Source organism: Paenibacillus sp. FSL E2-8871 (genome assembly GCF_038000345.1).
GTDB lineage: Bacteria > Bacillota > Bacilli > Paenibacillales > Paenibacillaceae > Paenibacillus_AQ.
In genome coordinates this window covers 807398-865068 of sequence record NZ_JBBOBV010000001.1, presented here as the reverse complement: position 1 = coordinate 865068, position 57671 = coordinate 807398, and the positions used below count along the sequence as shown (strand labels likewise).

The following is a 57671-nucleotide window of genomic DNA, read 5'->3' as shown; positions in this document are numbered from 1 at the left end:
TTGGTCTGATCGCTCGTAAACGAACAGATGAACAGAAAATGAAGCTCCATTTTATACTCATCAGTGGATTCTTGGTTGTAGCACATATCGCGATGATATTCGGGATGATCAATCCGGAAATTGTGGGCAGCATGGGTGGAATGGGCGACATGATGCACTAACTTAACATATAAAAAAAGCAGATCAAGGCTTAGCCCTTGGTCTGCTTTTCTAATGTGATGCGAAGGTTATCCCGCACTTTGAACAGAAATCACACTACGCTTCTTGCGCAATAAAAACATAAGTGGTAATCCAAACAACACGATGATAGAGCCGACTACGAATACATCATTCACACCCATAGTGAACGATAATAATCTTATCGAATCTGCATTACCTGCACCTGAACTGATCAATTCTTTAGAGTGCAGTAAGGATCTTGTGGACAAAATAGAAGTGAACACCGCAATCCCAAGTGAGCTTAACACATTCCGAACCCAGTTGTTGATCGATGTGGCATGACCTGACCATTCGACTGGAATTTCCTCCATAGACGCTGTGCTACTCGGAACGTTAGCTAATCCAATACCTAAATTCCGAACAACCATTGCCCACATAATGAAGCTGTAAGAAACATTTGTATGCAGCCGGCTCATCATGAATAAACCGATGAAAATAAATAAAATACCAGCAGAAATTAACTTCACAGGCCCAAACTTTGGATACATCTTACCCACGATTGGACTAAGTAAAGCCAGCAGAATCGAAGATGGCAATAAGATAAGCCCCGTTTTAAGTGTTGTTGCTCCTTCTACCGTTTGTAAGAACAATGGAGTTAAGTAAGTTCCAGCATACATTGCTATCGTCACCAAACTATAGATACTAAGCATGGCAGTAAAGCGCCGATTTCGAAAGACACGCAGATTCAGCAGTGGTACTTCCGCCTTCAGCTCGTGCAAGACGAAGAAAACTAAAAGTACGATCCCCACAAGTATTAAGGATAGGGTCTTCCATGAGCTCCATCCCCAGCTATTGCCTTGGCTAAATGCGGTTAATAAAGATAAGCTGCCCAGTACAACAGTTAGGAAGCCAGGAATATCAAATGATTTCGGAACATTCATTCGATAGTATGGAATTAACGTTACGGTTAGAATAATAGCAATGATCCCAATGGGAATGTTAATTAAAAATAACCAGTGCCAGCTAGCATACTGAAGTAACCATCCACTAAATGTCGGACCTATGGCTGGGGCTACCATCGCGGATAGCGACCATAGGCTCACGGCGAAGGGTCTGCGTTCAGCTGGAATCACTTGGAATATAATCGTCATCGTACAGGCCATAATCAGCCCGCTGCAAGACCCCTGAAGCATTCGAAATACAATCAGAGAGGTTGGATTCCAAGCTATTGCACAGAGTAGGGAGAACATGGTGAATCCCATCAAAGCGAATAGATACAGTCGCTTATAGCTAAATCTGCCTCCCAGATATCCGGCAAGTGGTGCAGTTACTCCCGTTGCTAACATAAAACCTGTAACCATCCATTGCATAGTGTTCAGGTTCGAATGGAAATGATTCATTAAAAGAGGAACAGCTATGTTGATGGTCGTTGTACTTAAGACAGAGACGAAGTTTCCGAAGAATATGGCAATCATTATAGGCCAAAAATGAATTTTACTTTCTTGTTTAACGTCCACGCTACCCCTCCTTATCTTTTTTATATGTCTACTTTTACATATATAATATAACTTAAATAATGTTATAATCATATTGAATATATGTCAATGATGACATATGCCTAAAAATCACAATAATAACGGATATATAATAACTGGAGGGCTTCAGAGTAATGAATACACTGTCTTATGGACTTCTTACTTTACTTAGTGCTAATTCGTTGTCTGGATATGAATTAACACAGAATATCAAACCGTTATGGCGAGCAGGACATAGTCAAATCTACCCTCTTCTAATGAGCATGGAGCAGCAAGGTTATATTTCATATCAGCTCATTGAGCAGTCGGATAAGCCGGATAAAAAGGAATACTCCATTACGAAAGCAGGACTTGAGCAATTGCGGAGATGGGTGGAGACTCCAGCAGAGCCTCCAGTTCTACGTGACGAGCTACATTTTAAGCTGTATAGTCTATGGCTCTCCAAACCCGAGGAGGCAAAAGAACTTCTACAAAAACGAGCGGAATTTTGTAAAAGCGAGCTAGAACGATACAAGGTCTTGCTGAAGGCTAACGAAGTCTTACGTGATGAACGAGGTGAGACTCGTGAATTAAAAGCAACGACTTTTGGACGCTATTTACTCATTCGGAAACGTGTGCTCGATATGGAGAGCTCTATACAATTTTGCGAATGGGCACTTGAAGAGCTTGAGCCAGCAAAATAGCGTTAGTTGACTTCAAGAAAAAAGAGACTTCGCGTACATACGCAAAGTCTCTTTTGGCTCTTATTTTTCGGATTTTGTTAATCTAGGTAACAGCACCTCGCAACGGGTTCCAACTCCAGGCTGACTTGTAATTCGAATCTTACCGCCCTGTAATTCTACAAGCTTTTTAACAATGGATAGTCCAAGACCTGTACCACCATATTGCCTGGATCGTGATTTCTCAACTCTGTAGAAGCGTTCAAAGACATAGGGTAGTTCTTCCTCAGGAATACCTATTCCGGTATCCTCTACAATAAATAAAACGGTATCCCCGTCGACATCCTCATCTACATGGACAGTAATCTCACCTTCATCCGTATAACGGATCGCATTCTCCAGAAGATTCATCATAATCTGTTCCATACGCTTTTCATCTCCACGAACCCTATACGAATCTCCATGATACATAATCTTCAGCTGAAGTCCCTTTTCTTTGGCTTTCAATTCCACTCTGCGTACCGCTTGTTCTGCCATGTGCTTAAGATCTATCCAGTCCAGCGTAAGTGAGATCTTGCCTTCTTCCATCTTTGCCAGTTCAAATAAATCTTCTACCAGATGCTCAAGCCGATGCGCTTCCTCGTGAATAATATCCAAATACAGATCTCGTTCCCCTTCGTTCTCATAGAGTCCATCTTTTACGACCTTGGTATACCCTTTCAAATAGGTGATGGGTGTCCGCAGTTCATGAGAAATGTTGGCTAAAAATTCCTGACGCGTATCCCTGTATCTTTGCAGATCTATAGCAAGGTCGTTAATAGCTCCTGCTAAAAATCCGATTTCATCGTTACTACGTATGGAAAGTCTCGTTTCCAATTCACCGGCAGCAATTTTTCTAGTCGCCTTCTGCATCTTGATCAGCGGCCTGGATAACAACAAACTAATTATTCCCGTAATTCCTAGTGCCAATATAAAGGCCCCAATTCCTGCGAGCAACAGTAGGTTACGGATAGAAACCAAGGATTGCTTCATGTTCTCTGTAGAGGACATTACATATAGTGCAGACTGGATGGTTTGACCATTTGAAATTGGTTTTCCAGTGATGAAATATCTGTGTCCAGTAGGATCTGTATACTCAAAATCCACACTTTTTCCGGCAAATATCCGACTAATATCCGAAGCATTTATGAATGAACGATCTGCGCGGTCATGAACACCCGAATGGAGAATGACACTACCGTCTTTTGAAATATTAAATATACTCACGTCCGAAAACTCTGCAAAAGTACTCATCATCTGCTCGTTTGAACTATCCGGCGATTCAGCCATTCCGATAAAATGCGAGGTTAGTTCCTCAGTTTCTTTTTGCATCTCGTTGTAATAAAAACTGGTAAACATTCGATCTATCGTTATCCCAAGAATAAGCAAAACAACTAAAAAAACAGACATAATAACTGACCCGAGCTTCAGTCCGATAATATTATTCTTCATAGATGATTACCTGGGATCTCAAATTTATAGCCTAATCCCCATACCGTTTGAACAGGATTATAAGACAGACCCGCCTTATGTAATTTCTCGCGAATATTCTTAATATGTGTGTCGATGACACGGTTCTCACCCTCATAATCATTGCCCCATAAACGCTCCACTAGTTCTTCTCTCGTAAAGACACGGTGCGCATTTTGCGCCAAGGCCGTTAGCAGATCAAATTCCTTGAGTGTAAACTCAACTGCTGTATCCAGAATATGTACCTCACGAGCATCCGGGTAAATCGCTAGCTCAGGGTAGCTCAGAACCTTTTTCAGAGGTTGTTGGGTCGATGTAAGCATTGAACGCCGTACCAAAGAATAAATTCTTGCGACTAATTCCTCTGGCTCGAACGGTTTGGTGAGATAGTCATCCGCTCCTATTCCGAGGCCACGAACCTTGTCCTTAGTTTCCGAGCGAGCTGTTAGCATTAGAACGGGGACAGAGCTTACCTCTCTAACGGCTTTACAGACCTGCCAGCCATCCATATCTGGCATCATCACATCCAGCAGGATTAGATCAAAGTTCTGTTGTTTCAGCAAAGTGAGTGCCTCATGCCCCGTTGACGCTTCTCTAGTCGTTATTCCTTCTCTTGTTAAATAAATCCGAATTAAATTTCGCATGTTCCATTCATCGTCAACGATCAGTACCTGAAGCTTATTCAAGTTGTTCACCCTCTTCGTGGCTTAGTGACCGGAATGTGGATTGCCTCCTGCAGCCGGTGAGATTTCCAGCATATCATCGATTTCGCTTTGAGCACTTTCTTTTATTGCGTTGATGTCCCCAGTTAACCAAGCATGATTATAGGGGCCTTCTGCTGGTGAATCTTGAAATTTAGGTTGAAGGGTCATCATATATTCCATCACGGAATCTGGCAACCCATCTTTTTCCGTAAAGATAAGCGGTGCATGTTTCCCTAAATGCGAAAAAGGTGCAGCGGCGATCGCCAGCATCGTTGAATCGGTAGTCAACAAAGACAAGTTATGTCCAGGTGTCGTTATGTCCCAGCCGAAACCGTTGCTGGCGTCCTTAAAAGTAGCAAAAGCAATGGCATTCTCATAAATGTCTTTTCCAGCTATACGGGTTACTGTGCCGAATTCCTGTAATTGCTTTTCTACTGCTGTAGATACAACTTTTTCAGGTCCTAAGATATAAATTTTAGCCGAGCCTCCACGCTCTTTCAAAGCATTAACCGTAGGGTCTGGAATTTCATCTTTTGTTACATAGAGAAGCGGCTCTGGCATATGGGCGATCCAATTCACTGCAGGCAGTGTGTACTCAGGACTATCCATAGAACCTACAATGACTGCCTTTGGAAGTTCACCAGAAGCTTTTGCATAATAAGTATCAATGGCTTGTGCTACAGCTGCCGGCTCATCCCCTTCAATTCGGTCTAATTTCAGATCCAGTGTCTTTAATTGTTCTTCGACATTGGAAGCCATGGGTCCGACGAGCACTACTTGTACACCATTATTACCTTCTGCGCCTAAAGGATTCAATCGCTTAAGCTCTGCTAACGTTGCCTCAGGGACACCCTCTTTAGTTGTAAAAAGAATAGGGCCATTATTCGGATGATGGATCAAATCCGCACTAACCGCGGCAATCTGCCAATTGCTTACATCCGTCAATACTACACTTGAAGGTCTGTTGTTCTTCGTCTGTGCAGTCCATAGGGTTTGTGAAACGATAACTGCTGCCTCAGTAGGGTCAGAAGAATTTATTCGAGTTGTGTTTTTTGTTGCGATCCACGGTTGATCCACTGAAGATATAGAAGCTTGCTTATCTGATCCAGATGGGGCATTATTGCTCGATTGACAGCCAGCTAACACTGAACTTAGAAGCAATGTTACAGCAACTATGGGTATGATTTTTTTCATCCTAAACCCTCCATTTTAAATTTCTCGCTTGATTTAGAGTAGTTTAGTCTATAAATGTGTAGAAAGTATGTAGAATTTAAAATATATAAAATTTGTATATGATGTAAAAAGAGCACCTGTAAGCCATAAACGACTTAGGATGCTCTTTTACTTTAGAAATTCCGTTTCTGCAATTACCAGTGTTTAGCGATAAAGGAATCCCGTCCGGATTGCTCACGATCCTCTTTATAATGCTTGGGATTCTTGTGATGATAGTCCTGATGATATTCTTCCGCCCGATAAAAGGTTGGCGCTGGAAGGATTTCCGTCACAACGGGTCCTGAGAATCTGCCACTCACAGCAACCTGCTCCTTCGAGGCAAGGGCTGCTAAACGTTGTTCTTCGTTATAGTAAAAGATGGCTGTCCGATATTGTGTTCCTCTATCCTGAAATTGTCCACCATCATCCGTGGGATCAATCTGAGGCCAATATAATTCAAGCAGCTTCTCGTATGAAAAATGCGATGGATCAAACGTAATTTGTACCACCTCGTAATGTCCTGTTGTTCCTGTTTTGACTTCTTCGTAAGTTGGGTTCTCAGTTAATCCTCCAGCATATCCCGATACAATCCCTTGGATACCTGGTAACTCCTCGAACGGTGTAACCATGCACCAAAAGCAACCACCTGCAAACATTGCTTGTTCCATATGTTCAAGTCTCTCCCTATCCATCATCATCTAGTAAATAACATATGCTATGACGATAATGCTTCTAGGTTATAATGTCAAAGGAAATCATTCATTTACATTCGAATTCGATGCTTTAAGGCGTTATAATATAACAAACAACGGAATTAGAAAGGAACAACCTATGAATAAAAATCGTTTGGGTCAGTCCGATTTATATGTAAGTGAAGTAGGACTCGGATGCATGTCCTTAGGTACGGATGAGGCACAAGCCATTTCCATCGTCCATGAAGCGCTCGATCAAGGCATTAACTTTTTAGATACAGCCGATCTGTATGATGAGGGTCGTAATGAAGAGATCATTGGTAAGGCGATTCGCCACCGCCGCGGTGAGGTGATATTGAGTACAAAAGTGGGTAACCGCAGAATTCCAGGTCAAGAAGGCTGGAGCTGGGATCCATCAAAATCCTATATTAAATCCGCAGTCAAAGACAGCCTAAGACGCCTCCAAACGGATTATATCGATCTGTATCAGCTGCATGGCGGAACGATTGATGATCCGATAGATGAAACTATTGAAGCCTTTGAAGAACTTAAGCAAGAGGGGCTAATCCGATATTATGGGATCTCTTCTATTCGACCTAATGTCATTAGAGAATATGTAAAAAAATCAAATATTGTCAGTGTAATGAGCCAATACAGCATTTTAGATCGACGTCCTGAGGAGGAAATCCTCCCTCTGCTGGCCGAGCATGGGATCAGTCTTATTGCCCGGGGTCCTTTGGCGGGTGGCATCCTTTCGGAGAACGGTCGCAGTAAGGCAGAGAAGAAGTACTTAGATTACAGCAGTGAGGAGCTTCTGAAGTTGCATGATCAGCTTATCCAGGAAACGAGCCACTCTCGCCCCTTAGCACAAACTGCACTTCATTATCCTCTAGCTAATCCGTCTGTAGCGGTTATTATCCCTGGAGCGAGTAGTATGGAGCAGTTGAAGAATAATGTAACGGCTGCTAAGTCAGCCCCACTGTCTTCGGAGGAAATCGAAATGATCCGCGGGTTGAGTAAAGCGAACCGCTACACACTACATTTGTAAAGTAGTCTGTCATTTATAAAATTAAGACGCCAGTTAAGAAACTGGCGCTCTTTTTTATTTTCTTTTACCGATGTATAACAAATGGGATGAGATGCCCAAGATTGAGGGATCATTTGCTTTGGATATGAGAAAGTTAATCAAGCTCTCTTCCCCCTCTTGGTGAGTCCAATACTGTTGCTGCTCTGCAGATAACATGGCTGCAATACTTGATGAACCAATTAAATCTATCGACTCAAATCCATTCCTTTCCATGAAAGGCTGAATCTCATCAATGTTAAAATAATAAGCACCTGTAAATCGGCCCTTGTCACTATGATTAAAGATTCCGCTCTCATAGAATTCATTGATGGTGTTCATATTATCGTTCGGTTTCCACTGCTGCGGGGATTGTAACGAATTAATGGTCATTCTCATTCGACTTTGAAAAGCCACGAATACTAAGCCATCTTGCTTGGTCACGCGATGCAACTCTTTTACTGCTAAAATTCGTTCCTCTTCCTTCTGCAAATGATACAAAGGACCGAGCATCAATGAAACATCATAATTCTCATTAGGTATTCCTTCTAAATCAATAGCATTTAAGTTATGAAACCCGTCAAATTGCTTAATTAATTCTAGTTCAGCTGCCTTTTCCGTTGCTACTTCAACTAATTTAGGTGTGATATCTGAAAGGGTTACTGTATATCCGAGCTTAGCCAGTTCCATCGCGTATTTACCGGGTCCTGCGCCATTATCCAGCACCTTCCCAGCTGATGGCATATATTTCTTGATATAATGGAGATTAATAATGAACTCTAAAGGTTCTCTATCCAGCCTGCCCCACTCGTCAAAGCTTGAGTAATAATCAATAATATTGCTCATCAACATAACACCTGCCTTCTTTTGAAATATATTATCTTCGATATGTCGAAATTTTTCTATAGTTCTTTCTTACATTTTACCATTAAAAAGTTTATCGACGGTTTATTGATCATGTCCTTGTGCGGCTCGTCAATTTCAGAGAACTCAACTAGTCCATAGGTTTCAAACTCTTGTGTAATGGATTCAGCATCATAAAAAAATATTTTCACGCCATAATCTGTCTCATAGTAATTTTTATCCAATAGAGTACCTTTTCCAAACATTGGAGCATTTTTCGAAACTGTTGTAAAAATCATATAACCACCTGGCTTTAACTGGTTGTAGCAATCCTTAATGAACTTTTCTCTTTCACTTTTATTCAACAGATGAATAAGACCATGGCAAAATATTCCTTCATAGAGGTTATTATCATACGGCATGTCATTCACTGAACCATGAAAAATGCTAATATCAATTCCATTTTGCCTCGCCAAATCAATTGCTGTTTGAGAAATCTCAATACCCGTTACATTTATCCCACTCTCTATAAAAACCTTTGCATTCCTGCCATATCCAATCCCTGGTACCAATATGTCTTTAACATTCCTCTCAAGGAAAAAGTCCTTAGTGGCGATCGCAGAGTCTGTAGGTTCAAATCCCCACATCGTTTGTTTTTCTATAAAGCTTGATTCCCAGAATTCCGTCATATTTCATTCTCCTTTATATTAAAGTCATTACGGACTTATATTATCTTTAATTATATTCAAAAAAGAACGGATCTTTACTCCGTCTTCATTGTTTTCGCCAAATCTGCAATTTTCTTGTTCTCCAAGTACTGCTCCATCTGTCTTTCAGCGTCAATCACAACCTGTTGAATCAGGCACTCGCTACCGTGATCCAGGCTACATTCGAACAAAGATGCAGTCCCTTCGATCGCATGGATAATATCCAGAAAAGAGATCTCTTCGGACTTCCGTCTGAGACGATACCCACCGTTTGCACCGGGTGCAGATTGAATCAATCCAGCCTTGACTAGCTTGGTCATCATTTTGGACAGATAGGTTTGCGAAACACCCAGCTTCTCAGCAAGTAATTGAACGCCTACAGGCTTATCGGACGCCGCCGTCACCAGATAAAGCATTGCATGAAGCGCATAGTCTGTCGCTTGGGAATATTTCATTCAGCACCTCCATTAACGACTTTGAAAATCCATAATAACTCTAATCGTTAAAAAAGACAAGCATGTGCAATCAGCTGCTTTCTTCTATACTCTGGAAAGAAATTCAGATCTATATAATTTCCCTTACAACTGGTTCCGACGTTGAAATAATATCAACGACGTGGTCAATACAACAGATCCCATAGTGCTTATATGGTTTTGGAAAATCCTTTGATGCAAATATTCCATTAGAAATAAAATCAAGATACCTTGATTTCTTATAAATCCTAAATGTTTTTCCGTCAAATTCCTCGTAATCATCCCCAGAAGTAAAGAATTCATTTCTAATCGAATATGCAATATAGGAGTGAAAATCAACTTGTATTATGGGAGAGCTTTTCTCACCATCCATAAGAGGCTGAGCTATATCACTAGCTTTGCTATTACAAAAAGATAACCTTAGTTGATTTACCTCTGGCTCTATTAGACCAAAGAAAAACACATCCTGCAATTCTTTTAAATCTGTATATTCCATCTCATCTCCCCCTCATCACTAATTTGTTCTTACTCCATGTACTACTATTTCCTTTGAAGACAATACTCTACTCTTTCGCGTTACGGTTAGCTTTAACATGTTTAAGCTGAGCAACTATAATGACACTAATAATGACCAGAAGGAACCATGAACTGATCTTACTGACACTAACGACATGCCATACCTGATTCTGATCAGGATATTTCCAAGCATTAAAGAATGTAGCGATATTCTCAGCTAACCAGATAAAAAAACCAACTAAGAAAAAAGCCAGTGTCAAGGGCATCCGATAAGTAGTGTTTCGTACCCGATAAATGATCCGAGTTTTCCAAAAAACAATGAGTACAAGCCCCTTTAGCCACCATCGAAAATCAGGAATGAAGTGATGCGTGAAAAAGTTCAGATAGATAGCTGCTCCGAGCGATCCAGCAGCAGCAAGTCCCGGCCAGCCCGTCATATCCATTTTCAGTCTACGCCAAATTTGACACATATAGCTCGCGACGCTCGCGTACATAAACCCGCTATACAGTGGCACTCCAAACACCTTGGTTAGCCCGGGTTCAGGGTATGACCATGACCCCATTCTTATCTTATAAATTTCCAGCAGCAAACCAATAATGTGAAATACACAGATGACTTTAATTTCATCAAGCGTCTCTAATCCAGTACGGTACATAAGATATTGAACGGTAAGCAATATAATAAGAATGGCATCATATCGGTAAATGTAAGGCAGATCTATTACGTTAGAGAGAGCTAAAGTCCCAAAGATCGCAATAGGAAATATGCAACTCATCGCCTGATGATAGCCAAAATGCAGAAACTGCGTTATTGATTTCAATGATGATCTCTCCTTTCCAGGCAATGCTGTTCTTTTCAATCTGCGGAGTCGATTACTCATTACGATTTAAGCATCTTCGTCCATTAGGTATTCTAAAATATCTCCAGGCTGACATTCTAAAGCTTTACAAATCGCATCAAATGTTGATAGTCGAATCGCTTTTGCTTTTCCATTTTTCAATATAGAAAGATTGGCCATTGTTATTCCAACCCTTTCTGTAAGCTCTGTAACGCTCATTTTTCTTTTAGCTAACATCACGTCAATATTCACTATAATCGCCATTATTTTCACCTCAGACTGTTAAGTCATTTTCTGATTTTATTTCTATGGCATTTTTCAAGAGCTTTTGAAGAACAGCAGCAAAGACCGCAATCACAATTGGAGCACAAGTCATGACAAGTCCAAGTACGATTAGACCTGGTGCATCGGCTCCCTGTGCCATTTCGTAAATAAGTGGCATACCTGCCGCATATAAGATACTGATGATGATTGCACAGTAAATTATATTTTTTAAAGCCTTAATGGATAGTTCTGAGAACGCTTTGTTCTTGTCAATATAGCTTAGAAGTCTTAACGCCTGATATAAAGCTACGAAATAGGCTATCACTGTTACATACACCCCTATAAGAACGGGATAAACCAAATACACCGGATAATCTCCAGCTGCCTTGTTAGGTATCGTAGGTAACCAAAAAATACACAAAGCAAGAACCGGAAGTCCAATAAGAATTACAACTATCTTTAAAAAGAGTGTTTCTCGTTTCATAAACTGCACCTCACAAAGTTAATAATCTGGATTCAATTTATCACATAATTTATCGTTATTCAATATATATAGATTGTATTACAATTATTTTTTATCATTAATATATCCCCTTATTATTTTTCACCTCCAATTATTGCACATCAAAAAGGCCCCCTTCTCATAAAGATTGAGAAAAGAGCCCTGCCTCTACTATTCATTTATTTCTTAAGTCTCCTCGTCACTTTTGTATTCTAAAATATCGCCAGGCTGACAATCTAAAGCTTTGCAGATCGCCTCTAATGTTGATAATCGAACCGCTTTCGCCTTTCCATTTTTCAATATAGACAGGTTAGCCATTGTTATTCCAACCCGCTCCGAAAGCTCGGTCACGCTCATTTTTCTTTTAGCCAGCATCACGTCAATATTAATAATAATCGCCATTGTTTTCTCCTCAGACCGTTAAGTCATTTTCTGATTTTATATCAATAGCTTCCTTCAAAAGCTTTTGGAGCACCGCAGCAAACACTGCAATCACCATGGAAGCAAAAATCACAACCAGCCCAATGACAATGAACCCTGGGGCATCATCTCTCTCCGCGACGAGATAGAAAAGTGGCAATCCCACTACATAAATTCCACTGATTGCAATTGCACAGTTCCTGATATTTTTTAATACCTTTACAGATAATTCTGAGAAAGCGTTGTTGTTGTCAATATACCCTAACAGTTTGATCGCTTGATACAATGCAAAGTAAAAAGGTATCGCCGATGCATACAAATCAATGTACAAGAGATATTTAATATAGGTTTGATCAGGGTATAATTCTGCTGCATAATTCGAAATCGCAGGCACAAAAATTATACACAAGGCAAGAACTGGAAGTCCAATAAGAACAACAGCTATCCTTAAAAAAAGCGTTGATCCAAGTTTCATAAAACACACCTCACAAAGTTATTTTCAAAATTGAATCTAACATATAGTTTATCGTTTTACAATATATTTTAATCGAAAAATAGTGTTTAATGACTGTTTTATATTTCACGACTAAAAAGGCCGAGCTAATTGACTATTAAAAGTCATTAGCCCGGCCTTTGTCACCTTTTTATATCTCTTTATATCTCTTTATGTCTCTTTATGTCTCTTTATATCTCATTTTCTATTCTAAAAATTATGCTAGAACTGACCGAGATCGATAAAATTCAAATCCATGTTAGCTTCATCTTCAACCTGATTTGCGGCCTCTGTTGATATTACTTTTCCTTCGTACTCAAGGTTACCGCTTGTCAAATTGAATACATATAGACGATTACCTTTGAAATTCTTATAACCCATAATATAGAGATGGTCTTGTTTAAAAGCATAGGTAATGTTTTCACTTAAATCTATATTTGTATTCTTCAGAGTAGTCTCATATTCTTTACTCACGAGATCGTAAGAAATAACAGTGAATCCTATATTTTCCTTACTCGATACAGCTTTTTGCAGGAAATAAATTTTCTGTCCATAGGCATTCATAATATTATTCAATAACATTTCATGCCCTTGGAATGTGAGTGGAGAGATTTGTCCTGTCTTAACATCCACTTGATATGCCTTTCTATGATTATCTCTACTAATCCTTAAAATCCATTGCTCCGTGTGCTCCAGATTTTGATTGGCTAGCCATGCATATTGAGTATCCCCGTCTGCCGCTACAGATTTACCGCCTGGTAACGCGAGCGGCTCATTCTTAATCTCTTTTGTGGTTAGATTGACACGGAGGATCTGCGGTTCAGATACATAACCTTTGGCACTGTGATTCATAAACACCATAGCAACAAGCTGCTGATCAATAAGCTGTACATTTTGTACATACATATCTGAAATATCATGATCTACATTGATATCGGATGTGATTTCAAGCGTATTGTTCTTCTGCTTGTTGAGTACAGAAATACTAAGCTTTGCATTTCTCTTCGCTGATGAATCATTTGATCGCTTCGTATCTACTGTCGCCTTAACATAAGCAAGCATTTCCTCATTCTCATAGAAACCAGATGTGTTTGTCTTACCGCGCATGAACTGACGATGCTCTTCAATCCACTGATCCAATTGCGTTTTCATTGGTCTTCGATTTAAACTTTGGCTAATCGCAGACTTTTCATCTGGATAATCTGTACCATTTGTCGTGATATAAGCTCGTTTGATGCCAAAAGTACTATCCTTAATCATGTAGTTTCCGTATACAGCTATACCTTCAACGAGGGAAGCATCCCCTTGAACCGTCGTCAGCTTATAATTAGGTGGTGTCTCTTGTGAAGCTTGTACATAATACGTCCCGATTGTAACAACCGCGAACACTACAAGAACGGCGGTAACCATATATTTTCTCATTCCTTAACCTCCATACCCCTTCAATTATACCGATATTTTCTTACGCAATAGATACAAGCTGTACCAAAGCGAACCTCCAACAATGATCACTATTAATCCGAGACAAGCGCCTATGATTTCACCTGGATAGAAGTAGCTATCGTAACTGCTATAACCCATAAGAAATAGTATTGAGGCTAGTCCAGCCAGAACCGCTAAATATAGTACGATAAAGCCAATCCCTTTCAGTCTGTAGCTCCGCTCGATTAGAATCACTGTGAACAAGACGATCAAGCCAATAATGCCCAGTCCATAGTATAGTACAAACTCAGAAAAGTAGGGCGGAACCAGAACTTTAAGCACAGTAGGATACTTCAAAAAATCAAATACCGAGATGTTCCGATATATTTCAGCAGGAAGAATCGACTGTGCTATCAAACGCTCCAGTGGAACAAGGATAATTTGCAGGGCAACAAGTCCAAATGCGAATAGCAAGATCGTAACCAGCTTGGCAAAATACAAATTCGCCCGATTGGATGGCAACGTGAGCAGGCGATATACTACCGTATTTTTACCTCTCCAGTCACGGTACCAGATGAAGCAGCTATATATTAGCAACACTGTGATGCTCAAAAATATGGGTCCGAAATATAGAAGTCCATTATAGCGAGCATACATCATACTGTTTAGCTGAATATATCCAGTCACATTGTGATATTGCTCAAGGGTCCATTGATTCACTCTCATTGCCTCATTCGCAGAATCCAGCCAATGATTAGCACCGAGGGTGACTGCTACAAGTTGCAAGGCGACTGTCAGCACCAGGAGTCCAAAATATATTTTGGCAAATCGGTTCATTTCAAAATTCAATAGCTTCACAAAAGCTCTCATTTCATGTACACCTCTCTCATTACGTCCGTAATGGACTTACCTTCCTGCTCGCGAACTTCTTCACAGTAGAATTCACGTTCTACCTTCCCATGCTGTAGCAAGACCACTTTATCAATTAAATGCTCAATATCGTTAATTTCATGAGTTGTAATAATCACACCACGATCCTCGATCAATTCACTCGTGAACACATCAGTAATTTGCTCGCGGCTGAACATATCAATCCCCGAGAACGGTTCGTCCATTAGGATATAATCACAATCCAAGGCAAGTCCGAGCAACAAATTTAACTTCGCAGCCATCCCCTTCGACAATGAAGACACGCGATCTTTAGAGCTCAGTTGGAAGAACTTAAGCAATTCCTCTGCACGTTCAGCGTTCCAATTCCGATAAAAGTCAGCCATAAAGCTGAAGCAATCAGCAATTCGCATATTGGAGGGCATCGTTAACGAATCTGGAATAAAAGTCATTTTCTCATACATCGAAGGTATTAGTGATGCATTATCGATTAAGACTTCACCTTTGTACGGTGTCAGTCCCATGATGGACTTCAGCACCGTTGACTTTCCGGCACCATTGATTCCGATCAGGCAGGTGATCTCTCCCTTGGCAGCAGTGAAGCTAACGCCATTTAGTACCTTCTTGAATCCGTAATTCTTCACCATCTGATTCACTTGGATCATCTTGTGTCACCACCCTCTGGAGATCGCTCTGATGTATATTTTGTCTTTATGATGTCTACCAGTTCTTCAACTGGAATTTGAATATTCCGAATGGAACCGATGAATATATCCACTGCACTTTCGATTAATTCAGCACGAATCGAGCTTAGTATTTGCTGATCCTGTGTAATTCGACTTGGGGAATTTCCTTCTGTTACGATCAAACCCTGTTCCTCCATTTCCTTATATGCCTTCTGTGCCGTGTTCGCATTAATCTTCATTACTGATGCCAGCTCACGCCGTGAAGGAATCTTGTCTCCTGCTCCGATTTGCCCTGTAGCAATCTGTTCTTTAAAGTAACGGACAACTTGAATATATACCGGTTCTCGAATATTAAAGCTGACACCTGATTTTTGTTCTTCTGTCATACAACCAACTCCATATACTAAGTGTGTGTACTAAGTGGTTCATACATCTTATTTATGTACTATACGTGTAATACACTTTTGTGTCAATAGTTCAATTTTGAACACAGGCTTCTAAGATTATCGTTCTTAGCCATTGTATTTTGTGCAACAGAACTTATTTAAATCGAGCTGAATGATACTTCTGTTGTATTTTGTACAACCGATCCAATGAAAATTGCCCATTATAGCACATTTCCCGTAGTTTGATTGCACAAAGTACTGTAGACGGTAGTTAATGAGCGAGAATAGTGATTTCTATTGTACAATCTGCAATGGGAACGTAAAGTTGAGTTGTATCCACTTGATTAAGTATTGATAATTCCATAAACCGCAAAAAAAAGCTACCGTGAGGCAGCTTTTGCTTAAAAAGTATAGCATCTCAGAAAAGATATCGAGGGTAATAAACAATTATAATTAAACATGCGGGTGATGGCGGACTTTTATCCTCATCTCTCTAATTTTAAAGAACGATAGTTATTTTTTATGTAGTTAAAGCCAGAATAGACAGTTATGATTAATGCAATATAGATAAGGATTTGATCGAAAGGTATATTCGTAAAAAAGGTGAATGGGTGGTTTGCAAACATAACTGCGGTAATTGCTACTACTTGAGATACCATTTTAATTTTACCGTATTGATCAGCTTGCAGAACTATTTTCTGAGAAGCAGCGACAAGTCTAATTCCTGTAATGATAACTTCCCTTGCTACAATAACTAAAGCAACCCATGCGTATAACATCTGCTGACTTACTAGTAGGATCAACGCTGCAGATATGAGTAACTTATCCGCTAATGGATCAAGTAACTTCCCAAGGTTCGTAACCTGATTATACTTCCTAGCAATATACCCATCTAGTTTGTCAGTAGCTGATGCGAGTAAAAAAACAATAGCTGCATAATAAATCCCCTCTGGCCAATCAGGGTATTTTGTGAAAAGCACTATAAAGATAGGGATTAATAATATTCTGGCGATTGTTATTCTATTTGCAAGATTCATAATTCCCTCCTGAATTCATTTTCAAGAATATAACCTTCATTGGAATTTTTTAAAACGATATCAAAGTTTCGATGATAAGGATGCATAAATAACTCATATTGAATTCTACGCTCTTCATGAGATTTTCTTAAATCATTAATATTTGTTCCTCTTTCAGAGACATCTCGTAGACTCCTTCTCATCAATTCAGTTTCTCCATCCGTATATAAGTAAACTTTCAGATCAAACAAATTCGGGTCTGAAAAAGCAACGCTCATGCCTTCTACAATATTCACTCTATTGTGTGAAGCTATTAAAGTACTCTTTAAATAATTTGTGTCTATTGTATAAAAATCTAAACCCTCTCGCATCATTCGAATATCTCTCTCTAAAGCGGATACATTATGAGCAGCAGGATGACAAGCTGTCATTTTATTATGATGAGTTTCATTGTTATACTCATACTCGATTAAAGTGTACTTTCTAAGATGAGAGCCGATAATATAGGGATCAGTATTAATATAATTTACGTCCTCTTGACCCAGAAGCTTTAAAAGATTATGGGCAAACGTTGTCTTTCCAGATGCACCATGACCCGAAATCCCAATAGTAACTCTTTTTTCCTCACTGCTTATCAAATTGGCTATTTCATTTAATATTTTATCCATAGTTTTCACTTCCATCCTCTAACTCCGTTTCGGTTCTAATAAACCATGTATTGCCTAGACCAAATTCAATATATTTCATATATCTAGCAAACTTTCCTCCCAAGAGATTAGATGAGCCCATTCATATTATCATACTAATTAGGATTAATCTGGTAAAGAACAATTATTGTTAAACTACCTTAACTGATAAAAGAACAGGCTGCCGAATAATTGCGGCAGCCTGTTGTGATTGTGTTATGATTTTATTTCTCTTAGATAAAACTCATATAATTGATCAATCGATGAACTTGAAAAGATAGGCGTAGCTTGTTCAATTTTCTCACGTTTCCAATCAAACCAACGCATTTCCTTTAACTTTTCGATTTCACGATCTGTAAATCGTTTTCTAATCTCTTTAGCAGGATTGCCACCTACTATTGTATATGGTGAAACGTCTTTTACAACAACCGAGCCTGCCGCAACAATAGCACCTTCACCTATTTTCACACCTGGCATAATCATTGCATTCATCCCAATCCAAGCATCACTCTCTATGATCGTATCACCTTTAGGTTCGTAAGAGGTTTCAACCTGGTCCACAAAAGGATACACGGTAATCCATTCAGGATGATGATTGTGATTTCCACCCATTAAAATAATTACACCACTTGCAATACAAACATAATTTCCTATAATCAATTTATCTAAATGCCAACCATAATCTTCGATCGGGTTAAATAACTTTCTCGATGTTTCGTCTCCCCAAAGATATCTGACGCAACCATCTTCAAAATCAAGATTATCGTAATAACCAGAATAGTAAGAGTACTCCCCTACTTCAATCATTGGGTTGGTGACAATATCCTTTAAATACTTAATTTCAGACCAGTGGTTAAATTGATGTTTTTTCATTTTCTTTTCCTCGCTTCTAAGTAATTTATAGCATTTATACTTAGAAGCTTGATACAGTAGCGACATTCTTAAACCGTTTCAAACGACGAACCATCGTCCTCATCCTTTTCCTAATTGATGGGGTCATTGTAACAAATGAATGATTTGTTCGTCAAATCAACCTTACGGTTTCCTTCTACCATACTGATAATCTTGTTCTGAAGTCATTTTCATTCGTAATGTATTGCACATCATCATATCCATTTGAAATTGCGTTATGACACAGTGCTTCAAGCATCCCCTCATCTTTACAATAAACTGTAGCATATTCACTGTCGACGACTAAAAGTACAAGCTGGCAATCACTATTTAAAAACTCCTCATAGGTCTGAACATCTATTACGTCCTTCTCTCGTAGAAAAGCCTTGAAGTTCGCAAAGATGATATAGTATTCGTTATTCTCCAACAGTTCTTTCAGGACGTTGCCGTCCATTCCATAAATTTCTTCATGGAACATGACCTCTCCTAACGTATCGTTTTGAATAAAATAAGATTCCTCGCCACCTATATACCAATTGAATGTTTCCGTATTAAATGGCTTTAACAGATCTCCAAGTATTTTCCCGTAATCATTTGGAATCTTAAAAGTGATTCCTCGTTTCATATATACCCCACTTTTCTGTTCAATTTCCCTATACAAAAAGCCTATGAATGAAATCCATAGGCTTTCTTGAAGAAAATCTCTGTCAATTATCATACTTTCGAGCGATTGATCATTGCTTAACTATGCACTCGCTCTTTTCCACCTAGACCCAATGTAGTTGCCGTTAATGTGTGCACTTCATGCAAAAGCTCTGGATTTTCCAGTAGTGACAGACCATAAGAAGGAATCATTTCTTTAATTTTCGGTTCCCACTCTTTTATATGCTGAGGGAAACATTTGTTAAGTACTTCAAGCATCACGTGAACAGCCGTAGAAGCACCTGGGGAAGCCCCAAGCAATGCTGCAATCGAACCATCTGCGGCGCTAATTACCTCTGTACCGAATTGAAGGATACCTTTGCCATCCTCTGTATCTTTGATTACCTGTACGCGTTGGCCTGCTACAACTAGATCCCAATCCTCTATTTTGGCATTCGGGATAAACTCTCGTAATTCCTCCATGCGTTTTTCTTTCGATAACAACACTTGCTCGATCAGGTATTTGGTCAAAGACATGTTCTTTGCACCTGCCGACAGCATCGTTAGGAGATTATCCGGTTTTACGGAAGTGATCAAATCAAACATTGAACCCGTTTTTAAAAATTTTGGTGAGAAGCCAGCAAACGGTCCAAATAACAACGATTTTTTGTTGTCAATAAATCTAGTGTCCAGATGCGGAACAGACATTGGAGGCGCTCCAACTTTAGCTTTACCGTATACTTTTGCATGATGCTGGGCTATAACTTCTGGTTTATTACACACCATAAATATTCCACTTACCGGGAATCCGCCAATATGTTTCCCTTCAGGAATACCGGATTTTTGCAGGATATGCAAGCTTCCTCCCCCGCCACCAACAAAGACAAATTTTGCAGTATGGTGTTCAATAGCACCGCTGTCGTTCTTCACTCTCAAGTCCCACGACCCATCGCTAGCACGTTTGATTCCATCCACACTATGTTTATAATGGAGATCTACATTCTTACTCTTTAAGTGATCAAATAACATACGCGTTAAAGCACCAAAGTTAACATCTGTGCCTGAGTCGATTTTTGTTGCTGCTATAGGTTCATTCGATGGACGATTTTGTATAATAAGCGGTATCCATTCCATTAATTTGCTAGAATCATCGGAAAATTCCATTCCTTGGAACAAAGGATTTTTTGACAGCGCTTCAAATCTTCTCTTCAAAAAAGCTACATTCTTCTCCCCTAGTACTAAACTCATATGGGGCAAGGGCATGATAAAATCCTGAGGATTATGTATCAACTTACGATTTACCAAATAAGACCAAAATTGCATTGAAAGTTGAAACTGTTCATTAATTTGGATGGCTTTACTTATATCTACAGTTCCGTCGGATTTTTCGACAGTGTAGTTAAGCTCGCAGAGCGCCGCATGTCCAGTTCCTGCATTATTCCATTCATTAGAGCTTTCCTCACCTGCATTTTCGAGCTTTTCAAACACTTTAATCTTCCAATCCGGCACTAATTCTTTTAAAAGTGTTCCTAAAGTCGCACTCATGATTCCAGCACCAATTAAAATGACGTCTGTTTCAGTTGCACTTTTGCCCATTATTACCATCCTTATCCCCTGAATTTTGCAGAAAGGATGTGGGCGCTCCTTCTTAGGCGTCACACCTTTTCTGTCTCAATTATACCCTTATCCGAGTGTATTACAATTATTTATAAATTTAATATCTACTATTATATGAAAAAAATAAATTATTTAAAAGCTTGCAAAAAAGAGAGAAATAAGTCCTCCAGGTTAAGGAGCTTATGCTACAGCCATAAATCCGCTTCTTGCAAGGATTAATAACAGTTAAGCATTATAAATAAAATAAATGAACATACTGCCCGCAGCAGCAAGATCAACAATTGCCCATAAGAAGCTTTTTCGAATTAGCATGAGTAAAGCAGCAATTACACTAACAAAACAAGCAATGAGCATAATAAAAAAGGTGGTGAATAATCCACCAGAAAGAAACATCAGTACGTATAATATGACAAAGATAAAAACAATGGTCTGCACAATGGAAATTAGCTTGGTGTTCGTTCTAATGTTCAGTAGTATTTTCTCCATATTGTATGCACCCTCCAGATATCTTGCTGTTAATAACCTATACTTACTTTAGATTATTCCACTAAGGAGAATTAATCAAATCCATCTTCCTCTGCAAGTCGTAGTCTTCTTAGTGTTTAACCAAATGCGGGAAGTCACTAAACACGAAAAAGCTGCCTCATTCGTAGATAAATCTACATATGGAACAGCCTTCGCTATATTTATGACTTATTTGTTCCTCTGCGATGAGCTATAAATACGCTTCACCAGTTCCAGCGCCTTTATCCCCTCAGGGCCATCCAGCCAAAACTTTGATCCACTGAAAATATGGTCATAGAAGTCCTCAATTAGTCTCTTATGCCCAGTCCCCCAATACGATTTGCCTTCCGCAGGACTGAACATAGGCTCACAAACCAAGGTTTCCTTCCCATCTTTCCAAAGATATAAGTGCTCTCGACGGAGGTTAAGCGTCCCCTCTTCAAAAACTAGCTCCAACTCCACCGGAGAGTTCTCAAGATAGGTATTCGTGCCATAAAACAGCCCGCGAACATTATTGGCAAAGTCGATACAAGCATGGGCAGTATCTTCTACTTCAATGACGCCATCAAGCACATCCGTGGTAATACTGCCTTTCACGGATTTAATCTCCCCCCCATACCACTGTAGTAAATCCAAGGTATGAATGGTCTGATTAATTAGAACACCTCCGCCTTCCGTGGACCACCTTCCTCTCCAATTGCTATCTTTGTAGTAACTTTCGTTTCGATGCCAGGTTACGACACCTTTCATACAAAGTAGTTTCCCTAAATCACCAGAATCTATAGTCTTCTTAATATAAACGGAAGCATCATTATAACGATTCTGGAACACCACACCAAGCTGGCCGGAGCTCTCTTGCGCTGCTTCCAGCATGCGTATGGCTGAAGGAAGGTCAACGGCGATTGGCTTTTCAGTTAACACATGCTTCCCCGCACGTAATAGCTCTTCAGCCATTTCTGCATGAAGATGATGAGGTGTACAGAGATGAACAACATCAATACGATTATCATTTAATATTTCTCTATAATCATCAGTGGCATCGCAGGCATATTCTATTCCCGCTCGTGTAGCTTTATCAGCATCAATATCTGCAACTAGAAGTAGATTTACATCTTTTATTGCTGATATTGCTTTAGCATGGAGAGGAAATATCGCCCCGCAGCCAATAATCGCTACTCCAAGTTTGTTCATCTTTACCACCTCCATTCATTATTCCATTCGCTATTTCAGTTGATTAGGAGTTAGATTCATCGCTTGGGCTTGAGCCTTCAAACATAGTTCAGCAGCTTTGAAGACATGTGCTTGAGTCATGGCCAGCTCAGTCCGGTTCAGACAATCGAGTATAAGTTCACCAAAGAACGGAAAACCAACTTTTCCAGCCACATGTTCATAATGCTCCCCTTCTCCGTTCACCCAGTACACATGATCTGTTGTATTTGAACGCCCGACATCAGTATATTTTCGCAATTCAATATAGCCTCCAGTCCCCATGATCATTGTACGTCCATCTCCCCAGGTTCCGAGCCCATCAGGTGTAAACCAATCTACACGGAAGTATTGGGTTGCCCCATTGTCCCCAACAAGCGTCGCATCACCGAAGTCCTCCAATTCAGGGTAAGACGAATGATTATAATTTGCTACCTTACTGTGAACAACTGAAGCATCCTGACAATCTGTATAATACAAAAATTGTTCAATTTGGTGGCTGCCAATATCGCATAGAATTCCTCCATATTTCTCCCGCTCGAAAAACCATTCTGGACGGCTAGATGCATTTAAACGATGCGGCCCTAATCCAATGACTTGAAGAACACGACCAATAGCCCCCTGACGGATCAACTGTCCCGCATAGATTGCGCTTTCAACATGAAGACGCTCACTATAGTAAACCATATACTTCTGATTGGTTGCTACGACCATAGCTCTAGCATCATTCAGTTGTTCAAGTGTTGTAAAAGGGGTTTTATCCGTAAAATAATCCTTCCCGTGAGCCATAACCTTATTTCCTAAGGGACCTCGTTCTGAAGGAATAGCAGCCGCTGCAACTAAGCGAACCTCTGGATCTTCCAATATTTCATCCATAGACTCAGCAGCCCTAACTCCAGGATATTTGGCTATGAATGCTTTAACTTTCTCTTCATCCGGATCATATACCCATTTCAGCTCTGCACCAGCCTCAACGAGCCCATTACACATCCCGTAAATATGACCGTGATCGAGTGCAATAGCTGCGATGATGAATTCACCTGGCTTCACTACAGGTTTAGCTTCATATGTGGGTGCATAGGTCATCCCATCTATTCTATTCATCAGAATCCTCCTAACGGTTTCTTATCGATTCTATAATAAGCTAATGAGATAGCGCAGACTCATCTCTAAGCTCTCAAAAGGATCACGTCTACAAACATCCTGCTCCACTACGTACCATTCAACACCCGTCCCACGACAAGTAGTAATGATCTCCGCATAGTTCATGTTTCCTTCGCCTATTTCAGCAAAAACCTGTTTCCTATCAACTATCGCCATATCCTTTAAATGCACAACCTGCATTCTGCCTTCAACTTTACGTATCCATTCTTCCGGACTCGCGCCACCTGCCTGCACCCAATATAAATCAATTATGAAACCAACTGATGGATCAGTCTCATTGAGCAGTACTTCCATTCCAGTAGTACCTTCAAAGCGTTCAAATTCAAAATCATGATTATGATAAACAAATTGCAGACCGTGTTGTTCTTTTAATGTTATTGCAATTTCAGATATCAATTTCGCAAAGTTCCGGTAGCTTTCAAGTCCCGTACGAAATTCTTCTGGTAAACTTCCAAGTCCAATATATTTGCAATTCCACAGCTTATGCTCTGCGGCTAGCGCATCCAGATCATTCACTAATCGATCCCAGGACACATGGGTCGCACATATAACCAGCCCTGCTTCATCCGCATATTCTTTAACGAGCATCGGATCAATCGGTCCAATGGATGAAATCTGAATGCTCTCATAACCCATTGCCGATACCTTTTGAAAAGTTGATCTTAAATCCTCCGCAGTTTGAGTATAATCACGTAACGTGTACATTTGAGCCGCAATCGTCGAACGTTTCATAGGATTTAACCTCTCTCTTTCTTCTATTTAATGAGTTCCTTTAACATTCAATGTTTTAGTTTCTGAGGTTTCCTTTTGGAAAGTCGAGTTTTTTACTTTTTCCATCAGCTTTTCGTAGAATAAATCCGAATCCATCGGAAGCTCCACCCAATTGTCCGTCCAAGCCGATAAATACATGGCATTTGAAAGGGTTAGCCCCTTAATCCCTTCCTCCCCGGGAGCAAGTAATGCCTCATCATGCAAAATGGCATTCGTAAAGTTCCGTAGAATTCCTTTATGCTGCTCTCCTCCGCCATCTTGTACAGGTATCTCACATTTCCAACATTCCGGACTACCGAAACCTCCCGTGAACTCTGCGTTGAACTGCGGCTCCGGTGTACGTAAACGCCAAAAGGTTAGCTTCCCGTCTTCCACTACGATTTTTCCATTATCGCCATTGATTTCAAAACGATTAGTTCCCGGTGCCTCTCCAGTTGTAGTAATAAACAGACCTGTAGCGCCATTCTCGTATTCCACATAAGCGGTTACATCATCTTCAACCTCAATGTTGCGATATTTTCCAAGGTGGCAAAATGCTCTTATCCGCTTCGGCATCATGCCTGTCGTCCATTGCCATAAATCTAGCTGATGAGGATCTTGATTAAGCAATACCCCGCCACCTTCACCCGCCCATGTCGCCCGCCAGCCACCAGAATTATAGTAGTTCTGCGATCTATACCAGTCGGTAATAATCCAATTCGTCCGGCGGATCTCACCTAACTCACCAGACTGAATAAGATCTCTCAGCTTCTGATACAAAGGATTTGTACGCTGATTGTACATGATTCCAAATTTGCGGTCAGACTGTGCTGCAGCATCGTTCATCTGTTGAACAGCTTTCGTATAAACACCTGCAGGCTTCTCCACTAGTACATGATAACCATGCTGAAAAGCTTCGATTGCAAGTGTAGGATGATCATAATGCGGAGTACAGATTAATACCGCATCCATGATACGTGACTCGAATAATTCCTTCGGCGTAGAATATTTCCTAACATTCTCAGGTAACTGCTCTTCAGCCCATTTCAAACGTTCTTCTCTTATATCACATACGGCTGTAAGCTCAGCCCCCTTAATCTCACTCAGCAGACTTTGCGCATGTGCGGTTCCCATATTTCCAATACCAATAATCCCATAACGAACTGTACCCATCTCTGATCACTTCCTTATTAATGGTTATGGTTAGAGGATATACTTTATTTAAGGACATGAACATGATCGAAATTAAGAACTATTTGTATTTGAGTAAGATGTTTTAGTTAAATGAAACCGTTATAATGAGGATATAAAAGCTTTAAAGGAGTTAAATGATGAACAATTCAGGGAACTTATCAGGACGTCTCCTGCAGAATCTCAAGGTTACTGTGACCCATGCCCAACTTAGTAATAGATATCCCGGATGGAACCGCACGCTGGAAACCCCCGCTTTTAATCGGCTGTATTTTATTGATGGGGGTGAGGGGAAAGTAATTATAAACGGGATTACCTACTATCCGAAGCCAGGTCAGCTAATGATCATGCCTGCGGGGAGCACACAAACTACCGAAACTTCTATCGATGATCCATATATCCGTTATTACTGCCACTTTGATGCTGACATTGGAGAATGGCCCTTATTCCATGCGGAGAAAAAATTATACATCTGTGATTCGCCTAATCCAGATTCAATAAAGGCAACTTTCGTGGAGATGATCGAACAATTTCAAAAGGACGATGTCTTATCTATCCTTCGCACTCAGGCTTGTTTACTTAATCTCATTGCCACTTGTCTTGAATCGAGCGACAGTAGTCACACAGACTTTATGACGCAATTCATACACACCGGAGACCATGGTAAGCTGGCTCATGTGCTCCATTACATCGATAATTGTCTAAATAAGCCCATAGAGATTGATGAACTAGCAGTGCTTGTCCACCTGCACCCGAACTATTTTATACCTTATTTCAAAAGATTCATGGGGGTGACTCCAATGGCCTATGTTCAATTGAAACGTATGGAGCACGCTAAAAGACAGCTTTCTTACACAGATTACAGCATTTCAGATATTGCGGAACAAGTCGGCATGGAATTGGCTCATTTCTCTAAATATTTCAAAAAGACGATGGGTCTATCCCCATCCACTTATCGAAATAGTACGAAGTAATTTACATAGAGATGTTCCTCTGAATGAGATGAACTATAATAAAAAAGCAGCATGAAACAACATTTTAAGGTGGCGGATGATCATACATATTAGGACAGCTTCATATAGCGACACGCAAGAAATTGCAAAACTATCCAGTGAGCTTGGATATCCTTTAATTATCGAAGAGCTAGCAGATAGACTTCAAGATATCAGAAATCGTAAAGATCATGCTATTTATGTAGCAGAGTCGGATAGCCAATTAATCGGATGGATTCACGCCAATGTGCGAATGTTAATTGAATCTCCACCCTTTGTTGAAATTTGTGGTTTGGTGGTCGATGGGCAGTATCGCGGAGAAGGGATCGGCAGACAACTTGTTGAAACCTGTGAACGCTGGGCAGCACAAATTGGAGTGAACAAATTAAGAGTGCGCACCAACCAAACTAGAGAAGATGCGGTACGTTTCTATACACGTATTGGATTTTCGCAGAAGAAAGCTCAGTTCGTGCTTGATAAGGAACTTTAAATACATTCGGGACTTTTAGAGAGGGAATTCTATGATTGTGGATACATTACGGGTTTTCGTTACAGTTGCTGAGCAAAGTCATTTCTCTAAAGCAGGAGAATTACTGAATCTATCTCAACCCGGTGTCAGTCTACATATCCGGAATCTCGAGAATGAACTAGGCGCAAAGCTTCTACACCGATCCTCGAAACAGGTAAAATTAACCGAAGCAGGTACAATACTTTATAATCACGCCAAACAAATATTGGCCCACTTCGAAGAAGCTCATCAGGAAATACAAATGCTACAGGATGAGGTTACTGGCAGTATACATATTGGTGCGAGCTTTACGATTGGAGAGTATATATTACCCTCAAGACTTGCGGAATTTGCAAATCAATACCCACAAGTCAAGCTTCAGGTGACGATCGGTAATACTGAAGAAATTATTGGTGGGGTAAGAGCCAATGAATTGGATATTGGGTTTATCGAAGGAGAAGCCCATGAGAATGATCTGATCGTTACCCCTTACATGAAGGACGAGATGATTATGGTCTCCCCGGCCAACCACCCTTTGTCAAAAATAGTCTCTGTGGAGCAAGGGATGCTACAAAATCAGGTTTGGGTTCTGCGAGAGCTTGGCTCTGGAACGCGTGCTTTCAGTGATCATTTCATTCAAGAAGAAGAGATTTCTGTCAAAAGATCCTATGTCTTCAACAGTAGTCAAGGGGTTAAGGAAGCCGTTGCCTCCGGTTTGGGAATCGCTATGCTCTCCAGATGGATTGTGCGCAAAGAATTAGCAAGTGGTGAAATCTGTGAGCTTCCTATCCGACATCATCATCTTGAAAGACAATTCTCCATCATTCGCCATAAAGAAAGCTCCTCCTCCATGGCTACCCATGTCTTTATTCAAAAACTACTTGTCGCTAGAAAAGATAAGTAGTCAGGTAAATCTAATAACTATGCCGGTCAATCTAATAAAGATTGTCCGGCATTTTGTTATTTATTCATCTCTATTATTATGTAATGAAATATAACATTAATATTATAAATCACTTTAATAATAATATAATAAAATTCATAGTATACACAAGAAATCAATAGATATCCTTTATTAATAGTGCATTTAAGCGTTTTATTAATATGTTAGCAAACTTGTCATTATAATATATTCATAGATATAATCCAATCATGAAGCACGTTTATGTAATATAAAATAACATGAACGTGAGAATACATAATCAATTGGGAGGTTACATCTATGAATGGATTACAATCAATGCTCGCCAAAACTACTGTTGCCGCAGGACTCTCTTTCACTCTACTCTTCTCTGCTACAACAATGCTTCCCGTTTCTACCACTTACGCCGCTGAGGTTACCCAAACGATTGAAGGAACGGTTAAGCTTCCAAAGGTCCAAGTCATAGCAACCGGTGGTACTATTGCCGGTAAATCTGTGGATGAGACCAGCTTCCAGAACTATAAAGCCGGGACTTTGTTAATGGAAGATATGGTTAAAGCACTGCCTAACCTTAAAAAGTTCGCCGATGTAACTAGCTATCAATTTGGGAATGCAGGCTCTGGCTCGTATACCATGCAACAACTATATGATCTCTCCTTAAAAGTAGATAAAGCACTAGAAACCCAAGATGGCATCGTAGTTACTACAGGTACCGATACGATGGAGGAAATTGCATATTTCCTTGATCTTACAGTGCGTAGCTCCAAACCTGTCGTAGTAACTGGCTCTATGCGTCCATGGACAGTTATCGGAAGTGACGCTCAGGCCAATCTATTTAACGCTATTAAACTAGCAGCTAGCGGAAAGACGAAATATTACGGTACTGTGCTCATGCTAAATGACGAGATTCATACGGCTAGAGAGGTTACCAAGACAAATGCCTATCGTACAGACACTTTCGAATCTCCACAACTAGGAATCCTCGGATATATCGATGAGAATAATATAAGAATTTATCGGGCGAATTCCAGAGCACTATTGACCGCTGACAAATGGGCAACGCCATTCGATCTAACGAAGATTAAGAGCAGTGATATGCCTAAGGTAGAAATTGCTTATGCTTATCAAGATGCCGGTTCTGGGGCAATTACAGGTTTTGTTCAAGATGGAGCAAAAGGTATTGTAACTTCAGGCACAGGGGCTGGCGGCGTATCTAAAGCTATGGGAGAAGCTCGTACGAAAGCTATTAAGGAAAACGGAGTTATTTTCGTGTCTACCACGCGTACGGGTTCCGGTTCCAACTATGCTTCAAGTGACGGCATAATTGCCGGAGATAATCTGAACGCAGCTCATGCCCGAATTCTTTTGGAACTGGCACTGTCATTCAGCAGTGATTTCAACACGATTAAAGGCTGGTTTGACACATATGGCTCAGGCCAAGTCACCATAGCTGACAAATAAGAACAAACCATTGTTCACACACCAAAAAACGATTCATGCCATAAATAGCATGAATCGTTTTTTTCACAAAATTTTTCTTAAATCATGTTCAACCAAATGTCCATCTTCCAGATGTAGCACTCGATCACACCATTCGAGCATCCGTTCATCATGAGTGACCATTACGGCAGCTTTACCCTCATTCTTTACTTCGTCAGCAATCATTTGCACAACTTCTCTGCCTCGTTTGAAATCTAAGCTTGCTGTTGGTTCATCTGCAAACAAGATTGCAGGTTTATTCATCCAAGCTCTTGCGATAGCTACACGTTGCTTCTCCCCGCCTGATAGTTGTTCAGGATAATGGTTTCGACGTTTCCAGATATCCAGACGCTTCATCAAATCAGCTGCCCGTTCCTTAGCTTCCTTAGAACTCATCTTCCCCTGTTTAGCTACAAAGAGAAGCTGCTCTTCTACCTTCAAGTAAGGCAATAGCTGTGCGCTTTGGAACATAAAGCCTATCTTCTCTAATCGTAGCTCAGTCAGCTCACTTTTACTTTTATCTGTAAGAGATTCTCCGTCTATAAAAATTTCACCACTGGTTGGCGTAAGAAGCGCACCAGCTGCTGATAGGAATGTACTCTTCCCTGTTCCAGAAGGTCCAAGGACAGCAACGAATTCCCCTTCATTAACTATAAGATTCAAATTGTTCAGAACAGATACCGTTGTATCGCCGTCTCCGTAGGTCTTGGTTACTTGCTTCATCAATAATTTCGCACTCATGCTCCAGCCCTCCCAATTGCTTCTAATGCATCTACTTTTGCCACTTTAGCGACAGAAATAAGTGATCCTAAAAGAGACATCCCCACGAACAAGCCGCTGGTTAATAGAATCGTAGAAGGTTCCAGTTGGAACGGCATAGTGTCTGGTAGTACCTGATTCATTCCAAAAGTTAGCAGCAAGCTAATGCTTAGACTTGCAATAGCCAATATCATGACCTGCCCTACAACGCTCCAAGCCAAGTAAGACATTTTTGTACCCATGGCTTTCAGAATGCCAAACTGGCTTGTTTTCTGAATTGTAATGACATAGAAGAATACAGCCAGAACAAAACCAGCAATTACGAACAGGAAGGCAATCATCATAAGCAGTGAACCTTGTTCTGATGAATAACCCGGAATATTAGAGATCGCTTCTTTTTGCGTAATAACTTCCACATTTTTCGTACTAGCAGAGATCTTATCCACTTGCCCTGCGTTTGCATTAAGCGCAATTACATTAAAAGGCGCTCCGGATGTAGCCTCACTACCTTGATTAACGCCTTGTCTCATTTCCTGCCAGTCTTTATTGTTAATATAGACTACTGGGGTATGGCTGTATGAGCTATTCTCAACATATCCTGTAACTTTAAATTCCTTCCCAGTTGCCTGATCTTGGATCGTGCTACCAATCTTAATGCCCGACTGTTCCAAGTCACGATCAACGATGACACTTCCCTGCGTATCATTCGTAATCTTGTCACCTTCAATCACTTTTGGAGCCAGTAAACCGTTCATATCAACCGCGAAAAAAGTTACGTCTGCTTTAGTATCCGCATCGTTCGTAGTCACTGTACTCATCTGTAGAGCGAGTGAAGAGGCATTATTATCTCCTACTACTGCTCGAACACTACCCAGCTCCGTATCCGTTAACTGAGAACGTCTAAACGTCTGATCCGCATCCTTCTGCACCACGTAATAGTTTGCCGGCATATTCTCTATTGCTGAGATATTAGCATACGCTAATCCTCTGGCCAGTCCCGTTACGAAAAGTACAAGAAAGGAAACCAATAACATGATTACCATTATTAACAGGTATCTGGCTTTAGAATGTCGCATTTCTCTTAAGGCTAGAAACATATTACCACTCCTTCTAATCTGTATAGTCACAGTTTAGAAGATGAAAATGAACGGAGTATGAATAACGAGTTACAAAAGCGGAAGAGTTACAGTAAAGGTCGTGCCTTTGCCAACTGTACTGGATACTTCTATGGTTCCGTTATGTGTCTCTACAATTTTTTGCGTAATCGCTAGTCCAAGACCGCTACTATGCGTTTCTCGTGTACGTGCTCGGTCGACTTTATAAAAACGGTCAAAGATGAGTGGTAATTCCTCAGCAGGAATACCTTCCCCAGTATCCGAAAAGGTTACTACACAGTTCCCTTCATCAAGCTTTGCGGAAATCATAATGGATCCCTCAGCAGGTGTATATTTGATAGCATTCGTAATGAGGTTCATCCACACCTGATACAATAGATTGGAATCGCCATGTACGCTAATATCCGCAAGACTTAAACGAACCGCTAATTGCTTCTCTGTTAATCTCCACTCCATGATTTGTACAACCTGCCGAAGCTGTGCACGCAAATCTATAGGTTTCTTCTGCAAGGAATTCGGATCATAATCGAGGGAAGATAACGTTAGCAGCTGTTTACTAAGCATCGATAGACGATGGCTTTCTTGATCAATAATATTGAGGTACTCTATCCGTTCATCCTCGGGTAATGTAGGATCTTTAAGGGTTTGAGCAAATCCTTGAATAGAAGTTAATGGCGATTCGATTTCATGCGACACATTCGCAACAAACTCTTGACGCGCACGATTGGTCCTTTCCAGCTCACGACTCATAATCATAAAGTGTGAGGCTAACTGGCCAATCTCATCCCGCCGCCAAGTATTTAATTTAATATCATATCTACCTTTTGAAATTCGTTTAGTTGCCGTTGTCAAACGTGTAATGGGTCTGACCACATGCAGTACGCTGATCATGACGAACCCTAGACTGAATAACACGGTAAAACCGATGATGACAGCAAAAAACACGCGCAGTTCACCGAACTGAACCTCTGCATCCGGCCGCATGAATAACGCAAAAGTCTCATTATTGACTTCAATAGGTACGCCTATCGTATTGCGTAATTGATTATCAAAAAAACCTGTAATAAATGCGCTGTCAGGAAACTCAGCAACACCGTGATACACTTGTCCATTCAGGACCTTCTCTAATTGCTGCGGATTTAAATCCTCTTTCCGAAATGGCTTGCCGTAAAACCGGGATTGACCTTCTGCATCGATTAAATAGATCTTATATCCCAGTACAGCTACACTTCGCAGGTAATCCTCCATAGATTCCGGGTGAGATTCTGCAAACTGCTGGATTCCAATGGCCATCCCCGTAAGCTTCGCATCATTCTGCGATTTAATCTGAGCTTGATAATAAATATTTGATACCAAGAAGCCAAGAAGGCTGCTCACCACAATGGCCGAGCAAAAGAGAATGCACATTCTCACATACAAAGACTTCACGAGCTCACCATCTCCAATTTATATCCAATTCCCCGTACCGTCCGAATCACAAAGTCATTCTGATAATCCAAAAACCGTTGACGCAATCGCTTGATATGTACATCCACTGTGCGTTCATCACCTTCATAATCCATTCCCCATACCAGTTCAATCAGCTCACTGCGTGAATACAGTCTTCCTGGATATTGTGCCAGTTGTGCGAGCAGTTCAAATTCCTTTACCGGTAACAGTAGTACTTCATCACCATCAGTAATCTCATAATTTTTACGATCAATAACTAGTGAATTTAAACGAATCCGATCATCCGAAGCGATGGAATAACGCCGAAATAATGCTTTGATCCGAAACAACAATTCTTCCGGCTCAAAAGGTTTCGTTACATAATCATCTGTCCCCCGTAAATAGCCTTGTTCTTTATCACTTAGCTGTTGCCGGGCTGTTAACAGAATGATCGGTATATCATACGTTTCTCTTATATGCTGGCATAGCTCCAACCCATCCACATGTGGCATCATCACATCCACAACGGCTAAATCCACAATGCTTTCTTTCAGTTTATGTATCGCGTCCCGGCCGTCGCTGGCCTCCATGATTTGATAACCTTCTCTGGTCAATACATGCTTTAATAATGTACGAATATTACTATCATCATCTGCTACTAAAATCTTTTTCATCGTTTACACTCCCTGAATAACGGATGAACCCATAGTATCAACTTTAAAGGGTTAGAACAACTAAAGAACCGGAAGAGACCATTTTGGGCATTCGTACATATACTACACTAATAATAAAGAACGAATCAGGAGGTAGTAAGAACTATGTATTGGACACCTTTATCTCAGAATAGATCTGATTTCAAACCTATCTGGGCAACCTCTCTTCCTCAAGCATTAAATTTAATCAAAGAAGCTGTGCAAGGTGAACGAAATGATGAGCTTTTCTATGATGAACTTATCAAACTGGCCCCAAATTCCGAGCAAGCCTCCATCATCACCTCAATACGAGATGACGAACGGGGTCACAACTCCATGTTCCGCGGGATGTTCAAAGAAATTACGGGTCAAGATATCACTGGAATTAGTAGTGAACAATATCAACGGATCAGTTCCTATGAAGAAGGTTTAGAAAAAGCACTCCAAGGTGAACTGGCTGCAGTCGAAAAGTATCGCAAAATATGGTTTGGTCTGCCTGTTGGAGTATACCGTGATACTGTTTATGGGATTATATTAGATGAATTAAAACATGCCAGTAAATATAATTATTTACTTACTTTAGATCGAACCACTATATAGTTGAATAAGTCAGAGTCATTATTTAAACATGAAGGAAAGTGATGATACTTTCCTTCAAAGAGGTAACAGGCCGTCCCATTAGTCTCTCCATATCTTTTGAAGTAGAAGCTGTATCTATCTTCCCGAGGAATGAATAAATCCAGTGCTGAATGCTTGAATCCTGCCGATGAACGATTCTTTTTCCTGTGAGCTCGGATAATACCTCCGTAAGTTCGGTGAAGTCCCAAGAGCGCGGTGCGGTTAATTCATAAATTTGATTAAGATGACCTGTAGTTGTAAGCACGACCGCCGTAGCTAAAGCGAGATCCTTTCGTGTCACCGAATTAAATAACCAGTTCCCCGGATAGGTGATTAACTCACCGCTTTGGATCGCCTCTTTCAGACCTAGTACATCCACAAAATCCATATACACAGCGTTGCGTAGAAATGTATAGTCAATACCTGATTTAAGAATCATCTGCTCTGTAAGTAAGTGAACATGATTAGTTGGAATTTGTCCTTTAGGTGGAAATGCGAAGCTTGTATACAGCAAATGCTTCACCCCTGCCTTTAATGCTGCATGAACAACCTCAGAATGTTGATTTAATCTGACGTTATCATCGGGATGTGAACTAGAGATGAATAATAGCTCTGCTACACCTGTAAAAGCTTGAATTAGAGTATCAGGCTGATCATAATCGCCAAAGCGAATCTCAACCCCTTTTTCCAAAAGATCATTTGCTTTCTCCCGATCACGAACACATGCGATTATCTCACCTACCGGCACAAACTGAAGAAGATTGTCTATAATCAAACTTCCTAATTGACCAGTAGCCCCAGTAACCATAATTGACATAACACCCCAACCTTTCTGTTCCATCTTTTCAAGACCACATCATTATTTATATCTAGCCGTTGCTAAGCTTTTCTAATAAAACGATGAGTTGCCGAAGCTCTTGTTCATCCAGACCCTGCATACGTTCAGCGACCGCTTGACGATTTCCGGGAAGATGCTCCAAAAGTAATCGTTGTCCTTCACCCGTAATTGTAATAACGCTTTTTCTACCATCCTGAGTATGGTTCGAGCGGGTAATCCAACCATCTTTCTCTAGGGGTGTCAGCAACAGACTAATATTAGCTTTGGTAACCCCAATATTGTGAGCCAGTGTAGAAGGTAAAATCGTTCCGCCCTGTTTAGATATTTCTACCAAGATACGAATTCTTGCGCCATTTAATCCTTTCGACTGCCAATATTTATCAGAGACAGAAACTAAGCTTGCAGTAGTATCAACTAAAGTGAAAAATGCCTGAGTATGTAGCGGCTGATTCAATACCAACGGTTGTAAATGATCCATCTTAGATTTTTCAACTCCAATTTAGTTAAGTACTTAACTATTTTAAACCATACTACAAGCTCTACTAATTGTCAAAAAAAAGAAACTGCCTCAGCTCGCAGAAAAATTCTACGGATTCGGGCAGCCTCATATCATTAAAGATTGCTTTTAGATTAACACCGTCTTTGTAGACACGGCTTCTTCACTGTATTGTTTAGTCCCTTCTAACACCACTTCAAGCTTAATGATCTCCGAACGGCTGGCTAAACGGATTGGAGGTCCCCAAGTCCCATAACCAGAGGAAACAACGACATGCAATTTATCCTTGCGGAGGTAGCCCCAGTCCAGTTCGAACAACCGCTTGGTGATCCAGTGATTAGGAGCAATCTGTCCACGGTGTGTATGACCTGAGAGTAGAATATCTACGCCTTCTTGGGCAGCGACATCAAATCCGGTAGGCTGATGATCCATCATGATCACAGGACGCGTTAGATCGAGGCCATTCAATAAGGAGTTTACGCTTAATCTACCTCCGGCTTCCATCGTCTCGGCAGTCTTATCTTTTCGACCTACAATATAAGTTCCCGCCACTTCTTCAACCTCATCCTGTAGGACTTTAATGCCTATGCTACTCATTAAATCTGTATATTCCTTAATCGAACCACCGTAATATTCGTGATTGCCCAGTACTGCGTAGACACCATGGCGAGCTTTTAGCTGCTTTAGCTGTTCACTCATACTATTGCGAATAAATGGCTCAATACTATCGTCAAGTACATCCCCAGCCAGCAAAATCACATCAGGCTTCATAGCATTCATTTGTGCAACCATTTTTTTGAGATGCCGATTGCCGACGATATTTCCTAAATGCAGATCGGATGCAACCGCGATGGTAAGTGGCGTACTATTTCCGATAGATTTATCAATGGGAATAGGATGGGTACGAACTACTGTACTCCAAGCGTTGATCGAACCCCAGACTAGAAAAACAACCAGTAATATTAGCAATGTACCACCAGCTTCTGAGACGTAGTGCGTTCGATCGACACCCATCCAGCCCAGCAGCACATATAACAGATCAGCTAATGGCAACATGATAATAGCGAATTCCATGCAAGCTAGATAATACGACCCAATCACCTTAAAGAATCTGGCTAACGGCTTCACAATTGTAGGCCAAGGTATCATTCCAACGACATACGCAAAGGCAACAAGCAGGAATAATGTCCAGAACAGAACAGAGGAAGCGCCTGAGAACCATTCATGGACAAGCAGCCAACCGTGATACCCAATGTAAAAATTAACAAGGCCCAGAATAAGCAGCATAGCAAACCCTGAAGCTAACATTCGTAATGTTTTCATCGTTCCACTCCCCTTTACCATACTAACTCTATACGACTTATCTCAAATCATAACACAAACCGTTATCCCAGTATAAATTACGATGTTGTCTTCGGAAAATGGATCAAATAACGCACTACAATTCTTTAACACATTCCCCGTCAAAAAAAAAAGAAAATGCCCGTCGGCATCTTCGTTGGAGGTCTTCAATTATACTGCTCTATCACGCGTGGCCATACATTCGCCAATTAGCTTATCGCATTTATTAATGTGATTCAGAAGCCAATCGGTTAACGTACGGTTAAGCTTAATCGTCGAGAGAACGGAGACTCCCTTGGTTTTAATCGTTTCTTCTAATTCAAGAACGGCTTTTACAAAATTAGCGTGCGTCTTACGATGTTCCGCCAATTCAGGAAAATCGATCTCTTCCATCAATTGCTCTTCATTGCTAAAATGCTCGATGGTATATTCCTTCAAGAATTTGAGCGTTTCTTCGATCTTCTCTTTCCCCTGTTGCTTACTGCAAGCATCAAAAAATTCATTCAATTTCGCCAACAACTGTCTGTGCTGACAGTCTATTTTCTCAACACCGATATCATAAGAATCCTTCCATTCAATCACGAAATCACCATTCCATTTCCTGAAATTAACATATCGATAAATACAACTAATTCTCCACCTTTCCGCACAAAAGATCTATTAACAACATCACAGGCAAAATCCCATATCCATCCAAGGGAATGTCACATCTATATCCTTTTCTACTTCATTACAGGTTCTATGTGGACAAGCACATTTGAAACTTGGTGCCGATCTTTCAATTGTTCTTCAATTTCTTCCGTAATATCATGGCTCTGCACCACACTAAGCTCGGAATCTACTAATACAGTTGTATCAACTAGCACGTTATTCCCGTGGATGCGAGCTTTAATATCTTTAATGGATTGCACACCGTCAATTTCAGCAACGGTTTCTTTCATGAGTTCAAGCTCTTCCGCATCAAAACCGTCCGTTAAGTCATGTGTAGCTTTACTAAAGATATCCCATGCCGTCTTGCAGATAATCAGGCCGACAATAATCGCTGTAAGCGGATCAAGCCATGGAATTCCAAATCCAGAAGCCACAATTCCGACAAAAGCACCTATGCTAACTAAAGCATCTGATCGATTATCTAGTGCTACTGCTCGCATAGCGTTACTATTAATAGAGCGGGCCAGTCTAATGTTATACATATATACGCCCATCATTATCACAGCACAAAAAACTGCCGTCCAGGCTGCTATAAGATCTGGACTTTCCAGTTCAGGTTGAATAAATTTGTTCACGCCTTGGTACAGCACTTGAAGCCCTACCACAATCATAATAAATGAAGCTATTAAGGATGCCACGGTCTCTGCTCTGAAATGCCCGTAGCTATGATTGGAATCCGGCGGTCTCCTGGAGATCTTAAGACCGATTAGTACGGCGATAGAAGCGATAATATCAGTACTGTTGTTCAGGCCATCTGCAAGTAGCGCTTGAGATCCCGCAACCGTACCAATAAACAGTTTGATGGCGGATAGAAATATGTAGGCAACTATGCTTAGCCATGCTCCTTTTTCACCTTGTTTGATGTCGTTGTAATTTTCCAAAAAAAAGAACCCCCAAAGAATAGTATTGTTCTATACTACACTCCGAGATTCGGGTGGGTCTAGAGAAACAGTGTTGCTATGAGGCGTAATAGTTCCCTCCGTCAAATAGAGTTGCTAGGTCATAACTGTTTTGCGGAGCGTAACATAGTTTGCCTTAGTTCAACTTTATGTTCTATATTTCTCGCTTGAACGCTTAACGTCCTTACAAAAAAGCCGTAGGCGTTTATGCTTGTCTACAGAAGTAGTAACTTTTTGCCATTTATAATGTCTAATTATAGTAATCACTATTTTTGAGGAGCGTGAAACGATGATTCAGTCTTTGCACAAGACAATGATTAAAGTTTTAGCTGTTACATGCATTGCATCCCCAATAGCTTACAACGGATCGTTATCCGTCACTTCCGCGGAACAAGCAGTTATAAGCACAAGCAATCCCTATTACAATGAAGTCAAAGCACCTATTCTTGTACCTGTATGGTCATCACCGCTTGCCATCTTAAAAGAAGATAGAATCACTGGGCAGAACGTTACAGCCCTTGCCGAGAATGGGAAAGTCTTTGCCTTGCAGCGGAATGAAAAACTAGTCGCATTGAATGCTACAACAGGTAAAAAAATGTGGGAATTCGGAAGTGAATTAGCCCCATTGTTCACGTACAGTAATGGATTCATCTATGGTTTGACTAAGAATGGCGCTCTATATGCCGTTAATGAAGCAGGTAAAAAAGCGTGGTCAGCTTCATTATCACTACCTAAAGCCACCAGTATACAACGGCTAGGTTCTACCATTTATGTAACACAAGAGAGTCAATTCGCAGCTGTCGATGCGGTCAGCGGGAAGATTAAATGGAAGGCTGCGGAGGAGAGTAATAACTTTACAGGCTTATCGGAACTTATGGAAACGGATGGGGTTGTTATTCGAAGTTATCTCTCACAAGGCGCATTAACAACTGCCGCACTTGCCGCTTATGACAGTCTGACAGGAAAAAAACTATGGGACCATACCCGTCAATGGTGGCCACTAGCAGTAAAGGACGGCCTCCTCTACTCCATTACCAATACGTTAATGATGGATGATGACGCTGTGAATCGTAATGTTAAAGTTTCTGTATTCAACGTAAAAACGGGTGAACTTAAAGGAGAACGTTTATATAAATGGACAGATACCGAGAATAAAGATGGAGCATTTACATTTGGTGGTGTAAATGGGACCGCATTCTTGGACGGAAATGACTTCTATATTTTTCAGGGCAAAAAGCTTGTGAAATATGATTTCTGGAATTACTCAGCGGAAGGTAAGCCAGTTCAATCCTGGACTTCTATGGCAAAAGAGAAAGATTATCCTCTAAACCAAGTCCATCAGCAAAGAATGTTATATTCCAATTATGATACAGGTACGTTATCCGCACTCAAACTTGGAAATGGTCAAGCGGTAGTCCTCAATAATGGTGAGAATCCTGTAGTTCAGACGGATCTTTTTGGAAATGTAGTTTATAGCGGACAATCAGATGGCCTATTTCACGCTTATGACATGTTGACGTTGAAGCCAATTTTTACTGTGAAGACAGGATCTCGTAACTTTGCCCCTTCTCTTAAAACTGGAGGCATGCTGATCATCCGAACGGATAATAAGCTGATGACTATTAAACTGCCTTCATCAATTAAATAAAAAAAGCCTGATTTCTCAGGCTTCTGATCTTAAGTAAGATCACTTACTCAGCAGGAGCTGTAAAAGTACGTGCAGCAAATTCAGCATCCAGCATGTAGAAGGCGTTGCTATCTTTATCAATTCGTTTCAGTTTACTAATGATGTTGCTAAAGAGCGCTTCCTCTTCTACTTGCTCGTCAATAAACCATTTCAAGAAATAGATCGTTGCATGTTCACGCTCATCCAGCGCCAAGTCAGCTAAATGATAGAAGCGTTTCGTGTTTTGTTGCTCATGCGCGAATGCATGTTCAAAAGCATCCAGCATCGAAGAGTATTCGTTCTTTGGCTCTGGTAGAGCTTCAAGTGTCGCCCGATTATCGCGATCATTAAGGAACTTATAGATTTTCATGGCATGGAATCGTTCTTCTTCTGCTTGAATTAAGAAAAAGTTTGCGAATCCATCGAGACTTTCACCGGAACAATAGGCTGCCATAGCTAGATAAACATGAGCGGAATAAAACTCGAAATTCATCTGTTCATTAAGTGCGTTTACTAATCCATCTTTCATTTGACCGTCACCTCATATTTCAATTTTAATATGTAAAGATTTAAGTTCATCTTATCACCGTGTATCTAAGTCAGCAAGGATTCATCCTTCTGACATCTAAATAAGCAACGAAGGGACGACTATTCTAATGACCAGATTTACACGCAACATCCTTAGACCTACATTCTCTGCTAGCTTTTTAATGGCTTCTGCTATGGTATCTATGCTTCTGTTAACTAGCTGTTCCAATAGCAGTAACAGTTCCCAAGCTGCCGCTACAAATCCGCCGACTGCCGAATCCACATCTTCACCTGTTACCAGTTCAACAGCAGCTCCCTCCTCAGAGAGTGATCCAATTGCTGTTCAGGTTTCCAGTATGAGCCTTGAAGAGAAAATTGGACAAATGCTCCTTGTTGGCATCGACGGAACCGTTCTAGATGATCAAGCAAAAAGGATGATTGCTGAAGACAAAGTCGGTGGAATCATCCTTTATAAGAACAATATTCAAGATCTGAAGAGTATGGTCAGCCTTGTAAATTCCATGAAAGAGAGTAACAGCGGCAACCCTGCCCCTTTATTTATGAGTATCGATCAGGAGGGCGGAAAAGTCAGCCGGATGCCTAAGGAGTATGCTTCCTTCCCTTCTAATGGAAAGGTCGGTACCGGTAAGGATGCTAACGCTGCCGAAATGATGGGCAAGCTCCTCGCTAGAGAAGTATTGTCAGCAGGATTTAATATGAACTTCGCTCCCGTACTTGATATCAATAGCAATCCAGATAATCCTGTAATTGGAGATCGTTCCTTCGGTAACTCCGCTGAACTAGTCAGTACGCTAGGGATTGCCGAAATGAAAGGAATTGAGAGCGAAGATGTTGTTCCGGTTGTCAAACATTTCCCTGGTCACGGTGATACTTCCGTCGACTCCCACCTTGATTTGCCGATTGTAAATAAGACCGCTGAAGAACTGGCTAAGTTAGAATGGCTCCCTTTTCAAGCTGCGATACAAGAGGGAACCGACGCCGTTATGGTCGCCCATATTTTGTTCCCAAAACTTGATCCTGATAAACCAGCATCTTTATCAAGTAAAATCATTGGTGAGCTACTTCGCGGAGACATGAAATATCAAGGACTTGTAATCACAGATGATCTAACTATGGGAGCAATCATGAAGAATTACGACCTTGCCACAGCGGCGGTAGATACCATAAATGCAGGCAGTGATATCTTACTTATCGCTCACGGCTATGATAATGAGAAACGGGTATTAGAATCGCTTCTGGACCATGTAAAAAAAGGTAAGATACAGGAAACACGGATTGATGAGAGCGTCTATCGGATCTTAGCATTGAAAGCTAAATATAATCTATCCGATGAGCCAATTCCGGTTCCTGACCTTACCGAGCTAAATAAAGATATTAAATCTTGGCGACTCACGATTGAGAAATAGGCTTAGGTCTATTTCAATCTATTGAAGCACAACAACATCTCCAACCTTTAACCCTGAGACGGCCTCTGTTTTGTCAGCCGTCTCCATGCCCACTTTGATATCTCTACGTTCATATTCCCCATTGCCTTTATCCAGCATCACGTAGGAGAGATCTCCTTCATGCATTACTGCGATGCTGGATACAACGATGGCATTTTCCTTGCGAACCGTCTCGATTTCTCCGCTCAAGCTTAGTCCACCAATTAAGCGCTCGTTAGGTTGCAGTGAGATTACCACTTCAAATTGTGGAACCGAAGTAGCAGTAGTATTTTGACCCGAAGCAGTCTTAGCAAATTTAGATACCTTAGTCACTTCTCCAGACAGCTTTAAATCTTTTAAAGCTGTCATTTTAACATCGACCTTCATTCCCGTCTTAATACGGAAGACATCTTGTTCACCTACAAGAGCTATGAATTCAAGCTTGTTCATATCTACGATTTTGCCGATGTATTGATTATCTGTTACCGTTTGCGGAATTTCACTCGCACTGTCAAATAGAAAAACACCTGTTGCAGGAGCATGGTAGAGGGCTGTATTTAGCTTAGCCTTCTTTTCTTTTAATTCACGAGCCTGTATTTCAGCATTTACTTGGTTAAGCTCATCCCCTATTCTTGCTGATTCTTGGGCTGTAAGTGCTTTTATACGTTCGGCTTCTGTTGCACCAAGGGCTGCGTTCTCCTGGTCCTGCTGACTAACAAATTCATTTAATTCCGCTTCTAGCTGCGCCTTTCGAATGGTTGCCTCTTGTGTAGCAATTTCATTCTTTAAGGCTTCCTGATCGAGGGTAAACAGCAAATCCCCCTTCTTAACTTGCCCACCATTCTCAACCTTCCACTTGGTTACCTTTGAAGCATATGGTGCATATACAAGCGTTTCCTGCTCATAATGTGAATTCCCTTTGACCTGAACAGAGTTGGTGATGGTTTCCTGTGTCACTTCAAAAGTTATCGCCTGTGGTGGTTCAACAGGTTCTAGCTGTGCCTCGGGTTTATACATCTTGTTGTATACAAAATAACCCGCTGCAATAATAATCAATACCAATACAATCCACTTGATTCTCCTCTTCATCACTTCTGCTTCCTTTCAACTTAAAAATAGCTAATCCCGTTTTATCGCCGTGAGCGCATTCGTTCTGGACGCGCTTATCGCTGGATAAATTCCCGATAGTACGCCTGTCATTACCGCAAATGCGATCCCTATTGGAAGGGTCATCAGAGGAATAGTGATTACTAAGGGCTCACCCATCCCCATTCCTCCTGTGGAACCAATCAGCTTATTTATGCCAAACACAATCAAGTATGAAAAGCCTATACCGAGCAACCCACCAAGCATCCCGAGTAATGCCGCCTCTGTAATGAACATATTTCGGATTTGCCCCATATTGGCGCCTAGCACCTTCATAATACCGATCTGGCGACGACGCTGATGGGTGGACATGGTCATCGCAACGATGATCGAGATCGAGGCAATAATCAGAATAAATATACCAATACCAAGCGCTGCTTTCTTGAACATACTGAATGTAGAAGCCATCGCCTCTTTTTGATACAAATTCGTACTAGTATTTAGTGTAAGTTTCTGGATAAGCTTCTCCACTTGTACAATATTGTCCGTACTGTCAACTTTTACAATGGCTGAGTTGTAAACATCCTTTTGCCCAGTAGTTCCATTCATTAGTTTCAGTTGTTCAACCAGACGCTCACCAGTCTCTAGCGAAACATAAATCTTCTTGTCGTACATCGCCATATCAGGGTTCCCAGTACTATCCAATATCCCAACAATTTGAATGGGTGAGCTGATTAGAGACTGTCCAGTTTGAGAAGCAGGGTCATATGATTGTAATTGAACCTGTTGTTTGAACATATCCGACGGAAGCATGCTTAAACTGTTGTACTGTTCCATTATTTTATCATTGTAAGGATCAGTACTCAGTTGTTCAAAAAGACGTTGCCGAGTCTCGACATCAATCAATCCTACAGTTGCTCCATAGTTTAGTACTGCCATACCAACCGAATCAGAAGGACCACCCTGCTTAAATTTATGGTCATATTTGGTTAGTAGTCGAAGATCCGTTCCGATTAACTGTACGTCCGTAATTTTATTATCGATAGTAGTCATTTGTATGTAGCCAAGCTCTTGAAAAGGTGCTGCTGCGGTAACATGCCGCAGGCCTTGAACAATTTTCAGCTTCTGGCCCGTTAGCCTGCCGGGGTCGAGCTTAGCATCAGAGGCAGAGGCTCCTTTTCCTTCTCCGCCCCCTTGTGAAGGGATGCCGCTGTTCGGAGTCACCGTAATTTCATCCATTTTGAAATTCCGGTTAATTTCCCGCTCCGTATAGCTTTGCGCGGAATCTCCAATACTTAATGCAACAATAATAGCAGCACAGCCTATCGATATACCTGCCATACAAAGACCTGTGACAACTTTCCGTCGTTTGACTTGCTCCCAAGCCAAACGTGAAATATCACTAATCCTCAATGAGCTTACCCCCTTCGAGTTCTGTATCCGAAGAAGTTTGTTTCTCAGTAATCATATATCCATCCTGAAGCGTGAAAATCCGTTGCATTTGTTCTGCTACTTTGAGCTCATGTGTTACAACGATGAAGGTGGTCTTCATCTTCTTGTTCAGGTTAAGCAGGATATTGATAATTTCCTCTTCTGTCTTCGAGTCCAGATTTCCGGTCGGTTCATCTGCGAAAATAACGGACGGTTCTGTGATCAAGGAACGTGCAATACTGACCCGCTGCTGCTGTCCGCCAGACAACTGTGAAGGGAACAGGTCAGCTTTATCCGGAATGCCGACCCCTTCCAGCAAGGCCAGAGCTTTTTGCTTACGTATTGATGGTGAAACGGATTGGAACACTAGCGGCAACTCTACATTTTCACGGACAGTCAAGCTAGTAATCAGTTCATATGCTTGAAAGATAAACCCGATATGCTTCCTACGAAATTCAGATAGCTTGTTTTCGCTCATCTTCACAATATCTTGGTCAGCAATGTAAATGTGGCCTTCCGTAGGCTTCATCAGACCTGCCATCAGGTTGAGCATGGTTGACTTACCGGAACCCGAGCTCCCCAGTAATGCAACCATCTCCCCCTTTTTCACAGAAAAATCTATTTGATGAAGGACTGCCGTCGTTTCATTACCATTCTTAAAAGAATGCGTTACATTTTCCACTCGCAACATTGGAGCTGCTCCTTCTCGTACATTAATAGATATGAATTCCTACTTCTCAGTTACTGCTCTATCAATCTTTATGCTATATGCCTGGCTGGCCAGCTCGATCCGTTCTCCTTGGAACTCATCATACAGTGTGATTCGGTACGAACCACCCTCCAAATTCTTGTACATATTATTCGTAAAGGTCGCAGTATACGAGTTGTTATTCCCTTCAAGAAGTTCGGTACCGATGTTCAAGCTTCGTTCCTGTGATAAGCCATACGGATCTGTCATTTTGAGTACTAGTTTATGGGTGAAGGTTCCCATATCGTAGGTACTGTCACGAAGCAGGTTGTAATTCATAACGATGTCTATAGTATTACTTCCTTTCAGTGATCGCCCTTCCGAACTTAGGACAGACATCGTGTATGGATATAGCGCAACTTTCGTCAAGTTATTCTCCGGTGGAGTAGAAACTGGATTTAGACTTAATGAAGCAATGTTAATGAATCCCGTTGGTTCCTGACCAGGTTCAGACAGCTTATTCCCAGTAATTCCTGGACCTAGATACATACTTACGTCTGATGGAATAACGGATTTAGGCAATTTTGCCCAGTACGTTATTAATTGCTTACCACCAGGTGTAGCTGAAGTATCTGGCTGATTCACTGTAGCTTCGAATAGCTGGCCATCTGCCGTTTTAAAGTAACCCTGAAGGCGAGCCATTTTGCTTTGTCTTTTTTCCTCACTGCTAAGCAGTAGCTCTGTATATACGATATTAGAATTGAGACCTTCATAAATAATTGTTTTGTTCTCTTGGACATTAGCGTTCTTGCCTTTACCGGTGATTGCATAACTTCCCCCACGTTCAATAGTCGCTACAGCATTCATCGTACTGTTCGTGCTAAGCGACAGGAACGAGCTCTTCTCTTCTTTTACCGTTGTAAAGAGGTTCACTTTTAATTTATCGAACTCTTGCGTGTAAGGGATTTTGGAAAATACATAGATTTCCGCATTTTTCCCAGGCGCAATCGTCGAGGTTTCCTTGTCCATAAACAGTTCTGTAGAAGAAGACACATCGTCATTGTCTACTTGCACAGATCCTTTTAATTCTGGAAGTGTTAAAGCCACCGATTGCGAATTCTTAATATTTATTCTAGCAACAACGATGTCATCATCTTTCCAAGGAAAGCGCTGCAAAGACAGCAAGTTATAAGTGAAAGAACCATATTCATTGGATGCACTATACTCCACGCCCTTTTGAACCTCTGGCCGAAGTGTGTAGGAAATTGTGTAGTAGGCAATCGGTACTGTCAGCTTGGCTGTATTACCCGTACTGACATTATTCCCTTCAGATCCTGTTCCCTCACCTGAACTGCCCGTTTCTGTATTAGCTGGAGCTGAAACAGCCTCTATCATTTGCAATTGCAGCGAACTCTGCTCAATCTCAAGCGGAATTTGTGCGGTAAGTGGAATGATTTTTTCTTCCAAAGGTTTTATGGTTAAGCCGCTCAATCCCTTCGCATTGATCGGAAAGGTTGTCCCTGTTGAAGATTTGACGGCAAGCTCATACGTTGGCAACGTAACGGCCGTCTTCCCTACATTTTTCACACGAAGCTGGAAGGTCCAAATCCCTTTATTATTCTCAGCGTATACGTTTGCGTTGTTTAACTGAGTTTCTATCGGATTATTATTAATGGTGATTTTCTTGGTCACACCTTTACCTACCACCAAATTAGGGGTTGTAGCTGCCGGTAGCTTGTACGAGGATTTAGCGATCTCAAGCTTCAGTGCTTCATCTTTTTGCGTAAATTGCAGCTTCATATTATCCGTCTTCATATAAGGAGGAATCTCGGCAAGATAATAGATAGTCTTCTTCTCCTGCGGCTGAATCTTGTAACTAATCTGAGAACGATCAAGTGCTAATTCATACGAACTGCCACCTGCTGAGAGTAAATAAGCCGCATAACCCGGATCACTGAGTACCTTACTGCCCTTATTGGTCAGGCTTATACCCACCTTGGCATAAACTTTCCCATTATATTTATAGAGCTCCAAGGACTCACTTTTGGCGATGACAGGAATGTCATTCATTGTGGTGCTAACATTTTTTCCATTTACAGCAGTTGGGGAATAATTAGCTGGTACAGTAAAGCTTCCTGCATGCTTTAAATAACCTTTGGTTTTGGAATCCCATACATACATGGGAATCTTAATCCCTTTTAACGAATTGGTCTTGCCTATGTTGACGTAATATGTAACCCGCAAGCTTTCTTTAGCACCAATCTTCTTCTTAGTCGCGTCAGCGCTCAGAGGGTTACCCGGAATAACCGAACCCCCTGGCGTCGTCACTCTCGAAAAATAATACATTAGGTTTGCGTTTTTACTGCTCCCATTCGAATAATTCAGGGTATAGGTTAAAATATTCCCACCAGGTTGTGACCAAATATTGACATCTTCTAATGTAGCTTTGATATTTGCTCCTAAAGAAACGGAACCCAGATTACTAGGGGGTGTTACTGTCGCTGTTGCTACAGCTGGATTGGTACGAACAGCATTAGCGGGTGCCGCTGAAGCGGTATGGCCAGTCAGTTGACTGATGACAAAGGTACTTAATAGTAAAACAACATATGTACTGCTATGCTTTCTCATTTACTTCCCTCCACGAGTATTTTGCTAGAATTATTATAGTGGTAACTGCAAATCCAATTGTATCCATGTTGTAACACTTTTGAAGCGTTTGTAACCTATTTGTTCCTATTTGCACGAATTTGAAGAATATTCAATTCTATAATTTCAATTCATCTTTCAATACAGCCACATCATTAGCAGAAGGATTTTCTTCTCCATATCTAACTTTTTCATATAATTCAATCAATGAATTCGACGTATGAACCGTACGTTCTTCGCCCTTATATTTAACCTTGTTAAGAGCAGTCCATTTAATAATATCGTCTTCTGTTTCCTTCGGCGTAAGATAACTCTTAACTTCATAACCATGATCGTGCTTCAAATGAAGCCAACGCCGATATAACCAACGAACACGCTCCGTTTCACTATTCATCTGCTCCCAGCGGTCTTTTCGATGTCTTGGCGTAAGGCGAGTACTCCAGAAATCCTTTAGACCTTGAAGCGCTTGTTCCCATGTAAATACACTTTTTTCCTCATCAAGATAAGTTGTATTGCCCTTTGGAGTATGTTCCCTGCGCAGCATGGATAGCAAGGCATCCATGGCTCTCTTTAATTTCCCACCGGCATTTCTATACAACCACCGAAGTCCATAATAAGCTGCAACGCCCAATAACACAGCTCCAGCAACATATAAAGCAACATCTAATATAGCAGCTAGTAGACCAGGCTTTTCATCTCCAACAAAAGGTAGTTCCGGACTCGCTTGAGGCTGTTCTAACGGCGGAGGTAGCGGCTCACTTGACCCAGAGAATAAATTACTAATCCATCCGAAGAACGAACGAACCATATTCCATAGCAGTGTCCCAATAGCTTTTCCGACCCCTGCTGCTAACACGGCCGCAACAAGTCCTATACCAATGACATAAATACGGTTATTCCTTTGTAATCCTTTTGGCAAAGCTTTACCCTCTTGTGAAAGCGTACTATATTGTAAATAGCTACTATTAGAAATAAATAGTGTGAGTAATAGACACAAACTACCGCACCAGGTCAGTAGTGTAACACTTTCCTCCAAATCAGGAATTCTCCCAAAGACAATGGTCGCAACAAAATAGATTACAATACCTATCCAATACTTCTTACTGGACTGATCCCGAGAGTCAGCAGTCATTCCGAGAAAAGCGCATATAAAACCTGCGACACCTAAAGGCAGACTCTCGATAGACAGACTTCCTGCTGACAAAGCCCCAACCACCGTCCCAAGGATTAGAGAAGCAAGCAGTTGCTTCCATCTAACACTACACTGTTTTCGAAGCAGAATACCTACTAATAATATTAATGGTATGGCGGTCAGCCACATAGGTTCAACTTGCTTGGGCAGTACATAAACCTGAAACAGAATCCATACAGGTAAAACTAATAATAGTTCTAGGATAGAGTATATCCAGAGTTTGACCGTATTCCATACGTAACCAGATAACGGAAGTTTCATGCGCTCTCTCCTCCCTGTTCCGGAATATCCAGCCATTCTATACCATTGCCCAACACCAATAGGAGGTCAGCAGCCTCTTGTAATTCTGCTCCTCTATGACAGCTAATGATCAGAAAGTCTGTATCACTTATTCCACTCTCGCCTTGAAGAGCTAGCAATCGACTCATAGGAAGCGTTCTGTCTAGCTCCAGCTTAGCTAACAGCTCTAGCAAGTCTTCCAGCTCAGCCATAGGCTCTGCTTCAACAGGATCTCTTTCGCCCCCGTTATCCAATCTGCCGTTACAGATAAATCCCGTCTCAATTCCATGGCGCATGGCGTATTCGGCGATAGTGGCTGCATATCTTATCCCTTGCTCGATACGTTCCACATCCGTTACCGCTCTCCACATAGAATCACTGTCCTCTATATTCAGACAAATGACGAGCCTGGAATCCGCAGTGTAGTCTTTCTTATGTACCTGCATAGTCCCTGTGCGCGCTGTAGCCTTCCAGTTTATAAGTCCCATAGAATCTCCTGAGCTATACTCGCGAATACCTGCAGTCAGGAAAGGATCTTCTACGATCCATCTTTTCACTGGAAGTTCACCCAGCCAGCTATGTATCGGTAGCGGAAGATCGTCTAGATTCAGCAAATTAGGATAGACTAATAACTCTATTTGGAGAGGATACGTTTTATTTTTCCGGATCAATCCAAAGGGATCTCCAGTGGTCATGGTGACTGACTCCAAACGGTATATCCCACGCCGTTCGCAAGTTACTTGATGACGCCGTTTAATATGACGGTAAGATTTAAGAAAGAACAAGCTGATATGATTCTGGTAGATTTCACCTGTGCTTATGCCGAGATTATCTTGACTTCCAAATTCCAAGCCTCTTGCAATACTAGATTCCAGTCGAAGCCATGGTAATGGCAGAAGTTTCGCGTTAACGATCTCCTCGATCATCTCAAGGTTATCCCTTTCGTAAGCAACCTTAGTTGAAAAATACCGAGTATAACTAAGCGCTTTATGACCATTCCGTTCATAGATAACGGCAAGAAGGAACAGGAGAGCTACTGTAATAAAAATGAACCAAGGCAAAGCCATAGCTCATTCCACCTTTCCGCCACTTAAGGACGCAACGAGTTCAGTCGGCACCTCTACCTCACGAAGCACTTGTAACACAATTTCCGCGGCCTGTCCCTCTTTAGAACCCAATCCACGATGAAGAAGCAGACGATGTGCAAGCACCGGAACAGCTACGGCTTTAATATCATCTGGTGTAACGTAAGATCTACCTTGGATTAGAGCATATCCTTGAGATGATCTAAGCAATGCTCCACTTGCACGTGGACTCGCCCCTAGTTTTACTGCCGTAGATTTGCGAGTAGCTTCCGTAATCCGAACGATATACGCTAGCAACTCATCACTAATACTCACGGAAGCGGCCAAACGCTGCGCAGCTTGAATATCTTGAGCGGCAGCCACAGCAAAAGTCTCTTCAAGAGGATTATTCTCACGGAAACGCTGCAAAATATGAATCCCTTCGTCAAATGAAGGATAACCCGTAGTAATCCGCATCAGAAATCTATCTAATTGAGCTTCGGGCAACGGAAAAGTGCCTTGGTTATCAATCGGATTCTGTGTAGCAATAACGAGAAAAGGTGCTTCTAGGCCATGAGTCACACCATCGATCGTGATTTGCCGCTCCTCCATACATTCCAGCAGACTGGATTGTGTTCTTGGTGTTGCACGGTTAATTTCATCAGCCAACAAAATATTCGCAAATACTGGACCTGGTCTAAACTGAAATTCACCTGTCTTTTGATTATAAAAATTAATCCCGCTTAAATCAGAAGGCAGCAAGTCTGGAGTAAATTGAATACGCTTAAATGTACAATCTAAAGATTTTGCAAGGACTTTGGCTAACAAAGTTTTACCTGTACCCGGAACATCTTCCAGCAGAACATGGCCATTCGCAAGTAATGCGGTTAGTAGCAAGTCTACTCCATCCTCTTTTCCAACAATGACTTTAGCTAGATTGGATCTAATAGATTTGATAAGTTCAGTGACTCCTTGAAGATTCATGTAAAATACACCATCCAATCTGGGAAATTAATGTAATTAGTCCTTTAATCATAACAGAAAGTGTATCCAATATATAATTCACAAGAAAAGGTTCTGCCCATTAAAAAGACAGAACCTAGATTTCCACTCCTAATTTATTTACTTCGCAGTTTTATTCCGATAGCGAAAGAAAGCCGTGATGGCATAATAGATCGGGATGCTTTCAACGATTAGCCAAATGACAACAATAGCAAAACTATTATAGTGTTTATAATAACTGCCTATGTGTCGTGAATATAAAAAAGCTATCGTTATTGAAGTTATTGTTAAGAAGGGAATGTACATTTTTCTAGCTTTTGTATTAAACAAACCGGATACACATCTCGAGGCTACATAGATAAGGAATGAGCTGTGTATGAACATAGAAGACGACCATATTCCAATTAATAGCGGATCCGAATTGCCTAGCAGATTATCTTGTTTGGCGCTGCGCACCAATTCAAGGAAAGGATATTGCAGTTCCCGACCCAAATGTGGACCAAAACTCATCATCGTCAGCGACCAACCAATTAAGACAGTGACTAAGACAAATATCGCCGTAAGTACTAATCTTTTCAACATCTTCGCTTCAAACTTCAGATCGGGCACAACAAACAAGAGGACAATCCATTCTCCAAACCATGACATGACTACAATAGAGTCCTTCAGGGCAATCCCGGGATCATGATAATGAAAGAAGGCGGGTAGCATATTGAAGTCCGCATTCGGGAGAAATAAATAAAATAAAATGATCATCGTTATAAAAAAAATAAGAAAAAGTCCATCCGCCATATACGCTATCGTTGTAAAGCCTAAACTTGCCGTATACATAATCACTAACCCAATTACACATTGAATAAACAGAGGTGGAGTTCCTCTCAAATAATTAGAACCAAAGAATAACACAAAGTTCTCAATATCAAAGGATGCATAATAAATACACCAACATAACAGCAAAACAAGCATGAACTTGTGCGGCCATTTACCTATGATATCTTTTCCAAAGCTTACCCACGCTTGATTAGGTCGCAGCATACCGACGTGAAAAGTAAACCACAATAATATTAACCCTAATAAAGATCCCACTATTAAACCTATCCAGCCTTGATAGGATGAAGTAGCAATTAGAGTCGGAATCAAAAAAATAGTGGCTTGGGAGCTGAAGAAAATAATGAAAAAACGGAACAGCTGCCATTTCGATGTTTGCATAACTTCTCCCTCTAAACGTCTTATTTTGCTGTTCCAAAATCCACAATGCTAAAATCTGTCTTCACTTTAATATCAGCTTCTAGAGCATAATAATTTTCCCACCGCTCTCTAAGCTGCTTCCATTGCTTTGGATCGTTCCATTCCAGTAACAATCCGAGTTGCAGAACATCGGCACCTGCTTTTTGGGTATTACGAATAGCTTCGTTAAGATTATCAGAGACTTTCTCTTTAAGCTTCGCAATGATAATTTGACCGAGTTCCTCTGTATCCCTATTCTTAGGATCCCTTAAATAAATCACACTTGCTTTCCCCTTTAAATTCACTGTAAACACAGGACCCTTATCCGTTTTATTTAACTTTTTTGATGATTTTGTGCTTACAAATACAACACTTGCGGCACTTTTCCCCTCATCCCAATCGACGGAGTAAACGGCCAGCTTAAGACTGCCTACCGCCCAAGCTAATGCCCTTCCCTCTTTAAGCTTAAGAACTCCTTTCATCTTATCTTTTTGAAACAGCATTGCCCCTTGGATTCCTGCCCAGAATTCTGGCTTTCCATCTTTCGATGTTTCTTCTTTTTTTCCAAATGAAAGATTGTTGATAGCAAATCCAACACCGGATGCCTCAGCAAACATGCAATCCTTAATCGTAGTTGAAAACAAGTATCTCTCAGATCCAAAGTTCCTTAGTACATCCGAGGGTATTTGCTCGTAAATAGGTGTTAAAGTATTCATCTCTTTTGCATTTCCGGGACTAGCCATAACATGAGCGCCCAAAGGAAGACTTGGCTCTCTTTCAATCCATAATAGTAGTTCGCTGATTCCTTGTTCAGCATAGGTTTTCCCTAAAACAATTACCTTTAATTGAGCAAGACTAAGTTGACGTGTTAAGTCTTTTTGAATTAACAGCATAGCATCTGCAATCGTTTCTGCGGTCTTAGAAACGGTAGAATAAGTAGTTCCGTCACCTCCACCGCCAAGTGAAGGTTGTCCGGCTGCGTTAAGACGATTGGGCAAGGGTGAGTTAATCGTTATTTCAACAGTACCTGGTTCTTTGCCTTCATCAATAAACATTCCGTATACAAATGTTAGTTCATCCAGTTCTACCTTCGTCGACCAACAACCTGTTATATTTAGGAACAAGATTATAATAACTCCTATCTTCAGGATTCTCATTTTTCTTTCAGTCTCCTTTTATTCCTATCTGTATAAAGATTGCTGCGCTTCTTCATAAAGTTCGAGGGAAAGCGAGCGAATGTATCTTTCCAGTCCTGTAATACAAATGGGGCAACAGGTTGCAAATATGGAGCACCTAACGGTCTTAAGTTAGCTAAATGTCCGTAAATCAAAAAAGCTGTAATGTATACCCCGAGCAGCCCCATTGTTCCACCCATAACCAGTAACGGGAAACGAAGTAGTCGGAAAGTCAGACCTAGCTCATAATGAGGAATGATATAGGTGGCAATTCCGGTAATAGAAACAACAATAACCATTGGAGCGGATACAATTCCTGCTTGGACCGCAGCTTGACCAATAACGATCCCCCCAATAATTGAAACCGTCTGTCCTACAGGCTTTGGAATTCTAGTCCCTGCTTCTCTAAGTGCTTCAAAGGTAAGCTCCATAATTAAAGCCTCAGTAAGAGCTGAGAAAGGAATGTTCTCCCTTGCTGAAGCAATCGTAATTAACAGATTCGGTGGAATGATTTGAGGATGAAAAGTTGTAATCGCTACATAAAGCGATGGAAGAATCATGGATATGATTGAGAACAGAAATCTAACAATACGAATCCAGCTTGCTGCATAAAAGCTTTGGTAATAATCCTCAGAGGATTGCAGCATGGTAAAAAAAGATGTCGGAGCGAGCATTGCAGTAGGTGTTCCATCTTGTATGATTCCGATTCGGCCTTCCATTAAAGAAGCTGCCACCGAATCAGGGCGTTCTGTATATTGAAATACCGGAAATGGCGTGAGGTTACCATTCCTTAAATATTCTGATATATAACTAATGCCTAGTATCCCATCAATATCTATTTGATCTAGTTTCTGTTTAATCTCAGCAAGAACTTCTTTTTTATAAAGTCCTTCAATATAAACCACATACACATCAGTTTTTGTATATTTACCAATTGAATAATGAATGGTTTTTAGATCCGGATGTTTAATTTTATGTCGAATCAAAGAGAGATTCGTTTCTATGTCTTCAATGAATGCTTCTTGGGGACCAATCACTACAAGTTCGTTTTGTGATTCGGTCACTGATCTTTTTTGATATTGGGTAATTTCAAAATAATAAACATAAGGAAGATCCTCAATACAAAGTACTACTTTTCCAGCAACGATCATATCTACAATCTTCTGTAAGTCAAATGCCTTGAGGTAATGGATAGGAAAAACAACACCTTGATCTAGCCGTTCTAAAAAATTCGGCCATTCCAGCTTTGCTTCTGCTTCTGTTTTTAGTGGCAAAGCAATACTTTCATGAAGTGTCTTAGAATCGATGATGGAAGGTATATAGATCAAAAGACAGATATGCCCATGAACAGAAATGGACTGATACACCGCATCACTGCATTCCTTCAGTTGATCTTTAATGGTTTCTACAATTCCTGACATAGGCTTTATTCCTCCTAGGTTGTGACTTGCGAATCTGGCTTAGTTTGCCAATTGTTTACGAAGTTTATACTCTCTACTTCATTTAGCTGTATACGAAAAAAAAGAACCGATGCGAAAAACCGGTTCTTTCTTGCTTTTGGGCATAAAGTTTGTTTGCCCATCAACTTTGGATTAAAGGCTTTAGCACTTTCAAAGATGCCTGCAATTGCTCTGAGCATTGTTCGTACATTTTTTTAGCTTTTTCATTTTTTGTCGACAAACTGAACATTTCCAGATCCGCTTCACACTTTTTGAGCAAAGCATATAATTGTGGTTTATCTTGTGGTTGTGGTACTTTAAAGTTGTCGGCATACAAATCGACCGTCAGCTCACCGTAAGAATCAACTTGAGCGAGAAATACATTCTCGACGGTTAGCCCCATTTTCTCTAGCGCGCCATCAAGCCAGCTGCGAGTCAGATTTAAGGTATCTAACGGTTTATCTAATACTTTCCCATCCATGATGACGGCTTGTGACTCTTTCTGAGGGGCAACCTTCACACCCAGGTCTTTTGCCGATAGAGGGAGATACTCCTTCTTAAGCAGAATATTAATCGCTCCATCAGACTCCATAATCGCAAATTCCACTTCAGATATATTGAATACATCCTTTTTACGTAGCTCTTCCAATAATTCATCTGTAGTTAAACGTTCCTTTTTCATATGATCTTCAAGTATTTTCCCATCTTTTATAAGGACGGTGGACTTAAAGTCAATGAAGTCTCTTGCTTTTTTACTCTTCATCTGAAGCCATTCAATTCCTAAAGAACAAGCGACCCATACAATCAGCGCAATGAGTCCTAAATGCCAATACTTATCCGTATCCAAAGAAATATAGGCGGCTAAGCTGCCGACGGTTATCCCCGTAATATACTCGAAGAACGAAAGCTGCGATACTTGTCTCTTCCCCAGTAATTTAGTTAAAAAGAAAAGCACAACCACAGCAAAGAGTGTTCGTACTACAACCTCCAACCACTCCGGCATCACAATTTTCCTCCTTTTTTAAATCAACACTTGTTTATTAACACTCATTATTTGTCAATAAAGGTCCATTCAATCCTCAATTAGGCTACTTATTTATGGAAATCGGTTAACGTATAAATCTTGTATTTTTTTCCTGCATAACTAAAGTAACGGTTGAGGACAATAGGAAACGTCATGCTAGAAACTTAAAACAGAGGAGAGAAACCTAATGACAGTAGCCTCACAAGTTAAAACATGTTTATCTTCTTTAAAAGGCGCTCAAGCGAGCTTGGAGCAATTTGCACTTGAAACACAAAACGAAAGTGCAAAAACTTTATTCACAAATGCAGCTGAGCAAACACAACAAATCGTTACACAGGTTGAAAATCGGGTAACCGAATTAGAGTCAGAAGAACCTCAATACAAAGGTTTCTAACTTTCACTTGAATAATCAAAGGGGTCATTAAGCTAGTTATCGCTAGCTTAATGACCCCTTCTCTATATCATCACTGCAATACCGCTTACTTTCTTTTTTTGGCTGGAATCAGGATCTGAACCGATGTTCCAATTCCCACACGACTAAAAATACTTACGCCATACTCGGGTCCATATTGCAGTTTAATCCGTTGATCCACATTACGGACGCCATAACCTGTATTTGTATGTCCCTTCGAGTCAAAAATTTGATCAATACGCTCTTGTCTGATGCCTATACCATCGTCAATGATACGGAAGAGAATATTATCGCCTTCCTTACGTCCTACAATCCGTAAATGAATGTGATCACCGCACCAAGCATGCTTCAGCACGTTCTCAATAAAGGGTTGTAGAATCAGTTTAATGGTTTCATAAGGCCAGATCTCTGTATCAAAATCAAACATAACCTCCAAGCGGTCACCATATTTAATTTTCTGGATTTCTAAATAAGCGTTCGCTTGCTCAATTTCAGTTGGAACCGGAATCATCGTACGGCCTTCATTAAGCGTTAAACGATAAAACTTCGCTAATTCCAGTACCATCTTCTGCAGCTTCTCATTTTGACCAAACTTGGCTAATTGAATAATAGACGACAAAGTATTGTACAGGAAATGTGGGTTGATTTGCGATTGTAGGATTTCAAGCTCCGCTTCCTTCTTCTGGAGCTGAGTAAGATATACCTCTTTAATCAACATATCAATATTTTCACCCATATCATTCAGCGCGGTTGCTATCTGAGAGAATTCATCCTTCCCCCGATATTTTATACGCTTGTGAAGATCACCTTCCCGATAGGCATTAAGCACATATACGAACTTATTAATCCTAATCGAAAAATAGCGGGATATAAATATGCCTACAAAGCTAAAAACCACACAGCATATGAGACACATTAAAATAATAAACA

At 40.8% G+C, this 57671-nt stretch carries 62 protein-coding genes (2 of these 62 running past the window's edge); 11 read left to right on the top strand and 51 right to left on the bottom strand.

All coding sequences use genetic code 11. The annotated features are described in order from the left end of the window. A protein-coding gene (locus tag NYE25_RS04115; protein ID WP_341145173.1) for a DUF6803 family protein crosses the window boundary here: on the top strand, positions 1-161 show its final stretch. 334 nt of this gene lie to the left of the window's left edge; 161 of the gene's 495 nt are visible here — the last part of the coding sequence; its start codon lies off the left edge, out of view; it ends in the stop codon at positions 159-161. 66 nt (positions 162-227) lie between these two features. Here NYE25_RS04115 and NYE25_RS04110 read toward each other — a convergent pair whose 3' ends face one another. Continuing rightward, on the bottom strand, positions 228-1676 hold the full coding sequence (locus tag NYE25_RS04110; RefSeq protein WP_341145172.1) for an MDR family MFS transporter: 1449 nt from the start codon (positions 1674-1676) through the stop codon (positions 228-230). Positions 1677-1828: 152 nt separating this feature from the next. On the opposite strand from NYE25_RS04110, the gene NYE25_RS04105 reads away from it, so the two are divergent. Further along, positions 1829-2377, top strand: coding sequence for a PadR family transcriptional regulator (locus NYE25_RS04105; RefSeq protein ID WP_341054616.1), 549 nt, complete (start codon positions 1829-1831; stop codon positions 2375-2377). A 60-nt stretch (positions 2378-2437) separates the two neighbouring features. Here NYE25_RS04105 and NYE25_RS04100 read toward each other — a convergent pair whose 3' ends face one another. The 4 genes from NYE25_RS04100 to msrA all read right to left on the bottom strand — a co-directional run bounded on the left by NYE25_RS04100 (position 2438) and on the right by msrA (position 6446). Further along, positions 2438-3844: a sensor histidine kinase gene (locus NYE25_RS04100; RefSeq protein ID WP_341145171.1), complete on the bottom strand. Its 1407-nt coding sequence runs from the start codon at positions 3842-3844 to the stop codon at positions 2438-2440. Beyond that, positions 3841-4548, bottom strand: a complete 708-nt coding sequence (locus tag NYE25_RS04095) for a response regulator transcription factor (protein WP_179086671.1) — start codon at positions 4546-4548, stop codon at positions 3841-3843. The genes NYE25_RS04100 and NYE25_RS04095 overlap by 4 nt, the downstream gene beginning before the upstream one ends. Before the next feature lie 21 nt (positions 4549-4569). Continuing rightward, positions 4570-5760, bottom strand: a complete 1191-nt coding sequence (locus NYE25_RS04090; protein ID WP_341145170.1) for a cell wall-binding repeat-containing protein — start codon at positions 5758-5760, stop codon at positions 4570-4572. A 173-nt stretch (positions 5761-5933) separates the two neighbouring features. Further along, entirely contained in the window at positions 5934-6446 is a 513-nt protein-coding gene (gene msrA / locus NYE25_RS04085) for a peptide-methionine (S)-S-oxide reductase MsrA (RefSeq protein ID WP_341145169.1), read from the bottom strand. 163 nt (positions 6447-6609) lie between these two features. On the opposite strand from msrA, the gene NYE25_RS04080 reads away from it, so the two are divergent. Continuing rightward, positions 6610-7518 (top strand): aldo/keto reductase, encoded by a 909-nt coding sequence (locus NYE25_RS04080; protein ID WP_340969272.1) that lies wholly within the window; start codon positions 6610-6612, stop codon positions 7516-7518. A gap of 54 nt (positions 7519-7572) precedes the next feature. On the opposite strand, the gene NYE25_RS04075 is transcribed toward NYE25_RS04080, so the two are convergent. The 24 genes from NYE25_RS04075 to NYE25_RS03960 all read right to left on the bottom strand — a co-directional run bounded on the left by NYE25_RS04075 (position 7573) and on the right by NYE25_RS03960 (position 25621). After that, positions 7573-8379 (bottom strand): class I SAM-dependent methyltransferase, encoded by an 807-nt coding sequence (locus NYE25_RS04075; protein ID WP_341147676.1) that lies wholly within the window; start codon positions 8377-8379, stop codon positions 7573-7575. Between the two features lie 56 nt (positions 8380-8435). Further along, complete coding sequence (locus tag NYE25_RS04070) at positions 8436-9065, bottom strand: class I SAM-dependent methyltransferase (RefSeq protein ID WP_042187938.1); 630 nt, start codon at positions 9063-9065, stop codon at positions 8436-8438. A gap of 74 nt (positions 9066-9139) precedes the next feature. Then, positions 9140-9538 carry an RrF2 family transcriptional regulator gene (locus NYE25_RS04065; RefSeq protein ID WP_042127470.1) on the bottom strand — a complete coding sequence of 133 codons (399 nt, stop codon included), beginning with the start codon at positions 9536-9538 and terminating at the stop codon, positions 9140-9142. 109 nt (positions 9539-9647) lie between these two features. After that, complete coding sequence (locus NYE25_RS04060; RefSeq protein ID WP_341054606.1) at positions 9648-10052, bottom strand: hypothetical protein; 405 nt, start codon at positions 10050-10052, stop codon at positions 9648-9650. Positions 10053-10119: 67 nt separating this feature from the next. Next, positions 10120-10893, bottom strand: coding sequence for a DUF817 domain-containing protein (locus tag NYE25_RS04055; protein ID WP_341145168.1), 774 nt, complete (start codon positions 10891-10893; stop codon positions 10120-10122). A 66-nt stretch (positions 10894-10959) separates the two neighbouring features. After that, positions 10960-11175, bottom strand: coding sequence for a helix-turn-helix domain-containing protein (locus NYE25_RS04050; protein WP_042187934.1), 216 nt, complete (start codon positions 11173-11175; stop codon positions 10960-10962). A 10-nt stretch (positions 11176-11185) separates the two neighbouring features. Beyond that, positions 11186-11659, bottom strand: a complete 474-nt coding sequence (locus tag NYE25_RS04045; RefSeq protein WP_341145167.1) for a DUF2975 domain-containing protein — start codon at positions 11657-11659, stop codon at positions 11186-11188. Between the two features lie 204 nt (positions 11660-11863). Then, positions 11864-12079, bottom strand: coding sequence for a helix-turn-helix domain-containing protein (locus tag NYE25_RS04040; RefSeq protein WP_042127458.1), 216 nt, complete (start codon positions 12077-12079; stop codon positions 11864-11866). A gap of 10 nt (positions 12080-12089) precedes the next feature. Continuing rightward, positions 12090-12572, bottom strand: coding sequence for a DUF2975 domain-containing protein (locus NYE25_RS04035; protein ID WP_341128065.1), 483 nt, complete (start codon positions 12570-12572; stop codon positions 12090-12092). 240 nt (positions 12573-12812) lie between these two features. Then, complete coding sequence (locus NYE25_RS04030; protein WP_341145166.1) at positions 12813-14012, bottom strand: hypothetical protein; 1200 nt, start codon at positions 14010-14012, stop codon at positions 12813-12815. A 24-nt stretch (positions 14013-14036) separates the two neighbouring features. Beyond that, entirely contained in the window at positions 14037-14882 is an 846-nt protein-coding gene (locus NYE25_RS04025) for a hypothetical protein (RefSeq protein WP_341145165.1), read from the bottom strand. Next, positions 14879-15565 (bottom strand): ATP-binding cassette domain-containing protein, encoded by a 687-nt coding sequence (locus NYE25_RS04020; RefSeq protein ID WP_076285825.1) that lies wholly within the window; start codon positions 15563-15565, stop codon positions 14879-14881. Before NYE25_RS04020 ends, NYE25_RS04025 begins: the two co-directional genes overlap by 4 nt. Continuing rightward, positions 15562-15972 carry a GntR family transcriptional regulator gene (locus NYE25_RS04015; protein ID WP_042187923.1) on the bottom strand — a complete coding sequence of 137 codons (411 nt, stop codon included), beginning with the start codon at positions 15970-15972 and terminating at the stop codon, positions 15562-15564. The genes NYE25_RS04020 and NYE25_RS04015 overlap by 4 nt, the downstream gene beginning before the upstream one ends. Before the next feature lie 485 nt (positions 15973-16457). Then, positions 16458-17009, bottom strand: a complete 552-nt coding sequence (gene pgsA, locus NYE25_RS04010) for a CDP-diacylglycerol--glycerol-3-phosphate 3-phosphatidyltransferase (protein ID WP_341054595.1) — start codon at positions 17007-17009, stop codon at positions 16458-16460. Continuing rightward, entirely contained in the window at positions 17006-17656 is a 651-nt protein-coding gene (locus NYE25_RS04005; RefSeq protein WP_341147675.1) for a uridine kinase family protein, read from the bottom strand. Before NYE25_RS04005 ends, pgsA begins: the two co-directional genes overlap by 4 nt. After that, complete coding sequence (locus tag NYE25_RS04000) at positions 17649-17735, bottom strand: DUF3977 family protein (protein WP_341147674.1); 87 nt, start codon at positions 17733-17735, stop codon at positions 17649-17651. Before NYE25_RS04000 ends, NYE25_RS04005 begins: the two co-directional genes overlap by 8 nt. Before the next feature lie 155 nt (positions 17736-17890). Next, positions 17891-18547 carry a CatB-related O-acetyltransferase gene (locus NYE25_RS03995; protein WP_341145164.1) on the bottom strand — a complete coding sequence of 219 codons (657 nt, stop codon included), beginning with the start codon at positions 18545-18547 and terminating at the stop codon, positions 17891-17893. Between the two features lie 175 nt (positions 18548-18722). Then, complete coding sequence (locus tag NYE25_RS03990; RefSeq protein ID WP_341145163.1) at positions 18723-19190, bottom strand: DUF2691 family protein; 468 nt, start codon at positions 19188-19190, stop codon at positions 18723-18725. Between the two features lie 116 nt (positions 19191-19306). Then, entirely contained in the window at positions 19307-20803 is a 1497-nt protein-coding gene (locus NYE25_RS03985) for a malate:quinone oxidoreductase (RefSeq protein ID WP_341145162.1), read from the bottom strand. A gap of 246 nt (positions 20804-21049) precedes the next feature. After that, positions 21050-21310 carry a hypothetical protein gene (locus tag NYE25_RS03980; protein ID WP_341145161.1) on the bottom strand — a complete coding sequence of 87 codons (261 nt, stop codon included), beginning with the start codon at positions 21308-21310 and terminating at the stop codon, positions 21050-21052. A gap of 207 nt (positions 21311-21517) precedes the next feature. Continuing rightward, the gene (locus NYE25_RS03975) at positions 21518-22519 is read right to left on the bottom strand and encodes a Gfo/Idh/MocA family protein (RefSeq protein ID WP_341145160.1); all 1002 of its coding nucleotides are present in this window, start codon (positions 22517-22519) and stop codon (positions 21518-21520) included. 30 nt (positions 22520-22549) lie between these two features. Further along, positions 22550-23638: a Gfo/Idh/MocA family protein gene (locus tag NYE25_RS03970; RefSeq protein ID WP_341145159.1), complete on the bottom strand. Its 1089-nt coding sequence runs from the start codon at positions 23636-23638 to the stop codon at positions 22550-22552. A 30-nt stretch (positions 23639-23668) separates the two neighbouring features. Beyond that, entirely contained in the window at positions 23669-24430 is a 762-nt protein-coding gene (locus NYE25_RS03965; RefSeq protein ID WP_341145158.1) for a sugar phosphate isomerase/epimerase family protein, read from the bottom strand. Between the two features lie 27 nt (positions 24431-24457). Next, the gene (locus NYE25_RS03960) at positions 24458-25621 is read right to left on the bottom strand and encodes a Gfo/Idh/MocA family protein (protein WP_341054573.1); all 1164 of its coding nucleotides are present in this window, start codon (positions 25619-25621) and stop codon (positions 24458-24460) included. 155 nt (positions 25622-25776) lie between these two features. On the opposite strand from NYE25_RS03960, the gene NYE25_RS03955 reads away from it, so the two are divergent. The 4 genes from NYE25_RS03955 to NYE25_RS03940 all read left to right on the top strand — a co-directional run bounded on the left by NYE25_RS03955 (position 25777) and on the right by NYE25_RS03940 (position 29522). Further along, a complete protein-coding gene (locus tag NYE25_RS03955) occupies positions 25777-26613 on the top strand; it encodes a helix-turn-helix domain-containing protein (protein ID WP_341145157.1) in 837 nt (278 codons plus the stop codon). 76 nt (positions 26614-26689) lie between these two features. After that, complete coding sequence (locus NYE25_RS03950; protein WP_341145156.1) at positions 26690-27121, top strand: GNAT family N-acetyltransferase; 432 nt, start codon at positions 26690-26692, stop codon at positions 27119-27121. Between the two features lie 31 nt (positions 27122-27152). Then, positions 27153-28043, top strand: a complete 891-nt coding sequence (locus tag NYE25_RS03945) for a LysR family transcriptional regulator (RefSeq protein WP_341145155.1) — start codon at positions 27153-27155, stop codon at positions 28041-28043. 318 nt (positions 28044-28361) lie between these two features. Further along, entirely contained in the window at positions 28362-29522 is a 1161-nt protein-coding gene (locus NYE25_RS03940; protein WP_076286350.1) for an asparaginase, read from the top strand. A 63-nt stretch (positions 29523-29585) separates the two neighbouring features. On the opposite strand, the gene NYE25_RS03935 is transcribed toward NYE25_RS03940, so the two are convergent. The 4 genes from NYE25_RS03935 to NYE25_RS03920 all read right to left on the bottom strand — a co-directional run bounded on the left by NYE25_RS03935 (position 29586) and on the right by NYE25_RS03920 (position 33516). Further along, the gene (locus NYE25_RS03935; protein ID WP_341145154.1) at positions 29586-30281 is read right to left on the bottom strand and encodes an ABC transporter ATP-binding protein; all 696 of its coding nucleotides are present in this window, start codon (positions 30279-30281) and stop codon (positions 29586-29588) included. Further along, the gene (locus tag NYE25_RS03930; protein ID WP_341054559.1) at positions 30278-31396 is read right to left on the bottom strand and encodes an ABC transporter permease; all 1119 of its coding nucleotides are present in this window, start codon (positions 31394-31396) and stop codon (positions 30278-30280) included. Before NYE25_RS03930 ends, NYE25_RS03935 begins: the two co-directional genes overlap by 4 nt. Before the next feature lie 69 nt (positions 31397-31465). Beyond that, positions 31466-32842, bottom strand: coding sequence for a sensor histidine kinase (locus tag NYE25_RS03925; RefSeq protein WP_341054557.1), 1377 nt, complete (start codon positions 32840-32842; stop codon positions 31466-31468). Continuing rightward, positions 32839-33516, bottom strand: coding sequence for a response regulator transcription factor (locus NYE25_RS03920; RefSeq protein WP_341054556.1), 678 nt, complete (start codon positions 33514-33516; stop codon positions 32839-32841). Before NYE25_RS03920 ends, NYE25_RS03925 begins: the two co-directional genes overlap by 4 nt. A 144-nt stretch (positions 33517-33660) precedes the next feature. On the opposite strand from NYE25_RS03920, the gene NYE25_RS03915 reads away from it, so the two are divergent. Further along, positions 33661-34134 (top strand): ferritin family protein, encoded by a 474-nt coding sequence (locus NYE25_RS03915; protein ID WP_042187885.1) that lies wholly within the window; start codon positions 33661-33663, stop codon positions 34132-34134. 22 nt (positions 34135-34156) lie between these two features. On the opposite strand, the gene NYE25_RS03910 is transcribed toward NYE25_RS03915, so the two are convergent. The 5 genes from NYE25_RS03910 to NYE25_RS03890 all read right to left on the bottom strand — a co-directional run bounded on the left by NYE25_RS03910 (position 34157) and on the right by NYE25_RS03890 (position 38419). Then, positions 34157-34993, bottom strand: a complete 837-nt coding sequence (locus tag NYE25_RS03910; protein WP_341145153.1) for an SDR family oxidoreductase — start codon at positions 34991-34993, stop codon at positions 34157-34159. A gap of 28 nt (positions 34994-35021) precedes the next feature. Further along, positions 35022-35468: a MarR family winged helix-turn-helix transcriptional regulator gene (locus tag NYE25_RS03905; protein ID WP_341054550.1), complete on the bottom strand. Its 447-nt coding sequence runs from the start codon at positions 35466-35468 to the stop codon at positions 35022-35024. 147 nt (positions 35469-35615) lie between these two features. Next, positions 35616-36809, bottom strand: coding sequence for a metallophosphoesterase (locus NYE25_RS03900; protein WP_341145152.1), 1194 nt, complete (start codon positions 36807-36809; stop codon positions 35616-35618). Positions 36810-36998: 189 nt separating this feature from the next. Then, a complete protein-coding gene (locus NYE25_RS03895) occupies positions 36999-37409 on the bottom strand; it encodes a bacteriohemerythrin (protein ID WP_081382799.1) in 411 nt (136 codons plus the stop codon). Positions 37410-37549: 140 nt separating this feature from the next. After that, positions 37550-38419, bottom strand: coding sequence for a cation diffusion facilitator family transporter (locus tag NYE25_RS03890; protein WP_234536941.1), 870 nt, complete (start codon positions 38417-38419; stop codon positions 37550-37552). A 307-nt stretch (positions 38420-38726) separates the two neighbouring features. Here NYE25_RS03890 and NYE25_RS03885 point away from each other — a divergent pair, with 307 nt between their 5' ends. Then, a complete protein-coding gene (locus tag NYE25_RS03885; protein WP_341054544.1) occupies positions 38727-40085 on the top strand; it encodes an outer membrane protein assembly factor BamB family protein in 1359 nt (452 codons plus the stop codon). Between the two features lie 43 nt (positions 40086-40128). Here the strand turns inward: NYE25_RS03885 and NYE25_RS03880 are convergent, their stop codons facing one another. Further along, positions 40129-40632 (bottom strand): ferritin, encoded by a 504-nt coding sequence (locus tag NYE25_RS03880; protein WP_042127399.1) that lies wholly within the window; start codon positions 40630-40632, stop codon positions 40129-40131. A 127-nt stretch (positions 40633-40759) separates the two neighbouring features. On the opposite strand from NYE25_RS03880, the gene nagZ reads away from it, so the two are divergent. Beyond that, the gene (nagZ, locus tag NYE25_RS03875) at positions 40760-42058 is read left to right on the top strand and encodes a beta-N-acetylhexosaminidase (protein ID WP_341054541.1); all 1299 of its coding nucleotides are present in this window, start codon (positions 40760-40762) and stop codon (positions 42056-42058) included. 18 nt (positions 42059-42076) lie between these two features. On the opposite strand, the gene NYE25_RS03870 is transcribed toward nagZ, so the two are convergent. The 11 genes from NYE25_RS03870 to NYE25_RS03820 all read right to left on the bottom strand — a co-directional run bounded on the left by NYE25_RS03870 (position 42077) and on the right by NYE25_RS03820 (position 56308). Continuing rightward, entirely contained in the window at positions 42077-43165 is a 1089-nt protein-coding gene (locus NYE25_RS03870) for an efflux RND transporter periplasmic adaptor subunit (RefSeq protein WP_341054539.1), read from the bottom strand. 30 nt (positions 43166-43195) lie between these two features. Continuing rightward, complete coding sequence (locus NYE25_RS03865) at positions 43196-44575, bottom strand: ABC transporter permease (RefSeq protein WP_341054537.1); 1380 nt, start codon at positions 44573-44575, stop codon at positions 43196-43198. Beyond that, on the bottom strand, positions 44565-45284 hold the full coding sequence (locus NYE25_RS03860) for an ABC transporter ATP-binding protein (protein WP_042187870.1): 720 nt from the start codon (positions 45282-45284) through the stop codon (positions 44565-44567). The genes NYE25_RS03865 and NYE25_RS03860 overlap by 11 nt, the downstream gene beginning before the upstream one ends. A 39-nt stretch (positions 45285-45323) precedes the next feature. Continuing rightward, the gene (locus NYE25_RS03855) at positions 45324-47909 is read right to left on the bottom strand and encodes a hypothetical protein (RefSeq protein WP_341145151.1); all 2586 of its coding nucleotides are present in this window, start codon (positions 47907-47909) and stop codon (positions 45324-45326) included. 136 nt (positions 47910-48045) lie between these two features. After that, complete coding sequence (locus NYE25_RS03850; protein WP_341145150.1) at positions 48046-49380, bottom strand: hypothetical protein; 1335 nt, start codon at positions 49378-49380, stop codon at positions 48046-48048. Next, a complete protein-coding gene (locus tag NYE25_RS03845; protein ID WP_341145149.1) occupies positions 49377-50465 on the bottom strand; it encodes a DUF58 domain-containing protein in 1089 nt (362 codons plus the stop codon). Before NYE25_RS03845 ends, NYE25_RS03850 begins: the two co-directional genes overlap by 4 nt. 3 nt (positions 50466-50468) lie before the next feature. Continuing rightward, positions 50469-51446: an AAA family ATPase gene (locus tag NYE25_RS03840; RefSeq protein ID WP_341145148.1), complete on the bottom strand. Its 978-nt coding sequence runs from the start codon at positions 51444-51446 to the stop codon at positions 50469-50471. A gap of 138 nt (positions 51447-51584) precedes the next feature. Continuing rightward, positions 51585-52673: a GerAB/ArcD/ProY family transporter gene (locus tag NYE25_RS03835; protein WP_341145147.1), complete on the bottom strand. Its 1089-nt coding sequence runs from the start codon at positions 52671-52673 to the stop codon at positions 51585-51587. A gap of 20 nt (positions 52674-52693) precedes the next feature. Then, complete coding sequence (locus NYE25_RS03830; RefSeq protein ID WP_341054528.1) at positions 52694-53848, bottom strand: Ger(x)C family spore germination protein; 1155 nt, start codon at positions 53846-53848, stop codon at positions 52694-52696. Beyond that, a complete protein-coding gene (locus tag NYE25_RS03825) occupies positions 53845-55287 on the bottom strand; it encodes a spore germination protein (RefSeq protein ID WP_341145146.1) in 1443 nt (480 codons plus the stop codon). Before NYE25_RS03825 ends, NYE25_RS03830 begins: the two co-directional genes overlap by 4 nt. Positions 55288-55447: 160 nt before the next feature. Then, a complete protein-coding gene (locus tag NYE25_RS03820) occupies positions 55448-56308 on the bottom strand; it encodes a DUF421 domain-containing protein (RefSeq protein WP_341145145.1) in 861 nt (286 codons plus the stop codon). 208 nt (positions 56309-56516) lie between these two features. Here NYE25_RS03820 and NYE25_RS03815 point away from each other — a divergent pair, with 208 nt between their 5' ends. Further along, entirely contained in the window at positions 56517-56723 is a 207-nt protein-coding gene (locus tag NYE25_RS03815) for a DUF1657 domain-containing protein (RefSeq protein ID WP_036678243.1), read from the top strand. 85 nt (positions 56724-56808) lie between these two features. On the opposite strand, the gene NYE25_RS03810 is transcribed toward NYE25_RS03815, so the two are convergent. Next, positions 56809-57671, bottom strand: the final stretch of a protein-coding gene (locus NYE25_RS03810) for a sensor histidine kinase (protein WP_341145144.1). 886 nt of this gene lie beyond the right edge of the window; 863 of the gene's 1749 nt are visible here — the last part of the coding sequence; its start codon lies beyond the right edge, outside the window; it ends in the stop codon at positions 56809-56811.

Bases quoted from the DNA above. Each gene is read 5' to 3' on its own strand.
- NYE25_RS04105 (WP_341054616.1), top strand. From the start codon at position 1,829: ATGAATACACTGTCTTATGGACTTCTTACTTTACTTAGTGCTAATTCG.
- NYE25_RS04100 (WP_341145171.1), bottom strand. From the start codon at position 3,844: ATGAAGAATAATATTATCGGACTGAAGCTCGGGTCAGTTATTATGTCT.
- NYE25_RS04090 (WP_341145170.1), bottom strand. From the start codon at position 5,760: ATGAAAAAAATCATACCCATAGTTGCTGTAACATTGCTTCTAAGTTCA.
- msrA (WP_341145169.1), bottom strand. From the start codon at position 6,446: ATGGAACAAGCAATGTTTGCAGGTGGTTGCTTTTGGTGCATGGTTACA.
- NYE25_RS04080 (WP_340969272.1), top strand. From the start codon at position 6,610: ATGAATAAAAATCGTTTGGGTCAGTCCGATTTATATGTAAGTGAAGTA.
- NYE25_RS04075 (WP_341147676.1), bottom strand. From the start codon at position 8,379: ATGAGCAATATTATTGATTATTACTCAAGCTTTGACGAGTGGGGCAGG.
- NYE25_RS04070 (WP_042187938.1), bottom strand. From the start codon at position 9,065: ATGACGGAATTCTGGGAATCAAGCTTTATAGAAAAACAAACGATGTGG.
- NYE25_RS04065 (WP_042127470.1), bottom strand. From the start codon at position 9,538: ATGAAATATTCCCAAGCGACAGACTATGCGCTTCATGCAATGCTTTAT.
- NYE25_RS04060 (WP_341054606.1), bottom strand. From the start codon at position 10,052: ATGGAATATACAGATTTAAAAGAATTGCAGGATGTGTTTTTCTTTGGT.
- NYE25_RS04050 (WP_042187934.1), bottom strand. From the start codon at position 11,175: ATGGCGATTATAGTGAATATTGACGTGATGTTAGCTAAAAGAAAAATG.
- NYE25_RS04045 (WP_341145167.1), bottom strand. From the start codon at position 11,659: ATGAAACGAGAAACACTCTTTTTAAAGATAGTTGTAATTCTTATTGGA.
- NYE25_RS04040 (WP_042127458.1), bottom strand. From the start codon at position 12,079: ATGGCGATTATTATTAATATTGACGTGATGCTGGCTAAAAGAAAAATG.
- NYE25_RS04035 (WP_341128065.1), bottom strand. From the start codon at position 12,572: ATGAAACTTGGATCAACGCTTTTTTTAAGGATAGCTGTTGTTCTTATT.
- NYE25_RS04030 (WP_341145166.1), bottom strand. From the start codon at position 14,012: ATGAGAAAATATATGGTTACCGCCGTTCTTGTAGTGTTCGCGGTTGTT.
- NYE25_RS04025 (WP_341145165.1), bottom strand. From the start codon at position 14,882: ATGAGAGCTTTTGTGAAGCTATTGAATTTTGAAATGAACCGATTTGCC.
- NYE25_RS04020 (WP_076285825.1), bottom strand. From the start codon at position 15,565: ATGATCCAAGTGAATCAGATGGTGAAGAATTACGGATTCAAGAAGGTA.
- NYE25_RS04015 (WP_042187923.1), bottom strand. From the start codon at position 15,972: ATGACAGAAGAACAAAAATCAGGTGTCAGCTTTAATATTCGAGAACCG.
- pgsA (WP_341054595.1), bottom strand. From the start codon at position 17,009: ATGAATCTTGCAAATAGAATAACAATCGCCAGAATATTATTAATCCCT.
- NYE25_RS04005 (WP_341147675.1), bottom strand. From the start codon at position 17,656: ATGGATAAAATATTAAATGAAATAGCCAATTTGATAAGCAGTGAGGAA.
- NYE25_RS04000 (WP_341147674.1), bottom strand. From the start codon at position 17,735: ATGAAATATATTGAATTTGGTCTAGGCAATACATGGTTTATTAGAACC.
- NYE25_RS03995 (WP_341145164.1), bottom strand. From the start codon at position 18,547: ATGAAAAAACATCAATTTAACCACTGGTCTGAAATTAAGTATTTAAAG.
- NYE25_RS03990 (WP_341145163.1), bottom strand. From the start codon at position 19,190: ATGAAACGAGGAATCACTTTTAAGATTCCAAATGATTACGGGAAAATA.
- NYE25_RS03985 (WP_341145162.1), bottom strand. From the start codon at position 20,803: ATGGGCAAAAGTGCAACTGAAACAGACGTCATTTTAATTGGTGCTGGA.
- NYE25_RS03980 (WP_341145161.1), bottom strand. From the start codon at position 21,310: ATGGAGAAAATACTACTGAACATTAGAACGAACACCAAGCTAATTTCC.
- NYE25_RS03975 (WP_341145160.1), bottom strand. From the start codon at position 22,519: ATGAACAAACTTGGAGTAGCGATTATTGGCTGCGGGGCGATATTTCCT.
- NYE25_RS03970 (WP_341145159.1), bottom strand. From the start codon at position 23,638: ATGAATAGAATAGATGGGATGACCTATGCACCCACATATGAAGCTAAA.
- NYE25_RS03965 (WP_341145158.1), bottom strand. From the start codon at position 24,430: ATGAAACGTTCGACGATTGCGGCTCAAATGTACACGTTACGTGATTAT.
- NYE25_RS03960 (WP_341054573.1), bottom strand. From the start codon at position 25,621: ATGGGTACAGTTCGTTATGGGATTATTGGTATTGGAAATATGGGAACC.
- NYE25_RS03955 (WP_341145157.1), top strand. From the start codon at position 25,777: ATGATGAACAATTCAGGGAACTTATCAGGACGTCTCCTGCAGAATCTC.
- NYE25_RS03950 (WP_341145156.1), top strand. From the start codon at position 26,690: ATGATCATACATATTAGGACAGCTTCATATAGCGACACGCAAGAAATT.
- NYE25_RS03945 (WP_341145155.1), top strand. From the start codon at position 27,153: ATGATTGTGGATACATTACGGGTTTTCGTTACAGTTGCTGAGCAAAGT.
- NYE25_RS03940 (WP_076286350.1), top strand. From the start codon at position 28,362: ATGAATGGATTACAATCAATGCTCGCCAAAACTACTGTTGCCGCAGGA.
- NYE25_RS03935 (WP_341145154.1), bottom strand. From the start codon at position 30,281: ATGAGTGCGAAATTATTGATGAAGCAAGTAACCAAGACCTACGGAGAC.
- NYE25_RS03930 (WP_341054559.1), bottom strand. From the start codon at position 31,396: ATGTTTCTAGCCTTAAGAGAAATGCGACATTCTAAAGCCAGATACCTG.
- NYE25_RS03920 (WP_341054556.1), bottom strand. From the start codon at position 33,516: ATGAAAAAGATTTTAGTAGCAGATGATGATAGTAATATTCGTACATTA.
- NYE25_RS03915 (WP_042187885.1), top strand. From the start codon at position 33,661: ATGTATTGGACACCTTTATCTCAGAATAGATCTGATTTCAAACCTATC.
- NYE25_RS03910 (WP_341145153.1), bottom strand. From the start codon at position 34,993: ATGGAACAGAAAGGTTGGGGTGTTATGTCAATTATGGTTACTGGGGCT.
- NYE25_RS03905 (WP_341054550.1), bottom strand. From the start codon at position 35,468: ATGGATCATTTACAACCGTTGGTATTGAATCAGCCGCTACATACTCAG.
- NYE25_RS03900 (WP_341145152.1), bottom strand. From the start codon at position 36,809: ATGAAAACATTACGAATGTTAGCTTCAGGGTTTGCTATGCTGCTTATT.
- NYE25_RS03885 (WP_341054544.1), top strand. From the start codon at position 38,727: ATGATTCAGTCTTTGCACAAGACAATGATTAAAGTTTTAGCTGTTACA.
- NYE25_RS03880 (WP_042127399.1), bottom strand. From the start codon at position 40,632: ATGAAAGATGGATTAGTAAACGCACTTAATGAACAGATGAATTTCGAG.
- nagZ (WP_341054541.1), top strand. From the start codon at position 40,760: ATGACCAGATTTACACGCAACATCCTTAGACCTACATTCTCTGCTAGC.
- NYE25_RS03870 (WP_341054539.1), bottom strand. From the start codon at position 43,165: ATGAAGAGGAGAATCAAGTGGATTGTATTGGTATTGATTATTATTGCA.
- NYE25_RS03860 (WP_042187870.1), bottom strand. From the start codon at position 45,284: ATGTTGCGAGTGGAAAATGTAACGCATTCTTTTAAGAATGGTAATGAA.
- NYE25_RS03855 (WP_341145151.1), bottom strand. From the start codon at position 47,909: ATGAGAAAGCATAGCAGTACATATGTTGTTTTACTATTAAGTACCTTT.
- NYE25_RS03850 (WP_341145150.1), bottom strand. From the start codon at position 49,380: ATGAAACTTCCGTTATCTGGTTACGTATGGAATACGGTCAAACTCTGG.
- NYE25_RS03845 (WP_341145149.1), bottom strand. From the start codon at position 50,465: ATGGCTTTGCCTTGGTTCATTTTTATTACAGTAGCTCTCCTGTTCCTT.
- NYE25_RS03840 (WP_341145148.1), bottom strand. From the start codon at position 51,446: ATGAATCTTCAAGGAGTCACTGAACTTATCAAATCTATTAGATCCAAT.
- NYE25_RS03835 (WP_341145147.1), bottom strand. From the start codon at position 52,673: ATGCAAACATCGAAATGGCAGCTGTTCCGTTTTTTCATTATTTTCTTC.
- NYE25_RS03830 (WP_341054528.1), bottom strand. From the start codon at position 53,848: ATGAGAATCCTGAAGATAGGAGTTATTATAATCTTGTTCCTAAATATA.
- NYE25_RS03825 (WP_341145146.1), bottom strand. From the start codon at position 55,287: ATGTCAGGAATTGTAGAAACCATTAAAGATCAACTGAAGGAATGCAGT.
- NYE25_RS03820 (WP_341145145.1), bottom strand. From the start codon at position 56,308: ATGCCGGAGTGGTTGGAGGTTGTAGTACGAACACTCTTTGCTGTGGTT.
- NYE25_RS03815 (WP_036678243.1), top strand. From the start codon at position 56,517: ATGACAGTAGCCTCACAAGTTAAAACATGTTTATCTTCTTTAAAAGGC.